Source organism: Ruminiclostridium hungatei, from assembly GCF_002051585.1.
Lineage (GTDB): Bacteria > Bacillota > Clostridia > Acetivibrionales > DSM-1351 > Ruminiclostridium > Ruminiclostridium hungatei.
The window spans coordinates 57,672-115,342 of sequence record NZ_MZGX01000012.1 but is presented as its reverse complement, the minus strand read 5'-3'; the positions used below and the strand labels follow the sequence as shown (position 1 = coordinate 115,342).

General features: G+C 43.1%; 41 protein-coding genes (2 of these 41 cut by a window edge). 8 read left to right on the top strand and 33 right to left on the bottom strand.

From position 1 onward, the window contains the following. Positions 1 to 1,277 carry the 3' portion of a sensor histidine kinase gene (locus CLHUN_RS10420; protein WP_080064530.1) on the top strand. It extends 505 nt beyond the left edge of the window, so the window shows 1,277 of its 1,782 coding nt (coding positions 506-1,782); its start codon lies beyond the left edge, outside the window; its stop codon occupies positions 1,275 to 1,277. On the opposite strand, the gene CLHUN_RS10415 is transcribed toward CLHUN_RS10420, so the two are convergent. The 4 genes from CLHUN_RS10415 to CLHUN_RS10400 all read right to left on the bottom strand — a co-directional run bounded on the left by CLHUN_RS10415 (position 1,274) and on the right by CLHUN_RS10400 (position 6,484). After that, positions 1,274 to 2,404, bottom strand: a complete 1,131-nt coding sequence (locus CLHUN_RS10415; RefSeq protein WP_080064529.1) for a response regulator transcription factor — start codon at positions 2,402 to 2,404, stop codon at positions 1,274 to 1,276. The two genes, CLHUN_RS10420 and CLHUN_RS10415, sit on opposite strands and share 4 nt — an antisense overlap. 435 nt (positions 2,405 to 2,839) lie before the next feature. Then, positions 2,840 to 4,876: a Na+/H+ antiporter gene (locus tag CLHUN_RS10410; RefSeq protein WP_080064528.1), complete on the bottom strand. Its 2,037-nt coding sequence runs from the start codon at positions 4,874 to 4,876 to the stop codon at positions 2,840 to 2,842. A 101-nt stretch (positions 4,877 to 4,977) separates the two neighbouring features. Continuing rightward, a complete protein-coding gene (locus tag CLHUN_RS10405) occupies positions 4,978 to 5,727 on the bottom strand; it encodes an ABC transporter permease (RefSeq protein WP_080064527.1) in 750 nt (249 codons plus the stop codon). Continuing rightward, the gene (locus CLHUN_RS10400) at positions 5,702 to 6,484 is read right to left on the bottom strand and encodes an ATP-binding cassette domain-containing protein (RefSeq protein ID WP_080064526.1); all 783 of its coding nucleotides are present in this window, start codon (positions 6,482 to 6,484) and stop codon (positions 5,702 to 5,704) included. The genes CLHUN_RS10405 and CLHUN_RS10400 overlap by 26 nt, the downstream gene beginning before the upstream one ends. 330 nt (positions 6,485 to 6,814) lie before the next feature. Here CLHUN_RS10400 and CLHUN_RS10395 point away from each other — a divergent pair, with 330 nt between their 5' ends. Both CLHUN_RS10395 and CLHUN_RS10390 read left to right on the top strand, forming a co-directional pair. After that, positions 6,815 to 8,005: a cation:proton antiporter gene (locus CLHUN_RS10395; protein ID WP_080064525.1), complete on the top strand. Its 1,191-nt coding sequence runs from the start codon at positions 6,815 to 6,817 to the stop codon at positions 8,003 to 8,005. Between the two features lie 249 nt (positions 8,006 to 8,254). Next, positions 8,255 to 9,784, top strand: coding sequence for an FAD-dependent oxidoreductase (locus CLHUN_RS10390; protein WP_080064524.1), 1,530 nt, complete (start codon positions 8,255 to 8,257; stop codon positions 9,782 to 9,784). A 10-nt stretch (positions 9,785 to 9,794) separates the two neighbouring features. On the opposite strand, the gene CLHUN_RS10385 is transcribed toward CLHUN_RS10390, so the two are convergent. Further along, entirely contained in the window at positions 9,795 to 10,619 is an 825-nt protein-coding gene (locus tag CLHUN_RS10385; protein ID WP_080064523.1) for a YwaF family protein, read from the bottom strand. Positions 10,620 to 10,950: 331 nt separating this feature from the next. On the opposite strand from CLHUN_RS10385, the gene CLHUN_RS10380 reads away from it, so the two are divergent. Together CLHUN_RS10380 and CLHUN_RS10375 are read left to right on the top strand one after the other, a co-directional pair. Beyond that, positions 10,951 to 12,312, top strand: a complete 1,362-nt coding sequence (locus CLHUN_RS10380) for a TrpB-like pyridoxal phosphate-dependent enzyme (protein WP_080064522.1) — start codon at positions 10,951 to 10,953, stop codon at positions 12,310 to 12,312. Between the two features lie 454 nt (positions 12,313 to 12,766). Further along, entirely contained in the window at positions 12,767 to 14,110 is a 1,344-nt protein-coding gene (locus CLHUN_RS10375; protein WP_080064521.1) for an MFS transporter, read from the top strand. Here CLHUN_RS10375 and CLHUN_RS10370 read toward each other — a convergent pair. The 6 genes from CLHUN_RS10370 to CLHUN_RS10345 form a co-directional block, all read right to left on the bottom strand. After that, on the bottom strand, positions 14,090 to 14,863 hold the full coding sequence (locus CLHUN_RS10370) for a YdcF family protein (RefSeq protein ID WP_242656491.1): 774 nt from the start codon (positions 14,861 to 14,863) through the stop codon (positions 14,090 to 14,092). The two genes, CLHUN_RS10375 and CLHUN_RS10370, sit on opposite strands and share 21 nt — an antisense overlap. A 20-nt stretch (positions 14,864 to 14,883) precedes the next feature. After that, a complete protein-coding gene (locus CLHUN_RS10365) occupies positions 14,884 to 15,507 on the bottom strand; it encodes a sporulation and spore germination (protein ID WP_080064520.1) in 624 nt (207 codons plus the stop codon). A gap of 30 nt (positions 15,508 to 15,537) precedes the next feature. Next, complete coding sequence (locus tag CLHUN_RS10360) at positions 15,538 to 16,290, bottom strand: acyl-[acyl-carrier-protein] thioesterase (protein ID WP_080064519.1); 753 nt, start codon at positions 16,288 to 16,290, stop codon at positions 15,538 to 15,540. An 8-nt stretch (positions 16,291 to 16,298) separates the two neighbouring features. Next, entirely contained in the window at positions 16,299 to 16,871 is a 573-nt protein-coding gene (gene lepB / locus CLHUN_RS10355; protein ID WP_080064518.1) for a signal peptidase I, read from the bottom strand. Positions 16,872 to 17,088: 217 nt separating this feature from the next. Continuing rightward, a complete protein-coding gene (locus tag CLHUN_RS10350) occupies positions 17,089 to 18,909 on the bottom strand; it encodes an outer membrane protein assembly factor BamB family protein (RefSeq protein ID WP_080064543.1) in 1,821 nt (606 codons plus the stop codon). 142 nt (positions 18,910 to 19,051) lie between these two features. Beyond that, on the bottom strand, positions 19,052 to 20,887 hold the full coding sequence (locus CLHUN_RS10345; RefSeq protein WP_080064517.1) for an outer membrane protein assembly factor BamB family protein: 1,836 nt from the start codon (positions 20,885 to 20,887) through the stop codon (positions 19,052 to 19,054). Positions 20,888 to 21,235: 348 nt separating this feature from the next. Between CLHUN_RS10345 and CLHUN_RS10340 the strand changes: the two genes are divergently transcribed. Both CLHUN_RS10340 and CLHUN_RS22695 read left to right on the top strand, forming a co-directional pair. Then, the gene (locus tag CLHUN_RS10340) at positions 21,236 to 23,848 is read left to right on the top strand and encodes a cation-translocating P-type ATPase (RefSeq protein WP_080064516.1); all 2,613 of its coding nucleotides are present in this window, start codon (positions 21,236 to 21,238) and stop codon (positions 23,846 to 23,848) included. Between the two features lie 216 nt (positions 23,849 to 24,064). Next, positions 24,065 to 24,190 carry a hypothetical protein gene (locus CLHUN_RS22695; RefSeq protein ID WP_278247534.1) on the top strand — a complete coding sequence of 42 codons (126 nt, stop codon included), beginning with the start codon at positions 24,065 to 24,067 and terminating at the stop codon, positions 24,188 to 24,190. Positions 24,191 to 24,489: 299 nt separating this feature from the next. Here the strand turns inward: CLHUN_RS22695 and CLHUN_RS10335 are convergent, their stop codons facing one another. From CLHUN_RS10335 to CLHUN_RS10265, 15 genes are all read right to left on the bottom strand, one after another. Next, positions 24,490 to 25,644: a Gfo/Idh/MocA family protein gene (locus CLHUN_RS10335; protein ID WP_080064515.1), complete on the bottom strand. Its 1,155-nt coding sequence runs from the start codon at positions 25,642 to 25,644 to the stop codon at positions 24,490 to 24,492. Between the two features lie 35 nt (positions 25,645 to 25,679). Beyond that, positions 25,680 to 26,594 (bottom strand): sugar phosphate isomerase/epimerase family protein, encoded by a 915-nt coding sequence (locus tag CLHUN_RS10330; RefSeq protein WP_080064514.1) that lies wholly within the window; start codon positions 26,592 to 26,594, stop codon positions 25,680 to 25,682. A 165-nt stretch (positions 26,595 to 26,759) separates the two neighbouring features. Then, positions 26,760 to 27,785: a LacI family DNA-binding transcriptional regulator gene (locus CLHUN_RS10325; protein ID WP_080064513.1), complete on the bottom strand. Its 1,026-nt coding sequence runs from the start codon at positions 27,783 to 27,785 to the stop codon at positions 26,760 to 26,762. 179 nt (positions 27,786 to 27,964) lie between these two features. Next, positions 27,965 to 28,795, bottom strand: a complete 831-nt coding sequence (locus CLHUN_RS10320) for a sugar phosphate isomerase/epimerase family protein (RefSeq protein ID WP_080064512.1) — start codon at positions 28,793 to 28,795, stop codon at positions 27,965 to 27,967. A gap of 18 nt (positions 28,796 to 28,813) precedes the next feature. Beyond that, a complete protein-coding gene (locus CLHUN_RS10315) occupies positions 28,814 to 29,842 on the bottom strand; it encodes a zinc-dependent alcohol dehydrogenase (RefSeq protein WP_080064511.1) in 1,029 nt (342 codons plus the stop codon). A gap of 32 nt (positions 29,843 to 29,874) precedes the next feature. Then, complete coding sequence (locus tag CLHUN_RS10310) at positions 29,875 to 30,855, bottom strand: ABC transporter permease (RefSeq protein ID WP_080064510.1); 981 nt, start codon at positions 30,853 to 30,855, stop codon at positions 29,875 to 29,877. An 11-nt stretch (positions 30,856 to 30,866) separates the two neighbouring features. Further along, positions 30,867 to 32,366 (bottom strand): sugar ABC transporter ATP-binding protein, encoded by a 1,500-nt coding sequence (locus tag CLHUN_RS10305; protein WP_133051106.1) that lies wholly within the window; start codon positions 32,364 to 32,366, stop codon positions 30,867 to 30,869. A gap of 72 nt (positions 32,367 to 32,438) precedes the next feature. Continuing rightward, positions 32,439 to 33,458, bottom strand: a complete 1,020-nt coding sequence (locus CLHUN_RS10300) for a sugar ABC transporter substrate-binding protein (protein WP_133051105.1) — start codon at positions 33,456 to 33,458, stop codon at positions 32,439 to 32,441. A 10-nt stretch (positions 33,459 to 33,468) separates the two neighbouring features. Further along, positions 33,469 to 34,299, bottom strand: coding sequence for a sugar phosphate isomerase/epimerase family protein (locus tag CLHUN_RS10295; protein WP_080064507.1), 831 nt, complete (start codon positions 34,297 to 34,299; stop codon positions 33,469 to 33,471). 292 nt (positions 34,300 to 34,591) lie between these two features. Continuing rightward, positions 34,592 to 34,882, bottom strand: coding sequence for a polysaccharide deacetylase family protein (locus tag CLHUN_RS22525; RefSeq protein WP_242656490.1), 291 nt, complete (start codon positions 34,880 to 34,882; stop codon positions 34,592 to 34,594). Next, positions 34,861 to 35,412 (bottom strand): CBO0543 family protein, encoded by a 552-nt coding sequence (locus CLHUN_RS10285; RefSeq protein ID WP_080064506.1) that lies wholly within the window; start codon positions 35,410 to 35,412, stop codon positions 34,861 to 34,863. The genes CLHUN_RS22525 and CLHUN_RS10285 overlap by 22 nt, the downstream gene beginning before the upstream one ends. 55 nt (positions 35,413 to 35,467) lie before the next feature. Further along, positions 35,468 to 36,013 (bottom strand): CBO0543 family protein, encoded by a 546-nt coding sequence (locus tag CLHUN_RS10280; RefSeq protein ID WP_080064505.1) that lies wholly within the window; start codon positions 36,011 to 36,013, stop codon positions 35,468 to 35,470. Positions 36,014 to 36,216: 203 nt separating this feature from the next. Next, complete coding sequence (locus CLHUN_RS10275) at positions 36,217 to 37,941, bottom strand: NADH-dependent [FeFe] hydrogenase, group A6 (RefSeq protein ID WP_080064504.1); 1,725 nt, start codon at positions 37,939 to 37,941, stop codon at positions 36,217 to 36,219. A gap of 99 nt (positions 37,942 to 38,040) precedes the next feature. Beyond that, a complete protein-coding gene (locus tag CLHUN_RS10270) occupies positions 38,041 to 39,315 on the bottom strand; it encodes a complex I 51 kDa subunit family protein (RefSeq protein WP_080064503.1) in 1,275 nt (424 codons plus the stop codon). Between the two features lie 2 nt (positions 39,316 to 39,317). Next, complete coding sequence (locus CLHUN_RS10265) at positions 39,318 to 39,779, bottom strand: NADH-quinone oxidoreductase subunit NuoE family protein (protein ID WP_080064502.1); 462 nt, start codon at positions 39,777 to 39,779, stop codon at positions 39,318 to 39,320. A gap of 414 nt (positions 39,780 to 40,193) precedes the next feature. Here CLHUN_RS10265 and CLHUN_RS10260 point away from each other — a divergent pair, with 414 nt between their 5' ends. Next, positions 40,194 to 40,400: a hypothetical protein gene (locus tag CLHUN_RS10260; RefSeq protein WP_080064501.1), complete on the top strand. Its 207-nt coding sequence runs from the start codon at positions 40,194 to 40,196 to the stop codon at positions 40,398 to 40,400. Between the two features lie 140 nt (positions 40,401 to 40,540). On the opposite strand, the gene CLHUN_RS10255 is transcribed toward CLHUN_RS10260, so the two are convergent. The 7 genes from CLHUN_RS10255 to CLHUN_RS10225 form a co-directional block, all read right to left on the bottom strand. Next, on the bottom strand, positions 40,541 to 42,406 hold the full coding sequence (locus CLHUN_RS10255; protein ID WP_080064500.1) for a MutS family DNA mismatch repair protein: 1,866 nt from the start codon (positions 42,404 to 42,406) through the stop codon (positions 40,541 to 40,543). Positions 42,407 to 43,098: 692 nt separating this feature from the next. Beyond that, positions 43,099 to 43,485: a ribosomal maturation YjgA family protein gene (locus tag CLHUN_RS10250; RefSeq protein ID WP_080064499.1), complete on the bottom strand. Its 387-nt coding sequence runs from the start codon at positions 43,483 to 43,485 to the stop codon at positions 43,099 to 43,101. Between the two features lie 242 nt (positions 43,486 to 43,727). Continuing rightward, positions 43,728 to 44,984, bottom strand: coding sequence for a hypothetical protein (locus CLHUN_RS10245; RefSeq protein ID WP_133051104.1), 1,257 nt, complete (start codon positions 44,982 to 44,984; stop codon positions 43,728 to 43,730). Positions 44,985 to 45,164: 180 nt separating this feature from the next. Then, on the bottom strand, positions 45,165 to 47,036 hold the full coding sequence (locus CLHUN_RS10240; RefSeq protein ID WP_165755722.1) for an ankyrin repeat domain-containing protein: 1,872 nt from the start codon (positions 47,034 to 47,036) through the stop codon (positions 45,165 to 45,167). A 32-nt stretch (positions 47,037 to 47,068) separates the two neighbouring features. Next, positions 47,069 to 53,779 (bottom strand): DUF4474 domain-containing protein, encoded by a 6,711-nt coding sequence (locus CLHUN_RS10235; RefSeq protein ID WP_080064496.1) that lies wholly within the window; start codon positions 53,777 to 53,779, stop codon positions 47,069 to 47,071. Between the two features lie 18 nt (positions 53,780 to 53,797). Then, the gene (locus CLHUN_RS10230; RefSeq protein ID WP_080064495.1) at positions 53,798 to 56,920 is read right to left on the bottom strand and encodes a chitobiase/beta-hexosaminidase C-terminal domain-containing protein; all 3,123 of its coding nucleotides are present in this window, start codon (positions 56,918 to 56,920) and stop codon (positions 53,798 to 53,800) included. Between the two features lie 229 nt (positions 56,921 to 57,149). After that, positions 57,150 to 57,671, bottom strand: partial view of an inositol monophosphatase family protein gene (locus CLHUN_RS10225; protein ID WP_080064494.1) — the 3' portion only. Its footprint extends 270 nt past the window's final position; 522 of the gene's 792 nt are visible here — the last part of the coding sequence; its start codon lies beyond the right edge, outside the window; it ends in the stop codon at positions 57,150 to 57,152.

Here is a 57,671-nt window from a genome sequence, read left to right as displayed (position 1 = left end):
TTGCAATTACTCCTTACAAAAACAGGCTGACCATTATACGCAAAATTGTCTCTCCCACATATTTGAATAATGCCACAAATTATCTTCTCATTGAATTAAGACTGGACAGGGTTATCGCAAAGCTCAAGGACGAAAGCGGAAATATGGATATTTATCTTACCGCTCCCGGCAATCAGGTTATCTGGAGTAATCATTCCAATAAAAACAACCTCACAAGTGAGCCTGCCGACAGCTACTACGTGCTTCAGGACGATATCGGGCCTTCTCCTTATTTTGAAGGCTGGAAAATAACAGGCGTGTACGATAAATTTTTATTGTATAAGCGTCAATTTGTAGTGCTTGCCTATATTTTACTCATAACGCTTTCTTTATCGGGCTTTTCGGTATTTTTGATCTGGTCGGTGCTAAATTCCATGAGCTATCGGCTGTCAGCATTATCCCGTCACATAAAGAAGGTCAGCGAGGACCACCTGGAGCCCCTGCTCCTGCCCCACGCAGGTAAGGATGAAGTGGGCTGGCTTATTGAGACCTTCAATAAAATGATTGAGGAAATAAATGACTTGATTAATGTTGTCTACAAGCTGGAAATGCAGAAGAAGAGTGTTGAAGTTGAAAACATACGGGCAGAGTACCAGTACTTGCAGGCTCAGGTTGACCCCCATTTTTTATTTAATACTCTTAATGCAATTCTTGTATTTTGCGTTAAAAATGGTTATTCCGAGCTCTCATCAATTATTTCCAGCCTCTCCAAGCTTTTTAAGCGTATGCTGGTAACAGGCAATAATCTGATTTCTGTTTCTGAAGAGCTGGATTTCATTGACAAATACCTGGCAATTGAAAAATTCAGGTTTGGGGATAAATTTGAATATGAAATACAGATATCGCCAACAGTCCTGGAATCCAACCGCCTTATTCCTAAAATGAGTATCCAGCCTATCGTTGAAAATGCCTGCAAGCATGGTCTGCAGGCTTCAATAGAAGACAATCGGAGGCTTTTTGTGAAAGCCGATATTGAAAACAAGGCTCTTGTCATCTCAGTTAAGGACAATGGCTCCGGAATGGCCACGGAAACCGTTAATGCCATTTACAGCAGGCTTAAAGCCCCTGTCTCGGGAACAGATATTCACATAGGCTCCGACGATGACATGGAAAGCGGCGTAGGTATACAGAATGTATACCGGCGCATGATGATGAACTACGGTGAGAGATTCCATTTTAAAATATACAGTGCTCCCGAACAGGGTACCGAAATAATACTCAGGATTGAAGAAATTTAGTCCTGCCTGCGCTGGTACTGTGTTGGCTTTTTATCAGTAATTCTTACGAAGTGGGAAAAAAAGTTGTTGTAGTTATTATAACCTACTGTCGCTGAAATCTCACTTAACTTCAAATTTGTTGTTTCAATGAGTTCCGTGGCTTTTTCTATCCTGAGGCGGTGCTGAAACTCGCTGATACTGTATCCGAACTGCTTGTTGAAGGCATCGCCCAGATACCCGGCCTCCATGAAAACCATTTCAGCCAGTTGGGCGACGCTCAGCTCTTTAATATAATTGTTCTCTATATATGTTTTGACCTCATACAGATAGCTTTTTGAATTCTTTTTTCTTTCCTCCAGCATCAGGTTAATAATTTGAGACAGTATATCCGTTATGTAGTTTCTGAGTTTATCAAAATCCAGTTCATTGCCTGTACCTGAAGGCAGGATGGTGTTTATTCTGATATTCCTCTTATATGCAATAAGCAGTATATGATAAACACAACTGTTTACCATAATGGAGGCATCTGAGATGTTCATGCCTTTTGTGGCAAAAAAATCAAACAGCTCATCTATGAGTTTCATTGCATCCTCATAGTTCATCAAATTTATAGCCGTTGTCAAGTCCTCATCGAAATTTTCGCGGACTGCCTTCCACACGTCTCCGATTTCTTCACCTGCCTGGTTATCTGCTTCAAATCCGTCGGATATGGTACGTCTGGATTTGAAGGTTTTAATATCAGACTGTGAAAAACCGTACAATGTGAGAAACTTGGAATCCAGCTTGTCTTTTATTTTGCGCAGTATGGAAACTATTTCCTCCCTGTCCAGAGGTTTAAGCAGATAGTCCAGCACCTTATGTCTCATTGCCTCCTGGACATAGGCAAAATCAGCATAGCCGCTCAGGATGACAAATTCCGTGTCGGAATCAAATTTTTGAACTTTATATATGAGTTCCAGTCCGTTTATGCCTGGCATGGATATATCTGTTATAATTAAATGTGGGTGAAGCTTTTTTATCTTCATTAGGGCATCCTGTCCATTGGAAGCTTCTCCGCACAGCTCAAAATCAAATTCCTCCCAGGGTATCATAATTTTCAACCCTTCTATTACTGACGGCTCATCATCCACCATAAAAACTCTGAACATAATGTACATTCCTCCGAATTGTGGGTTATTATGCAAATCAAATGCCGTTGGCTGCTTTTTATATGTCAATTGTCTCATATATATCCAGTACAACATTCGATAAATCCTGGCACATAATTTAGGTATATTTTTTTGAACTACATCGTTGTCGTCGATTGAAATAAAGCAATTATTCCGCACTCCTCCGCCTTGTATTTCCAAAAAATCTTCTCCAAATTTATGCACCCTATTTACCGGATGTTGTACTAGTAATCTCACAAACATGGACTATTTATAATATTCAGTCTTTTCAATCTGTATATATAAGCTAAAAAAGTGCCACTGATACTAATCTATATCAATATTGACTAAATTTCAATCCAAAATTTATTAATTTTTAATAAATTCGACATTATTATTATATAATATTGCACATTTTGTTCTTATAAACAACAATTATCTGTCCATTTCATCCTCTTGAAGCATGGCGGCCTCCATGTAATTTATGAAGCTTCGAAGCTTATTGGCTGTATCCCGTGTTATCTCACCTTTTTCAAACAGGTGCTGCACCTCGTTTCTTTCTATTTGAATGGCCCTGTACTTGAGTTCGGTGCCCCGGCCCTGGGCTGAATACTTGCCGGCAGGCTTACTCAACCCTCTTTCAACTTTTTCAAGGGCGGTATTATAATGAGAAATAACCTGCAGTGACATTTCACCGTTGGTATCATTCATCTGCATTCTGACAGCACTTATAGCTGACTTCAGCATCCTGCCTCTGATTTCGGGCAGCATTCCAATATGGCTGTGGGCATACAGGCCACACTTTTTTTTATTAAGTCTTATCTTAGCCTTCAACCGTTTAAGCAGATATAAATATATAAGCACCCTGTATTTATATTTGTGTGTGAGCAGCATTTCCCTGTGGTTTATAACCTCCAGGAGTTTATAGTATACCTCTGATGTTATCCTTTCTTCCATAAACATTTTTTCCATTTCATTTTTCTCAGCCCTGATGGCTGTCAGCCATATTTGAGCTTCTTCCGGTTTTTCGCCCCTGCTCCACGTATTTTCCTCCCTGCTGTGTGCAAGCTTCCGTATGTTCCTCTGGCAGTCGGCTATGACAGCCAGGGCTTCAGCCTTATTTTCCCCATATGCTTCCTCTTTCATAGCCCGTATAACAGCTCTCATAAGTTTTATCCTTGCGGCCTGCTCAGGAGTTGTTTTCCGTGTAGAACCCACAGAAATGTCCCTTTTTGAAAGCAGGGGAAGAAAAATACTGGCTATAACCAATGAGGCCAGAATAACTCCCGCAGCTAAAAATATTATCAAATCCCTTTTGGGAAACGGCATGCCGTTTTGGAGGGCGTACGGAATGGAAAAAGCGGCAGCCAGGGTTACTGCTCCCCTTACTCCGGATATTGATATCAGTATGAAGGCTTTTGACCCCGGAATGTTCTTTCCGGAACCCTTTCCCCGCAGACAGGCAGGCTTCCAGCAAAGATATATCCATATATACCTTATTATGATAAGTGCCAGAGTCAATATCAGAATATAGCCCAGAGCCACAAGATTGCTTATTTCCTGATCATAAAGCACCACTCTCATAACACCGGGTATCTGAAAGCCCAACAGGACAAAAACCAGGCCGTTCAGTATAAACATAATTACGGACCAGGTATTATCGGACATTATCTGTAATTCCAACGTGGAAGACTCAACCTGCTTTTTTTCTATGGAGTGCACCAGCCCGCCTGCCACCACTGCAAGTACGCTTGAGACCCCGGAATATTCAGCAGTTAAAAATATGATAAACGGTGTAAGAATCTGTATCAGCATATGCAGCGTAACATCTTCCATCCCCAGCTTTCTCAAAAATATTCGAAACTTGATGATTATGAGCGCTGCCAGAACGCCTATCCCCAGTCCCCCCAGAGCCAATACCAAAAAATTCAGAGCAGCCGCTCCGACAGAAAAGACGCCTGTGACTGTGGCGGCCACTGCAAGCTTGAAAGCCACCAGTCCCGATGCATCATTCATCAACGCCTCTCCCTCCAGAAGAGTCATAATATTTTTATTAATACGGGCTTTTTTCAGTATGGCCACAACCGCCACCGCATCAGTGGGCGACAATATGGCAGCCAGGGCGAAAGCTGCGGACAAAGGTATTCCGGGAAGCAGAAAGAAAATCAGATATCCTCCTGCCACCACCGTGGCAAAGACAAGCCCCAGCGCCAGCAGCAGAATTGGCACTCTTAGCTTCCACAGCTCACTTTTGGGAATCATTTTACCGTCATTAAACAGTATGGGCGCAACAAACAGTACGAAAAACAGTTCAGGGTCCAATTGAATATCCATTTCCGGCAGAACCAGTACAAAAAAAATCCCCAGGATAATCTGTATTACCGGGACCGGTACAATCGGAACAAAATGATTGATTACATTGGAGACAGCTATTATTGCAAGCAGCATCAATACCAATAAAAACCAGTCCATTCACTAACAGCCCTCTTTCCAACAAAATCTATTCCTTACTTTTATCTATTGTTCCCAGACAAACTGTTTTTAACAAATTTCACACTAGTGGTCTGCAACATCTAAAACAGACCACTGGATGCGAATTTCTTTTTCACCAGCTTATATTCTGCAAGTTCTGTAATTTGATAAATTATAACGGCGATAAAGCATACTGCTATGATTCCCCTGTATACCGACAACATATCCCTGCGGTACCAGGCAGAAAAAATATAATAGCCCATTCCGTTTGCGGCGCCCAAAGCTTCACAAAAAAGCAGTGTCGATATTACCGTAACGATTTTTGTCCTCAATGTAGTAAAGATGGCAGGTATTATTTCGGGAATAACGATATTTTCCAGCAGTTGTCTTCTGACGCCGCCCAGACTCACTATGTAGTCCACACTGTCCTGATCAATGGATAATACCGCATCTCTGACATTAATAATCATATTAAACAGAATAATCAACATAATTATTATTATTCCTGCGTGCTTATATCCGAATACTGCCACAGCAACCGGCATGAATATTGCTTTTGGTACGGGCAGCAAAAATACTGCCACCGGCTCAAGTACCTTATTCACTTTGGACCTTCTGGCCATGAAATATCCCAGAATACCTCCTGAAAGCAGTGCAAGTGACACACCGGCAGCTATTTTCAGCAAACTGAATGCAGTATCTGCCAGCAGCCTGTCTTCCATAATAAATTCATATGTACGGTACACCTCCCATAAATCCGGAATTTTGCCGTTTTTACACAGGCTGTTTACCAATAGCCATATTATGTTGATAAATAAAAAGCCTTCAAGATATATTTTGGATTTTCTCATATCCGCCGTGTCTCCAATCCCTTTTTATCAGTTGTTCCACTATTGAAACAAGCTTGTAAAATCTCGAGGAATGCCTGTCCTCATCCATGCTGTGAAGGGCTGTAATATCGGCGATGATTCTGCCTGTGCCCGGCGAGAAAACAATCACCCTGTTTCCCAGGAAAATGGCTTCCTCAATGTTATTTGTCACTAACAGGGTTGCAGTACTGCTGTCACTTAAGATATGCTTCAGCTTTTTTTGAGCCGTTTCCCTGCTGCACGGCTCGAGTCCGCAAAAAGGATCGTCCATCAGCAGAATATCGGGCTCCATGATAAATCCCCTTGCCAATGCCGCACCCAGCAGTTCCGCTTCTGTTGCAACTGCCGGATATTTGTCCAGTACATTTTCAATATTAAAATAGCCGGCCAGGAAATGCAGTCTGAATATTGTCTCCTTATCAACCGGAATATTACGGATTTTATAGGGAAACAAAATGTTTTCCTTCACGGTTTTATACTTTAATATCCCATTTCCGGATGGGATGTATGAAATTATTTCACTTTGGGAATTTAATACTTTCCCGTTAATGAGAATTGCTCCGTCAAAACAATTATTCAAGCCTGCAATCGTTCTCATAAGGCTTGTCTTCCCACAGCCTGACGGCCCTAAAACGGTGCATATTTCGCCGGCTGAAACCTGTAGGCTCACAGGCTCGAAGGCCATGTGAATTCCTGCTGCATCTACATAGTAAGCCCTGACATTGTTAAGCTCCAGCATATATCCATCCTCCTTTTATTTGACTCAACATTATATTCAGATAAGCATTGTTTAATTCCAGGACGAATTCCCTATTCCTCAATAGGAGGACTTTTCTCTCCGGCAGGAAGACTATTTCTTGAAATATGGAATATACTGTGATATTATATTGAAGTGAGATTTCTTTTAAGTTAATGTTTTTTTGTCTTCCACTGGGGGAAGTCCGTTTTGAGACTTTCCTTTTTATTTATCTTCCATATGGAGTTTCACTGCCGGAATACTTGTATATGAATACATGGCAGACGGCTTGCTTTGCACATTCATACAATATGACTTAAAGAGGGTGTTTTTTTGGAGAAAGTCCTGATTGAAATAGCTCTTATTCTGATATTCACAAAGCTGGGTGGCCTTGTAAGCCGGAAATTTAAAATGCCCGAGGTATTAGGTGCCCTGGTGGCCGGTGTCATACTGGGCCCGGCAGTATTGAGGCTTGTTGAATATACCGGAAATATCAAACTGCTGTCGGAATTAGGTGTTATCCTGCTTATGTTCCTTGCAGGACTTGAGACCAATGTGGATGAACTGAAAAAAGCGGGCAAGACCTCCTTTGCCATCGCATTAATGGGGGTTATCATTCCCCTTATCCTTGGTACTGCCGCAGCATATTTATTTTTTACAAACTTCTGGGAAAACCTGTTCGTGGGTGTAATACTTACGGCAACCAGTGTCAGCATATCAGTTGAAACACTTACCGAACTGGGAAAGCTCAATACAAAAGCAGGTGTCAATATTCTGGGAGCCGCAGTTATTGATGATGTACTGGGTCTTATACTTATCTCCATAGTGCTTGCTGTTTCCCAGACCCTGGGCAGTGGTGCGTCAGGCTCGGCAGCAGCCATAAGCCTCATATTGACCTTTGCAAAGATTATTGCCTTCTGCCTGTTAAGCGTAATAATGATTGTCCTTGTGCCCAGATTCATAAATAAAATATCCGTTGATAACAGGCACAAAAGAGATTTGCTGACTTATTCGATAGCAATGGCTCTTATTCTGGCTTTTATTTCTGAAATATTGGGAATTGCCGCTATTACGGGGGCATATATATGCGGATTAACACTTTCACAGTTTATTCACAGGGAGTATATTGAGAAAAACGTGAAGGCCATATCTTCCGGTTTCCTCTCCCTGATTTTCTTTGCCAGCGTAGGTATTGCCGCGGATATAAGGGGCCTGAGCCCAGAGGTCATATTGATTACTCTGGTAATGTTCGCAATAGCAGTAGTGGGCAAGCTTTTCGGGTGCGGCGGTGCAGCCAGGCTGTTTAAAATGAGTAAAAGAGAGTCCCTTCAGATTGGCGTGGGAATGATTTCAAGAGGCGAGGTTGCAATAATTACCGCCAATATAGGAATGCAAAACCATATTATTTCTGAGGAAATATACATACCCACACTTATTGTTGTCATACTTACTACAGTAATAACACCCGCACTTTTAAAGATTGTATTCAGTTCAAAAAAAGGGAGGCTGGAATCGGCTCAATAGCTGGTTTTTCAGTTTACAGTTCCATATAGATATAAAACCGACCGGCAGGCCAGGGCACATTTTTGTTTCCAGGCAGGCCGGTTTCTATTTACTCCTGCTTTTCTCATCTGCAAAAAGAGGCTTAGGCTGCCCGCCTTTTTATGATATTCCTCAATTAAATGACGGTGTTAAATATTTTGGTGTATTTCGGGCAAGCTAAAGACTGATTTTATTCATATAACAGCCTCTTTGCGCAGATAGGAGATTTAAATGCAGAACCTTATTGAAAAAACCTTTTTAAAACCCTCTGAATCCTATTGGATAGGCTCTACTCCTGCTACCGACTATCCTTCCCTTAAGAATAATATCCGCACTGATATCCTTATTGTGGGAGGTGGCATAACAGGCTTGATAAATGCATATCTGCTCCAGAGAGAGGGCTTTGACGTAGTGGTAATAGACTCTTTCCGCATAGCCATGTCCACCTCCGGGCACACCACCGCAAAAATCACCTCTCTTCATGACCTTAAATATTCAAAGCTAATAAAAAATATAGGAAGAGATGGAGCTTACGGCTACGGCAGAATTCATGAGCAGGCAATCTCCCTGCTGGAGAATATAATAGGTGAAAACGGCATTAGCTGTGATTTCAGCCGTCAGTCCAGCTATGTTTACACTCTGGACGAAAAATACCTGGGCAAAATAGAGGATGAAGTCAGAGCATCCGAACTGCTGGAAATGCCCGCCGCCTTCGAGGAGGCGCTGGACCTTCCCTTCCAGGTGAAAGGAGCGGTTTGCTTTAAAAATCAGGCGCAGTTCCATCCCCGGAAATTCCTGCTTAAGCTGGCTGATATTTTTGTGCAAAACGGAGGCCATATATTTGAAAATACCACAGCATTGGACATACACCAGGACAAGCAGTGCAAAACCTCTACCCGGAATGGCTGCAGTATTGTATCCGACAAAGTGGTTATAGCAAGCCATTTTCCTTTCTATGACGGAGGAGGCTTTTATTCGGCCAGAATGTTTCCCGAACGCTCATATGCTCTGGCAGTAAAAGCTGCCATAAAGCTGACCGGCGGGATGTATATATCCTATGAGGAACCTTCCCGGTCAATCCGTACCCAGCCGTTGGAGGACCAGGAGCAGCTTCTGATTATCGGGGGGGAGCATCACAAGACCGGAGATGACGACAATGAACAGGAGCATTACAGAAGCCTGATACATTACGCGGAAGATACATTTAAAGCTATAGAGGTACTCTGCCGCTGGTCGGCCCAGGATTATACCGCCATGGATGAAATTCCTTTTATAGGCCATATAACCGGCAGCAAGCTGAATGTATTCATAGCCGCAGCCTATCAAAAATGGGGCATGGCCACAAGTACAGTATCGGCAATGATAATAAGGGATATTCTGACAAAGGGCAAAAGTGAGGCCGAGGAGATTTTTACACCCTCCAGGTTCACTCCAGCGGCTTCAGCCAGGAATTTTATAAAAGAAAACCTCAATGTGGCAGGAAGCCTGATTTCCGGCAAAATAGCAGCCCTTCCGGAGGACATAGCCCTTGAGCCCGGTGAAGGTAAAAAACTTTCTTATAATGGAAAAAAGGCAGGGGCATACAGAGATATGGATGGCAGCTATTATATTGTTGACGCCACCTGTAAGCACCTGGGCTGCGAGGTTCGCTGGAATTCTGCCGAGAAAAGCTGGGACTGCCCCTGTCATGCCTCCCGCTACAGCTTTGATGGAACAGTGCTTGAGGGTCCTGCGCTGAAGCCGCTGGACAGGCTTTTGTAATGGGGCTGTGTCATCTTTGCAATGCAGACTCTTTTGTTTCAGCTTCGGAAGCTTTGGGCCGGAGTGCCTTACGCAGGTTCCCCTTAAGGCCATATTTGCGTTCCGGGATATGGCTGCTGATTATGAACGGAAGATAAGAACCTGCCCACAGCACACACCCCAGCAAAAATGTGGGTATCAGATACCAGGGACTCCCTACTGCCTGGGCAAAAGCCTCCATGGGAGACCCTGGCGCCGGGTAGCTCAAGAAGAAATAATTTCCGCCTGTCAGCTTATTTACAGGTACCATTGCCGCCGCAAGTCCCACCAGAATGGCTATAACCTTCGGCAGCCTTCTTATATCCGGCCTGAAGCCCATGCAAAAGACCATAAACAGCGGTATAAGGCAAATTATGCCGTGTACCAGCATGGTTTGAATATATATGAAGGATAGTGCCGGGTAATAATAAACATCCGGAGTTATAAGTGTCATTAATGCCGGAGCCAGGCCTATGGCAAAGGAATACTCCTGAAGCAGCCTGTTCCTGGTAATGGCCATTACCGGAAGAATAACCGCCATCAGGCTGCACAGGTGCAGCGGCAGGGTATAGCTCCAGGAAAACTCTCCAACGCTTTTGTACCAAAGCATTTGGGCTATTTCCAGAAGGGGTGGCAGGAATGACATGCAGGTCACTGCCTTCCATTTGCTGTCCAGGGTTTTATCCCTGAATAATATAATTACCATAACCCAGGCAGCAATTACCATTGCCAAAGCTAATAAATGCTGCACCGAAAACAGCCTGTTTTTCATTTCTTCCGGAATCCCGTCAATGTATGTAAAAAAATATCCAGGCATATGTCCCTCCTGATACAAGCTATACAAAAATATATTCGGCAGGCTTACGAAATATTATATCAAGCTTGTATAAACAGGAGCTTAAAATTTTACCAAAGTAACTACGTTTCAAAGCCTTCGCCTTCCAAAAGCCGACAAAAGGCTCTAATACTGCTTTAATCCGGCTTTGAACGCTGTTTGAGCTTGAACTGGCTTTGACTTTGGAATTGACACTGTTTAATATATCTCATACAATAATTATAGACTAAAATTTTATGAAGAAGAGAATCTGTCGTGCCCCGGCACAACGGGTGAAAGAAGCTTAGCTTTGAGCTAACTTAGGGAGGTTAATATGAGACGAGATGAGATCAGCAAAGTAATTCTGCCCGAAAGTGAAATTCCCAAGCAATGGTATAACGTCATTGCAGACATGCCAAATAAACCGGCGCCCTATCATAACCCACAAACTCTAAAATTAATTGAACCTGACGATATGAAAGCCATTTTCCCGGATGAGATTATCAGACAGGAAATGACTGCAGAGCGTTATATCGACATTCCTGATGAAGTGCGGGAAATGTACCGGCAATTCAGGCCCAGCCCGTTATATAGAGCCCGCGGCCTTGAAAAGCAGCTTGGAACAACCGCACGGATATATTACAAATACGAGGGAACCAACGCTACCGGCAGCCACAAGCTGAACACTGCCATTCCCCAGGCATATTACAATAAAATTGCCGGAATAAAAAGACTTTCTACAGAAACCGGCGCAGGCCAGTGGGGAAGTGCCATAAGCCTGGCATCAAGCCAGTTTGGCCTTGAGTGCTCGGTATATATGGTCAATGTCAGCTACCAGCAGAAGCCTTACAGGCGCTCCTTTATGAAAACCTTCGGAGCAAGTGTTGTTGCAAGCCCGAGTAACCTGACCAACTGCGGAAGGAGCATGCTGGAAAGAGACCCGGAATGTTCCGGAAGTCTTGGTATCGCAATAAGTGAGGCTGTAGAAGACGCCGCAACCCATGAGGATACAAATTATGCCCTTGGCAGCGTATTGAACCATGTGTGCCTGCATCAGACCATAATAGGCATAGAGGCCAAAAAGCAGATGGAAATACTGGATGAATATCCTGATGTGGTATTTGCCTGCTGCGGAGGAGGAAGTAACTTTTCCGGCATCACCTTCCCCTTCCTGCAAGACAAATTTAAAGGTCAAAAGCTGCGGGCGGTTGCAGTAGAACCAACAGCCTGCCCCACCCTCACAAAGGGCATATTTGCCTATGACTACGGTGATACGGTGAAGGTTGCGCCAATAACCAAAATGTATACCCTTGGCCATGATTACATACCTGCCGGAATACATGCAGGCGGCTTGAGATATCACGGAGATTCTGCCATTGTGAGCCAGCTCTATAATGATAAGCTCATAGAGGCGAAGGCATACGGGCAAAAGGCGGTTTTTGAGGCTGCCATCACTTTTGCCAGAACTGAAGGAATAGTGCCTGCTCCCGAATCTGCCCATGCCATTCGTGCGGCAATTGATGAAGCAGTTTTGGCCAGGGAGGCCGGTGAAGAAAAGGTTATATTATTCTGCTTAAGCGGCCATGGCTATTTTGATTTTGCCGCCTACGAGAATTACTTCAGCGGAAAGCTGGATGATGTGGAATATTCACCCGATTCAAACACCAGCCTTAACAATCTGCCTCCCATTGAGTAGTATGCGGCTGCAAAAGGGATAAAAAAGCCGCCCCTTTATGTCAGTAAGCGGAAATTAATAATAAGTTTAATAATAAGCTTAATAATGCGTTCATTAAGAAAGAGCTTTAAGGAATGTGCACAGGCAATAATCGGCCCGCAGCCCCATTTCCTTAAGCTCTTTTTGCTGTCTTAAAAGCCGATTGCACGCCCCACGATATTGTTTTTTGTCACAAGCTGCTCCCGCCAACCTTCGGTATCTTTATCTCTTATTAATTGCCTGTGCAATTGTATGCGCAATATTTGAGGCATTTACCGCAATAGCAGACAAGAAAAATCTCATAGAATGCCCTAAAATAATAAGAAAATACATTTTTTGATTTAAGATAGTCCATTTTTTGATGGCAAAAAATCAATTATACTTATCAGGTATTATTGATAACGCAATTACTAAATAATAATCGAGGACAAATCCTATGAATGCTTCACAGAGCTTTACCCAGCAGGAAATGAAAAAAAGCCTGTTTCTTATAACCGCTGCAGTCATATTTGGAAAGATATTCTACGTCACCGTCACAGGAGCCCCATTTACCGGCTTTCTCCGTGCCTTGGGCGCAAATGACCTGCTGTACAGCATAATCGCCGCCACTCCCTTTCTAGGAGGAATATTCCAGATATTTGCCTCTTATGTTCTGGAAAAGACAGGAAAGAGAAAGCTGATATTTCTTATTTCGGCATATATACACAGGCTTATCTGGATTCCAATAGTACTGATCCCCCTTGTGGTGTCCCAGGAAAATAAAAGTATGGCCTTGCTCTTGATAACGGCGTTTATTACCCTGTATTCAATGGCCAACTCCGTGGTGGTCATAAGCTATTCCTCCTGGATGGGAGATATTGTCCCGGAAAACATCAAAGGGAGCTTTTTCGGAAAGAGAATGGCCATATCCGCAATAACAGGCATACTTGCAGGCGTGGTTTCAGGAAAGTATCTTGACAATGTCAATTCACTCGTCAGCTTTGCCGTTGTATTTATAATCGCCTCCTTTTTCGGGGCAATGGACGCAAGCTGTTTCCTTGGAGTCAAAGACCCGCCGCTTACCCCTCTGGAGAAGAATACATCCTTTATACAAATGCTCACCGAGCCCTTTAAGGACAAAAACTACCTGAAGCTCATAATCTTCATCTCCTGCTGGAATTTCGGGTTTAATTTTTCGACTCCCTTCCTGAACATATATATGATAGAAGAACTTAAAATCGGATATTTTGCAATATCGATTTTTACCCAACTGGTTTCGGGCATTACCACTGTTCTGTTTATAAACCAGATAGGCAAGCTCTCGGATAAGTTCGGTATGAAGCCTGTTTTACGGCTTTGCTGCTCCTTTGTCAGTATTTTCCCTGTATTGTGGTGCTTTGCAACAAGCTCACGATATATCGGGGTCATGTCGGTATGCTTCTTGCTGTCCGGCCTGTTCCAGCAGGGAGTCCAATTGCTGTCGACAAACTTTTCAATCTGGCTGGCACCTGAAAAAAACAGGTCCATGTTCCTGGCGAATTTCGCTCTGATAACAACTCTGTCAAGCGGTGTGGCATATATATGTGCAGGAATGTTCATGGAAACTTCAAAGAAACTGATATGGAGAATTAATGAGCTGGTTTTTGGAAAGCAGGTTTTAAGCAACTTCCATGTGTTGTTCATAGTATCTGCCCTGCTTATGCTATTGTCAATCATATTTGTCCTGCCAATGGTCTATGACAAGGACGAAAAAAAATTCCATCTCTTCGGAAGACGGAATTTACCTGTCAAAAATCAATGACTTGAACACAGCAAGATATTCCCTCAGAAATACGTTGGGATAAATGTACCAGGGAGTTCCCGAGCTTATGCCGCAAGGCTCAAGCCCCGCCCTCTTTGCCAGCATTTTTGATCTGAACATGTGAAAATCATTGGTTATAAGCATTACCCTCCGGAGTTCCTTGCCAAAGCTCTGCTTGTACAGGTTACGGGAAAAAACCATATTTTCAAAGGTGCTTGTGGATTTTTCCTCTTTAATTATCAGGTCCTCGTCAATGCCATGCCTTACAAGATACCTTTTCATTCCCTCTGCTTCCGTGATGGCCTCTCCCCGTCCCTGACCTCCGGATACGATTATTACCGTACCCGGGTTTTCGGCTGCATAGGCCAGGGTATTGTCAAGCCTCTGGGCCAGGACAAGGGTAGGGGTTTCCCCTTTAAGGCCCGCCCCAAGCACTATGACACAGTCAACCTTCTCAGTCCTCTCCGAGATAGCCGAACTTATCAATATGACCGATACAATAACAAAAGAAACAAGCCAGAGGGTAAAAAGCACCATACCTGCTTTAAATATGTTATTGAACAGTTTTTTTCTGTTTTTATATATACTGCTGTTTGAAAATAACAGGCCCAGTAATAAGGCCAGCCCGCCCAGGCCCGGAAGTATGATGCCGAAATCCATACTCCCGCTTCTGCTGCGTATAATGATTGTATCAAGAATTCCGGACACTGCAGCTATGTACAAACCTGTCCTGACAAGTCTCTTTTTTCCCACAGTTTCCCCGTCCTCCCGTGTTAAAAGTCAATTGCCTTTCCCTGGGTATCCGTCATGGCAAACTGATATTTCCTGCCGTCTGCGGACTTTGTAAAAATACCGTTGAAGCTGAAATGATCGCCTTCTACATTGTGCTCACCTTCTACGGTGATTTCAAGCTTTTCAACCTTCGGAAGATTTAAAACCGTCATGGCAAGGATATTTGTATTGGTGATGCCCCCGGCACTTCCCGCATTAAACCGCGCAGCAACCTCTTTTGTCAAATCCACCGTGATAAAATCGCCGTCCAGTACTGCCTTGGCTATACTCAAGCCTGTAGTTTCAAGCACTTTGTTTATGGCTGCTGTTATATCTTCCTCATACAGCTTCCTGCTCACTGAAACCTTGACAATTTCCTTGGGGCTGTTATAGTCCTCGGCACTGTAATTGTAGAGTTCCAGCTCCACATTTTCTTCCGCCTCACCTGTATTTCCTCCCGGAGACTGCTCTGAGACCGACGACACCGCCGATGTGACAGAAGCGGTATCCGAGGCCGGCGTTTCCGGTTTATAAACGGTGGTGGCATAAATCAGCAAGCCTACCAGCACAATTATAAGTACAAAAAGTATTGCAACTAAAACCTTTAATTTCTGATTGTTTGTCATGAAAACGCCTCCTTTGTACTTGCTCACGGGTTATTTTAATGTAATACAAGCCTTGAAATACGTCTTTGCGCCTGCTTCGTCCGCTCCCTCAACATATACTGTTCCTGACTCCAGGCCGGATATATCCTTATAAAAAACTATGGAATCACCTGCCAGAGCCTCGCTGCTATAATTAACCTGAATTGTATCAACTGTATATTGGCTGTGCTTCTCTATGGAAAAACAATCTGTTATATAATCAATATATTTTGAATTGTTAAGATGGCCGTTTATATCAATATCACTATAACCGACTATCTTATTGTAAACGTGCTGCAATTGCCCGTTTGCTTTAATTTTACCCATCCTGCCTTCTATTGCCCGCTCCTTGCAAAAGGCCGGCAGATTCGCCGGAAAAAGCTCGGTTCTCCGGATTTCTCTGCTTTCAACATCCATTATCACCCAACTGGAACTTGCTCTTCCCAATATATTATTTCCCTTTGCAGCCTTTATGAAAAAGTCTCTCTCAAACTCCAACCTTTTGGGCTCAACAGGCCAGGTCTCAATAATTATTTCTTCATTGAGAACCGGAAACCTGTCCATTTGCACCAGCATTTTCACCAGCACCCAGGTTACGCCCTGCTTCTCATGAAGCTCTTCAACACCCAGCCCCAGCTTTTCAGCATGCAGGCTTGCAATATCCTGAAAATAATTGAACAGGGAACTAAGCTTTAATTTTCTGTAAAAATCAGCATCTCCATAGTCTACATGGTATCTCTTGCTAAATATCGGGACGGTATCCATATTCTCTCCTAGAATCCTAATTTGAATAAATATTTCCCTATAACATGGTCCAGGGGAATACAGCCTATAACTCTGCTGTCCTTACTGTCATTCCTGTTGTCTCCCATAACGAACACATTTTTTTCAGGCACGGTAATTTTTTCATCGGACTGATACAGCATTGGCTCCTTTATGTAGCTTTCCTCCAGCACGGTTCCGTTTCTCACAACTTTCCCGTCCTTGAATTCCAATACATCTCCTGGTCTGCCTATCACTCTTTTTACCCAGAAGATTTCATCAATACTTCCTCTGATTTTTGTGACAATCAGGTTATACTTGAGAGGGTCGGTGATATTATCCATAAACTTTCTCTCCCTTTCCACCCTGCTGTCAATTACAACTATATCTTCGTAATTCGGTACTTTGTGGAAAATATTCTGAGTCTTGTTAATAATAATTTTGTTTCCATTGTGCAGAGTATTTTCCATTGAGTGACCATCTACGCTTGTAGGCTGAAAAAGAAAAATAATTATAAGCAATGCCACAATTATTGAAATGATAACAGTACCAAGCCAGCTTGTAATTTCTCTTAAAATCTTCATATAATCTCCATTCCGGTATTGGGGAAAATTTTCTATACCGTTGATTTTTCTTTATGTCATATCTCCCCATTTATTAGACAGTTGAGACACGAATTTGGTTCCAATGTATGAAATCCAGACTCCGCCATCCAAATTATTCTAATTATAATACATTTGCGCAGGTTTTTATACACCTAAACTATTAATTTTTCCTTAACAAATTACGGGCCGGAGAAGGTCATTTGACTTTTATTCCGAATATCTTTCTGGCATAGCTTCCCACTACTATGGTATCGTCGTATATTGCAGGGGAGGATTCCACATTTCCCTGGAGCGGAACAGAATCAAGAGTCTTTCCGTTCATGGGGTCAACCAGGTGCATATATCCTGAAAAATCGCTGTAAACCATGTAGGTTTTACCGTCTGAACTCTTAAAATCAAGAGGAGAACACCAACTGTAAGAGGCAAGCTTCTTTTTCCATATCTCCTCCCCCGTTTTCTTGTCCAAGGCAACCATGGTGCCGTCGCTGTTGGAGCCTGTAAAACAGATGTTGAAGATAACCATATTGCTGATATCATCCTTGCCGATTACGGGAGTACCCAGCGCTCCCCCGTTAATATAGTAATTATATACGCACTGGTAATTTTTCTGCCAGATAAGTTCACCTGTCAGAGCATTCAATTTCCTTATATTGCAGTCGGCAACAGGTACCTTGCCGTTTTCTCCGCGCTTGTCCACCTGATTTGCAGTATAGAGGAAAACTCCCTCCTTGGTTTCTTCTATAACAATAGTGGCGTCCGTGTCGTCATGGGTCTCATATATCCAAACAGGCCTCATTGTGTTGATATCCAGGCATTGAAGCGTTCCGCCGTTGTCACAGAAATACATGTAGTTCTTGTATGTTGCAGGTGAATTCTCTATACCCTGTTCATCGTTAAAAGGACTTCTATAACGGTATTTGGTCAACTGTGGAGCTATGGACAAGGTTCCTGCCGACTTGTCAAACCTGGTATTCAGCTTGACCCTGTACACCAGGCCGTTTTCGCCGCAATTGAGCAGCGTGTCTGTTTTGCTGTCCAGCAGCGCGGAGGAATCATTTGCACCCCAGCCTCTGAATGCAGCCTCATCCCTTCCGAAAATGGAATAGAGCTCCTTCTGGTCAAGCAGATTTATAATCCTATACTTATACTCTGCAAATTTTCCGCTGTTTTCATTAATGCCCATTCCGGTATACAGTATGGGATAGCCTCTGGGGTCCACCATTCCCGTACCCTTTATGGGATACCCGATTTCAATCTTATTCCTGGTGGGCTTTCCCGTTGCAAGGTCAAGAAAATATATATTTCCGTCAAGAGCGGGATATATTACTTCTACCAAATCCTTGGCCTTCATTTCACCGTTGATATTCATGAGCTTTCTCACATCTTCCGGCCAGTGAATAATAAGCGGCTGTCCAGTCCAGCCTGTGCCCGGCCAATAGCTGTTGTGGGCGGAAATTGCCCCCAGACCGTCTTTTTCCCAGACTATTTCAAGCTTTTTTTCTGTGACGGTTCTGGTACCAAAGGCTGCACTGTCTCTATAATTGTTCCCTCTGAAGGCGGTAACCCCTTCCAGCTCGGAATATTCCGATGACGGTCCGAATTCAATTTTGTTTTTTTTGCTGGGTTTGAATTCCTTCAAGGGTGTGTTGTTACGGAAGATCCACGACTGCATGCTCAACCCGTTTGAAAGAGTATTGTCAAGAGCAAAATCAGCAAATGCCTTTTTACCTCCAAAATCCGACTCTTCCGTCCAGGAGGATTTTAATTTTTCGGAATCTGTCAGTTCGGCAGGCATGGGGTCCGCAACCGGCTCGGGTTCGAGCTCCTCTTCAGCCTCTTCCGGCGTACCTGAAGAATTGGCAATACCTGATGCATTTGATGTGGTTTTTATACTGTCCCGGTCTGAATCAAACAGTTTGCTCAGTCCAATCCAAATGCCGGTTGTTATCAATGCCAGAATAATAATCGTCATAACAGCCTTTAATCTATTTGTTGCTCTTCTTTTGTATCTTCTCATAATTATTTCCATGCCCTCCGTCTCGCACAAAACTCCATGAAAGTCACGGCATGGAATCGGTGCCACATTTTTATTTGCTTCAAAATTTCTTCAACCTTTCCTCTCAGTCTTTTGACGCCGGCTCATACAAATCTGCCGGGACCTACTTGATTTTTACACCGTATATCTTTTGGGCATAGGTTCCAACAACAGCCATATTGTTATATACCGAAGGAGAAGCTTCAACATTTCCGCCAACGGATATCTTGTCCATATCCTCTCCCGTCATGGGGTCAATCAGATGCATGTCTCCTTTGAAGTCACACAGCAGCATATAGGTTTTGCCTTCCTCAGACATAAAATCCACAGGAGAACTCCAGCTATAGGCATCCAGATGCCTCTTCCAGACCTCCCTGCCGGTTTTCTTGTCCAGAGCAACCAATGTGCCGTCACTTGTGGAGCCTGTCAGCGCAATATTAAATATGACAACATCACTTATATCATTCTTGCCAACTACAGGCGTTGCTAACGCACCGCCGTTAATATAGGACTGATAGACACAGGAATAGTCCTTTTGCCACACAAGTTCACCGGTTAAAGCATTCAGCTTTCTGATATTGCAGTTGGCTCTTGAGCCGGCTTTTCCCCTTTTGTCGATTTCGTTGGCTGTGTAAAGGAATACACCCTCCTTCGTCTCCTCCAGAGTTATTGTACTGTCGGTATCGTCACCGGCATTGTATATCCAAACCGGTTCCATTTTATTAATATCCAGGCACTGGATGGTGCCTCCGTTGTCGGCAAAATACATAAGATTCCTGTAGAAGGCCGGTGAGTTTTCTATTCCCTGTTCGGCACTGTAGCTGCTCTTGTAGCGATACTTTGTCACTGTGGGCTCAATGGAAAGGGTTCCTGCCTTGCTGTCAAATTTGGTGTTCAGCCGGGCCTTGTATACCAATCCATTTTCACCGCAGTTTATAAGGGTATCCGTATATCTGTTCAGCATTGCCGAGGAATCATTTGCTCCCCAGTTGCGGAAGGCAGCCGGATCATTACCCGGGAAGGAGTATATTTCCTTCTGGTTTATAAGGTTAAATATCCTATATTTGAAGGAGCCCTTCTTACCGTTTATTTCATTCAAGCCCTGCCCTGTATAGAACAGGGGATAGCCTCTGGGATCAACCATGCCGGTGCCCTTTACCGTAAAGCCAATATTCATCTTGGGCCGGGAAGGCTTCCCTGTCTCCATATCAAGGAAATATACATTCCCGTCAAATACAGGATAAATAACCTCTACCAAATCCTTTGCCTTCATATCGGCATTGATATTCATTACCTTCCTTACATCCTCGGACCAATGCACCAAAAGCGGCTGGCCTGTCCAGCCTGCACCCGGCCAATAACTGCCTACCCCGGATACTGCTCCTATATCATGGGTCCAAACTATTTCAAGCTTCTTTTCCTTTACACTTGCCTTTCCCCATGAGGGCGCCGTTCTATAGTTGTTGCCTCTGAAGGCGGTAACGCCTTCCAGCTCGGAATATTTTTCAGGTGAGCCGAATGCCGTATTATAGGGAGGCTCATAGTTTTTTACCGTTTTGTTGTTAACCAGGGTCCAGTAGGAGATTTTACCCCCATCCTTATACAGCTTCTGCCAGGCTCCGTCACTCAGAGCCTTTTTCCCTGTCATGCTTTCAGGATTTCCCCACGAAATCAACAGATCATCCGGGTTTTCACTTTCGGGAGGCGGGCCTTCCGAAACTTCAGAAGGTGTCTGACTTTCCTGTGACGGTTCATTTCCTGATGCTCCCCCAGCCTTTGTAGTATCCGCTGCCCCTGTATTCTTTCCGGTATTGCCTGCTTGTGTATAGCCTGCTGAATCAAGCCAGGGCAATTTTCCGCTGAACATTAAATATACTGCGGTCAGGGCTATAAGTAAAACAGTAAAAAACACCGTAATCACAGGCAAAAAACTGTTTCTTTTTTTTCTATTTGGGCTCATGTTTACCTCCTGAGCGTTTGCCGCTGAAAACCTTTATTTGACAAACCCTTTTGATATTATATCAGAATAGCACTTAAAATTACATTTCATTTTTGCTAAATTTTTTCTTAAGATTTCCTGTGGCTTTGTTCAGATTTCTCCCTCCATTTGTTAATTTGCTGTTAACATGTAAAATATTTAATTGTAATGTATTTCCTGCTTATGTATAATAATTTTAACTTTCAATCCATTTCCGAATACATTTCCTGAAAAGAGCAAAGATTAAAATTATCTTATTTCATTTAATTTTTGGTATTTAAATTTATTTCAGTTTATAGATTTAAATATACCACACAGAGGGGGAGTCACATGAAGAATATTTACAGCTACCCGGCGGAGGAGGTTCTTAAGGAGCTTAAAACCAACCTTAACGGTATTGCCGACAAGGATATTGCCGGCATACGGGAAAAATACGGCTATAATGAACTGCAGGCCGGGAAAAAGGCCGGCTTTATAAAGGTTTTCCTGGGGCAGTTCAAGGATTTTCTTGTAATCATACTTTTAATTGCCGCCATAGTTTCCCTTTTTCTCAGGGATTATGAAAGCGCAATAGTTATTTTCGCAGTTACACTTTTAAATTCAATTTTGGGTACAGTACAGCATTTCAAAGCTGAAAAATCGCTGGAAAGCTTGAAATCCCTTTCCTCTCCCGTTGCCCGGGTAATAAGGAATAAAATGAGGGTTGAAATCCCCTCCAGGGAAGTTCTGGTGGGAGACATACTTTTACTGGAAGCCGGAGATTTTATCAGCGCAGACGGCAGAATAATTGAGAACCACAGCCTTCAGGTAAATGAAAGCTCTCTTACAGGGGAGTCTGAAAGTGTTGTGAAAACCGTTGATATCATAGAGGGTACGGATGTTCCCATAGGGGACAGGAAAAACATGGTCTTTACAGGCAGCCATGTCACCTACGGCAGAGCTGTTGTGGCTGTCACCAGCATTGGCATGTCCACTGAGCTCGGCAAAATAGCCTCTCTGATGGATGCTGCAGAAAACAAGCAAACTCCCCTTCAGGTGAGTCTGGACAAATTCGGCAAAAAACTTGCAGTAGCTATTCTTGTACTGTGCGGAATAATATTGGCAACTAATATTATAAGGGGCTATTCAGTAATAGATTCCTTTATGTTTGCAATAGCTCTGGCCGTTGCTGCAATACCCGAGGCGCTCAGTTCCATAGTGACCATTGTGCTGGCCATAGGTACGCAGAAGATGGCAAAGGAAAACGCCATAGTCAGAAAGCTGCATGCGGTAGAAAGTCTCGGCAGCGTGTCGGTTATCTGTTCCGACAAGACGGGAACCCTGACTCAGAATAAAATGGTTGCAAAAAAAGTCTTTGTGGGCTGGAAAACCTTTGATTCTGACAAGCTGGACATGGAGGACACCCTCCAGCGTTCTGTGGTGAAAATAAGCATACTGTCAAGTGACGCCACCATCAACGATGGAACAGCCGTAGGTGATCCCACGGAGGTAGCTTTTATAAAGCTTGCAAATGATTACCGTTATGAGGAAGAGGATGTCCGTGAGGAATACGCCAGGTTGTCGGAAGTGCCCTTTGACTCGGACAGAAAGCTGATGAGCACCCTGCACAATATAGACGGTCAATACCTGATGTTTACCAAAGGTGCTCCGGATGTGATACTGGGCAGGTCAAAAAGCGTTCTGACCGAACATGGCGAAAAGCCTATGGAGCAAGGCAATATAGAATTCATAGAAAAGGTGAACAGGGAATTTTCACAGGATGGCTTGCGTGTGCTTGCCTTTGCCCAAAAAAGCTTCGATTCTCAGACCAAGCTGACCACCGACCATGAAAAGGACCTTACCTTTGTGGGGCTGGTTGCCATGATAGACCCTCCCAGGGAGGAATCAAAGCAGGCGGTGGCCGACTGCATACGTGCGGGTATAAAGCCTGTAATGATAACCGGGGACCACAAGATTACGGCCTCGGCTATTGCGCGGCAGATAGGCATTATGGATGAAAAGAGCCATGCAGTGGAAGGCGTGGATGTAGAAAAGATGTCCGACGAGGAATTGAAAAGCAGAGTTCAGGACATATCAGTATATGCCCGCGTCTCCCCGGAGCATAAGATTCGTATAGTAAAAGCCTGGCAGGATAAGGGAAATGTGGTCTCCATGACCGGAGACGGTGTAAATGACGCTCCGGCTTTGAAACAGGCAGATATCGGAGTAGCCATGGGTAAGGTGGGAACCGAGGTGGCCAAGGATGCTGCCTCAATGATTCTGGTGGATGACAACTTTGCAACAATTGTAAAGGCAGTTTCAAACGGAAGAAGTATTTATGCAAATATAAAGAACTCCATCAAGTTCCTGCTGTCCGGCAATACCGCCGGCATACTTGCAGTCCTCTATACTTCGGTACTGGCTCTCCCCCTGCCGTTTACGGCCATGCACCTGTTGTTCATCAATCTGCTCACCGACTCAATGCCGGCAATAGCTCTGGGTCTGGAGCCATACAGGAAAGACGTGCTGAATTCAAAGCCGAGGGATATAAATGAGCCGCTGCTGAACAGAGGCTTCCTGCTCCACGTCATATTTGAAGGAGCCGTAATAGCCGCCGCTGCCCTTGCCGCCTTCTATTACGGCCTGAGCGTTGGAAATCCTGCGCTGGCCAGCACCATGGCCTTTGCCGTACTGGCACTGGCCAGGCTTATACACGGCTTTAACTGCCGTTCAAAGTACCCATTGTTCAAAATAGGGTTCTTCACAAACAAATATCAATGGGGTGCAGTCTTACTGGGAATGGCGCTGCTTATGCTGGTATTGGCCGTTCCGCCCCTTCAGCACCTGTTTGAAATCGATACCCGCGTAATAGACCACCTGGGGATTATAGGGTTGCTGGGCCTGACGCCCTTTGTGGTAATACAGCTATATAAGACAATCTTTACAGGTATAATGAAAAGGTGATAATCAAATAATACTAGTGGTCTGTGACAGCTAAAACGTATATTGCCGGCATGAAAATTTTTTACAGGATAAGGCGAGGCCGGAGGCAATACCGTATGTATTGGCAAGAACGACAACGAAATTCTGCAGGAATTTAACCGTCGGCAATATGTGACTTTTAGGTGTTACAGACCACTAGAGGATACTGATAGAAGCTTGATGTTCAGGGAGGATTTTATGGGAAAGAATAAAAGTACTAAATCAGACGGTAAAAGAAACTTTGCAGATACCCAGAACCTTGGCAACAAAACCCGTTATCCAGTAGGCGCAGAGCCAAATGTAAAAACTTCGTCACCTAAATGAGCAGCAGGTACAAATCCCCGGTATCATGGTATGCTACCCCATATAGGAATTGTTACATTTCAATGTCGTATATAGGGGTAGCATACCATCAGGCATTACTGTCCTGCCGGGGATTCTTTTAATATCAACTGCATTTGACATTTTTAGACGGTGTGAAATTTTCTCTGTAAATTGACTGTTTGACGGTATATAGAATATCTGCCATACAAACTGATATTATCCGGCTTTCGGTTGAAGGGCACAAAAACCTCCTATTATAAATTTTAGTTTCTATAATAGGAGGTGCTTTACTTCGGGTTTTAAAGCTTGATCCACTTTTCATCTCTGGCTGATTTTATCATGTTCTCACACAGCAAAAGTTCCCTGTGTCCATCCTCAAAGGTTGGAAAATCCGGTGTTTCTCCCTTCAGGTAGCCTTTTTCAGATATATATCTATAAAGCTTTGCAAACATCTGCTTGGATGTATCGGGGAAGCCCTCATTGTGTCCTCCCGGGAAGCTTGCTATTTCCCTTCCGGCAGGCAGCATAAGAGATGGGTCCCTAAGAAGTATTCCATTATCCGCATCACGTCTTCCTATCCACAACTCGTTTGGTCTCTCTGAATCCCAGCCAATGGCCTTTTTGGTGCCATAAACCTCAAAATACAGCCTGTTTTTTCTTCCCGCTGCTACCTGGTTCACTGTCATTGAACCGTGAGCACCGTTATTAAACCTTAAAAGTACTGTAGCATAGTCTTCCGTTGTAATTTCTATTTCTTCATAATCTTCTGCCGAAAGGCTCTTGCCCGAATATGTCTCTATTGGCTTTAAAGGCTTCTTCCTGATGGGGTGGAAAGTAGCCAGGTCTGAGCAGAGCTCTGTAACCTTTAGTCCGGTGGTAAATTCTACGAGATCCATCCAGTGTGAGCCAATATCTGCAATAGCTCTTGACTCACCACTGAACTCAGGCTGTAATCTCCAACTGAAATCCGTATCATAGAGAAGCCAATCCTGCTGATACGATCCATTTATTGCAAGGATCTTTCCCAATTCCTCATTCTCAATCATCATCTTTACATGATGCATGAGCGGGTAGAATCTGAGGTTAAAATGCAATGCATTAACAACCTGCTTTTCTTTTGCTATTTTTATCATTTCTTCTGCTTCAGCAGTGTTCATGGCCATAGGCTTTTCACATACGACATGCTTTCCTGCCTCCATTGCATCTTTTGACATAATGTAATGAAGATGGTTTGGCGTGCAGATATGCACTACCTCGATTTCGGTATCTTTCAGCATTTCCCTGTAATCTCCATAGTACTTTCCAATGCTTAAAAGCTCGGCTTTTTTCCTTGCAACCTCTTCATTCATATCAGCAAGAGCAACCACCTCTGCATAGCCCAACCTTCTTAATGCCTCTATATGTGCAGGTCCTATGAATCCTGTCCCGATTATCCCTACTTTAACCTTTCGCATAAAAATGTCTCCCATCTCTTAATCTCTGATATTCATTAATATAAAAACTGATTTATATAGTTCCGGCTTAAGATAACAGCTTTCTTCCTGTCTTCAAACGAATCTTCAAATGCCTTGTCTTCTACTTCTATACAAACTGCTCCCTTATATCTTATATCAGCTAAAGCTGAAATGAATTTACTCCAGTTAACATCACCCAATCCGGGGAGTTTTGGAGAAATATATTCCAAAGGAGTTGCCAAAGCACCTACATTATCTAACTTGTCCTGATATACTTTTATATCCTTTATATGCACATGAAATATTCTATCTTTGAAATCATAGATGGGCTTGATATAATCCATCTGCTGCCACAACAGGTGTGATGGGTCATAATTAAGTCCGAAATTATCAGACGGTATTTCTTCAAACATTCTCTTCCATATTGCCGGTGTAGATGCCAGATTTAACCCACCGGGCCATTCATCCTTTGTAAAATACATGGGGCAGTTCTCAATGCCGATTTTTATATCATTTTCTTCTGCAAATTTAATTATTGGCGTCCAAACTTCCTTGAACAGTTTTATGTTGTCTTCAACAGTCTTATTCTTATCTTTTCCGATAAACGTGTTCACATTTTTCAGGCCAAGCTTGCTTGCTGCTATAATTATCTTTCTGATATGCTCTATATAGAATTCCCTTTTTTCTTTATCCGGGTCAAGAGGATTGGGGTAATAGGACAAACCGGATATTCCTACAGACTTCATCTTTAAATACCCGTCGATATACTCAACCTTTTTATCATCAAGAGCAGATACATCTATATGAGTGACACCTGCATACCGCCTTTCTGCCTTACCAACCGGCCAGCACATTAATTCAACACATTGAAATTTATTCTCACCGGCAAAATCTATTACCTCTTCAAAGGAAGAAGTGTCCAGAATAGCACTTACGAACCCCAGTTTCATTTTTACCTCCAGATTATGATCTCATATCAATCATTTTTTATTTTCAGGTCTTTTAGCTCTTAAACGATAATTTAGTTTACATAATATACGGAAAAGATACATTTAATCAAGTGTGCATTTTGTTGTATATTTTCAGAATCGAAAAAAGCTTTCTTTACAGACCTGTTATGATATTTGCGATTTGATATTGCTAAACCTTTTTACTGTAGATTCACGAATCACCAATTCATGTTCTATAATAACTTCCCTGTTGTTTTTAGCATCTTCCTTCATCTCTTTAATCAGCATCTCCATAGCTATGCACCCCATATCATAGCTGGGCTGGACAATGGTGGTCAAGCTGGGATTCATGACTCCTGCAAATTCAATTCCATCAAACCCGGCAACCGCAATGTCGTCCGGGACACATAATCCCTTGCTGTTTATGGATTTAATAGCCCCGATAGCTAAGACATCAGACATGGCAAAAACTGCAGTTGGACGGTTTTCTGTATTTAAAATTGTTTCCATGGCTCTCATCCCCATTTTGAAGCTGCTGGTTTCACTATTGTAAATCAGGTTTTCATCCGTATTTATTCCAGCTTCTTGCAGAGCATCCACATAACCTTTATAACGGAGTTTGGTAGATGATAAATGGCTATCTCCGGCAATCAGAGCAATCCTGCGGTGCCCAAGAGCTATCAAATGCTTCGCAACTGTTTTTGACGCCAAATAATTATCAATCATAACATGTGGAACTTTTACCCCTTGTTTATATTCACAACAAAGAACCAAATCATTTTCTTCCGCAACAACATTCAGTTCATCCTTTGTCATTTCAGAATCAAGCAGAATAGCTCCCCGGACCACCTTTTTTGCCAGCAGGTCTATATAATTTTTCTCCCTGATCAAGTCGGAGTCTGTATTGCAAAGCATAATGCTATAATTATGTTTTTGAGCAACATCCTCTATTCCTTTTACAATAGTTGCATAAAACGGATTTGATATAGATTGGAGAAGCACCAGTATACGGTTTGATTCCGCCCTTCTTAAATCACGGGCCAGGTTATTTGGATGATAATCAAGTTCATCAATAGCCTTTTTGACTTTTTCTACAGTTTTTAAGGATACAGTATCAATTTTATTAATAACCCTTGACACAGTGGCAACGGACACCCCTGCCTTCTCTGCTACATCATGTATTGTTGCCATATAATTGAACTCCTTCTGTTTTCTTATAATGCTGCCAAGTAGTAAAATATGTCAATATTATATCGCACTTATTTTTAATTAAGCAATACCAACTACATAACTTGTACTTAACAGCATTTAAGAATTATGACAGGGATATATCTATATCTCAGCCGTTTTGGAGCTTAAACTCCATTGTACTAAATTACACTGCTTTCAACCGTTTTCATATACTTCAGTGCATGCTCGGCATATTCATCCATTAGCTTTGCGTGAGTTCCCATATCAGAAGCAGCATACGGGTTTGCTATCTTAGGGAGAAATTCCATAGTGAGCGGTCCCTTATAATTAATATCTCTCAGGACGTAGAGAATTTCTTTGAAATCGGTATTTCCAAGGCCTGCCGCTTCTCTTGTATTATCCGCAATATGCACGTGCATCAGATAGTCTGCAACCATTCTCAGACTGGCACCTAAGTTTTTTTCTTCTATACTCATATGAAACAAATCTGCCATTAAGCCCACAGCGGGATGATTTATTTCCTTTACAAAACGTAATGCCTTAGTAAGATCATTCACCAAATATGTTTCATACCTGTTAATTGCTTCTATCGCAAGACAAATCCCTTTATTTTTAGCATACTCTGCAGCAATTCTTATATTATTTACCGCATTGGCCCATGCTTCCTCATAACTGCAGTCACCAGACGGCTCTGTTTTTCCCACAGGTGATGGCACGACTATTATATAGGGTGCTTTAACCTTTACGGCAAAATCAACGCAATCTTTTAAATATTGAATTCCGCCTTGAGCTTCCTTTGCGCTCAGATCCCTGTCTGTTGTGAATATCCCGCATAAAGAAGTGCATAACATCCCGTACTTTTCCATCAGCTTAACCAACATATCCTGGTCGGTTGTATAAGGCTCTGCTGCAAATTCAATTCCATCATATCCATATTTTTCAAGGCGCTGAAAACTGCATTCTATATTTTCATTTCCAACAATCCATTGTGTCATGCTGTAACGGTACATACGGTTCCTCCTTTTTACCTATTTGCCCGGATACATGATTACTTCCAGGGCCTCACCCTTGCGCATCGCTTCCAACCCTACAGCAAAATCCGTCAAAGGTATTCTGTGAGTGATAATTTTTTCTACGGGGATCAAGCCTGCCGCAAGTAATTTTACTGTTGCAGGTAAAGTAAAGGTTCCAATATAGTTGCCGAATACTGTTAAACCGTTTCTCGTAATATCATTTTGACAGATAGTCTGTCTAGCTGCACCGTTTTGTCCAAACAGTACTATACGCCCTGCACGTCTTGTGCATGCAATTGCATCGGGAGACAATACGCCAACTGCATCAACTGTTATGTCTGCTCCAAGGCCGTTGGTTTCTGCCAATACAGCTTCCTTCAGGCTGGTTTCCAATGGATTTATAACAACATCCGCTCCACATTCGCGGGCATAATCGGCACGGAACCCGGAGGGTTCGGATACAATTACCTTGCCGGCTCCATTACTCTTGTAAAGCATTGTGAAATACAAGCCGATGGGACCTGCCCCAAGCACCAATACTGTTTCACCAGGCAATGCACGGACCTTATTTACAGCTCCCATTACACAGTTAACCGGTTCTGCAAATACTGCAAGATCAGCAGGCATATTGTCAGGAATCTTTACCAGGCCACGTTCGGGTGCTACAAAATAATCTGCAAAAACTCCGTCAATTGTCACTCCAAGGATAACGTCATTTTCACACATATTTGGAACGCCGGAACGGCAATAATGGCAATATCCGCAAGAAATATTCGGTTCAAGCACCACTCTGTCTCCGGGCTTCAGCCCGCCCACACCGCTTCCCACTTCCTCTACCTTCCCCACACACTCATGACCTAACACTATGCCTTTAGTCCCAATAAAGCCGGGAGGATTTCCAAGCAAATGCACATCTGTTCCGCAAATACTGCAGGCTTCTACTGAAACCAGTACATCGTCAGGCTTTACAATTTGAGGAACTGCTCTTTGTCCTATCTCATAGGTTGCGATATCCTTAAAAGTAACTGCATTCATTTTTTTCATGTTTATTATCTCCTTATATCAATTTATTTTTATCAAGCTGATTTAGATGCTTTTTTATCCAAAAATACTGCTATAAGAATAATGATACCTTTAACCAACTGTTGCCAGTATGAAGAAACATTAAGCATGGTCAAGCCGTTATTTAAAACTCCGATGACCACAACACCGGTAATTACTCCCCAAAGCTTTCCTTTTCCTCCCGTTAAACTTGTACCACCAAGAATAACAGTGGTTATGACATCCAGTTCGGCTCCGTTACCGGCGTTTGGGAGACCTCCGCCCAAACGGCCTGCAAGGATCAATGAGCTCATGCCCATAAGAAATCCTGAAATTGTAAATACTAAAATCTTGATTCTATCGGTTTTGATACCTGACCAGCGCGTCGCCTGCTCATTACCTCCTGATGCGTATACATACCGGCCGAAGCGGGTAAAATTTATAAGGAAAAAGCCTATTATAAATACAATAATCATTATTACTATAGGCACAGGAATAGTTTTAAATATATATCCAGAGCCAAACCAGGTGAATTTAGGATTTACAACACCTATGGGAGTGCCGTCTGTAATTATAAAAGCGAGACCGCGGCAAACACTCATAATTGCCAGTGTTGTTACAAAGGCCGGTATTTTACCTTTAGCAGTGATAAATCCACTGGAGAAGCCTATAACAGTACCAAGTGCCAATGCAGCGAAGACTGTGATGACTGCATTTTCGGTTGCTCTGAATATAACTGCTGCCATGACCCCGATAAATGCATATACAGAGCCTACGGAAAGGTCAATATCGCCCAGCAATATTATCATAAACATCCCAACTGCCGCTATCGCCGTAACAGATACCTGTCTTAATACATTAATCAAATTTGAACTTGTCAGAAAGTTATCCGACAAACTGGAAAACAGAACTATTTGTATCAGCAGCACCAATACCAAAGTAAGCTGCCTCATTACGTCAGAATTCTGAAATGCTTTATTTTTTATGAATCTATTATTAACAGTTTCGTTTTTCATATATCTTCTCCCTAGCTTATAGCTGCATGCATAATAGTTCCCTGGTCCAACGCTTTAACCGGAGCTTCCAGCTTTATTTCCCCATCATGCATAACCAATACACGATGACTTACCTTTAATATCTCCGGAAGATCGGAAGAAATCATGATAATACTCATACCTTCCCGTGCAAGCTGGCGCATAACATTGTAAATCTCTGCTTTTGCTCCTACATCTATACCCCTTGTAGGTTCATCAAGAATAAGTACATCCAGGTTCATAGCAAGCCATTTCGATATAACAATCTTTTGTTGATTGCCGCCGCTAAGCCTTTCAACCAGTTGAGTCTGTCCGTGGGTTACAATTGAAAGCCGCTTGATATAATCTGCTGTCATACTTATTTCTTTATCACGTGAGGGTAATATCCATGACATATCACGAAGTTTAGCCAGAGTAAGATTGTCCCTAACATTCAGTTTCGTAATGAGTCCAAGTAATTTTCTATCTTCCGGGACCAACCCAATATTATTGTTAATGGCATCAGTCGGTGAGTTGATTTTTAATTTTTTACCGTTTTTGTAGAGACTGCCTTCTCCAATTGGATCAACTCCAAATATAACTCTGGCCAGTTCAGTCCTACCCGCCCCTACCAGGCCGAATATCCCGAGTATCTCTCCTTTGTAAGCCTTAAAATCCAGCTTTGCACCAAAGCTCCCTACCGATATATTTTTTCCTTCCAGCATTACTTCTTCCTTGTATTGATTATCTTCACTAAGGTCACCGGCAACAAATTCCCTGCCGATAATCATGTTTACAAGCTTCTTTTCATCTGTATCTGAAACATTAACAGTATCAATCATCTGACCGTCTCTAAATACTGTGATCCGGTCGCCAAGCTCGAATATCTCTTCCATACGGTGAGATATATATACTATACTTACTCCGTTTTCTTTCAGTGCCCGTATAAGTGCAAACAATGCAGTTACTTCTGTTTCGGACAAACTTGATGTGGGCTCATCCAGAATAATAATCTTGGCATTGTGGGAAAGGCATTTTGCAATTTCTACACATTGTTTTTGCGCTACTGTCAAAGAACCAACTATAGTCTGAGGTGAAACATTCTCCAGGCTTACTCTTTTTAATTGTTTCCTTGCTTCAGTCTGAATGGCTCTACGGTCCAAAATAAGACCTTTCCGGGGCTCATAGCCTATGCAGATATTTTCTGCAACAGTCATGTTTTCCATCAGATTAAACTCCTGGAATACCATGCTGATCCCCTTTTCCAGTGCTGCCGATGGACTTTCGATCTCAACCGGCTTAAGTTCACCGGTATCATCCTGTAGATAAATTTCACCTTCGCTTTTTTGATAAACGCCGGCTAAAATTTTCATCAAGGTAGACTTACCCGCACCATTTTCCCCAATAAGCACGTGAACTTCACCTTTTTTAAGGTTAAAATCCACTTTGTCCAGTACTGTTACGCCTGAAAAGCGTTTTGTAATGTTACACATGCGTAAAACTGTATCATTCACAATAACATTTGCCCCCAGTCTTAATTAAAGAGCTGCCACCTCCACCTGCAAAGATGGCAGCCTTTTTATTATTTACTTACCAAGATACTTTTGATCTCTGTCAATAATTTTTTGAACATTATCTATGGTTACAAGTTCAGCATCAATTGCTATGTTCTTTACTGCTTCACCCTTTAGGTGTTTTACAGCAGTAGTAAGTGCCTGATATCCCATTTCATACGGATTCTGAGCAATTGTTGCTTTCAAGTTGGTATTATCTGCAATTGCCTTCATTACTTCACTGTCTGAGTCAACTGAAACTACATAAATATCTTTACGGTTTACAGCTTGTGTTGCAGCATATGCTCCTAATGCATTTTCAGCATTGGAACCAAATATTGCATTTAAATCTTTGTTTGCTTCAATGATATTTTCAGATTTCTCCAAAGACGTATTACGGTTTCCGCCTACATCCTGATTTGCAACAATTTCAATGCCCGGATATTTTGATGCAATTGTGTCAACAAAACCTTTTTCTCTTTCTTTTGTCGCAGAAGCGGCTGACCAACCTACTACCGCAATTTTACCCTTGCCGTCAAGCAGCTTTCCAAGATATTCTGCTGCTTTAACACCTATCTGGTAGTTATCGGATGCAACGTGAGCTACCACGTCAGTACCTGTAATACCGATATCGCTTGTCATAACAGGAATGTCCTTGCTTTTCAGTTCGTTAACTGTAGGAACAATTCCCTCTGAGTTATTTGGACCAACAATCAGCATATCCATTCCCATTTGTACAAAATTTTCTATATCGGCAACCTGTTTTTGTTCGTTGCCATCGGCAAACTGGTATTGGAATTTAACACCAAGTTCCTTTGCAGCCGCTTCACATCCTAGCATTTCCAATTCCCAGTGCTGTACTTTCCCATAACCGGCTGAAAAAGCAACAAACATTTGTTTTTCTTTTGATGAATCTTTACTTGTGTCAGCCTCGGAGCTTGTTCCGCATCCTGCAAAAGCAGTGATTATCAACGAACAAATAACTAAAATGGCAGCAATTCTTTTTTTCATTATATTTTCCCCTTTACTTTTAGTATTTTTTTGTCTTTCCAATTATTTTTTGTTATTTTATTTTTTCAAAAAGGTTTTTCAAAAAAGTAATAGATTCCTCACTATATTGGTCGTAAAATTCCTCACAGCGTTTACCGGAGAAAGGATTGGCCGCTGCCGGGAGTAATTCCATTGAAATCCAGCCGTTATATCCTATATCACGAAGGGCCTTTGCTATTTCGTCGAAATTTATATGTCCTCTTCCGGGAGCAGCTCTGTTGCTGTCAGCAATATGCAGGTAGTAAAGCTTGTTACCTACCTTACGTATTGCATCAGCCATATCAATTTCTTCGATATTCATGTGATAGGTATCCCCCATGACTCCGACATTTGGAAGATCAATATCGGTTACCATCCTTAACGCTTGTTCAAGTCGATTAATCAGGTAAGTTTCATAACGGTTCCATGCTTCAAGTGTCAACCGTATTCCTTTTTCCTTTGCATATAAGCCCGCTTCTCTTATTCCTTCTACAGCCCAACTCCATTCTTCCTCTTCACTTGCTTCAGCGTTGATTTTCATACAGGCTGTGGCTTGTACCGAAATTGCTTTCGCACCAATGGCTGCTGCAAAATCTACACAGCTTTTCACATAGGCGATTGCATTTGCTCTGATAGCAGGATCACTGGAAACGAAATCGCGTTGCTCATTAAATATTGCGCAAATGGATGAAGCTTCAATATGATGTTCTTCCAAAAGCCTGCAAATCTTTTCGGCGTCATACTGCTCAGGTTCACCAACAAAATCCACGCCATCGTATCCAAACTTAGCCAGCCTGGCAATGCCCGCGCTGATGTCTTCTCCCGCATATACCAGCGTATTGTAGGAGATATTAATGTTACCCATCGACTTATACCCTCCTTTTTCTTGTTTAAACTGATAATTGATTAGCATATTTAAAAATGTAATCCTTTACATTTTATTATAATGATTTTTTATACCTTGTCAACTCTTATGTTAACTTTTCTTTCGTTTTTTTAGATGTTATGTACATAACTTGTTTAATTCAGGCCATTTCATTGTACATTTGTTCTATATATTAACATTCTTTTTTCTTTTATTTTTACAATGTTTTTATGTAATTGTTTACATTAAGGGCTGGTAAAGATACTTTTTTACATACTTTAAATAGCTTTTCCTAATTAACATGGTTTATGTCAATTTTCTTACTTATTATTGGAAGTACAAGAGAATTTAAGTCTTCTTTATATGCAATAATCTTTATTGTACATATGGCTGTAGAATCATTCAATTTTTGTCCAATCATCATAAATGTTGCAGGTACTTTATATTTGTCAAGTTTATCCAATACTAACGGTGTAAGCGCAATATCCGGCCCATCATCAAAGGTCAGAGCGACAATTTTATTGTTTGTTTTGACAGGAAGAGAACTTATTGGCTCCATTTTTACTTTGAAGAATTCCCACATATTTTTTCTACTGCAAATTTGTTTGCCACAGCTATCAATATATAAATGGGCAATCCATAGTAACTGCGCCATTCAAACATTTGGTATATGCCTATCCATACAAACAGCGGCTCCATTATAAAACAAAAAATAACTGACATCAAAACCGTGGCAGCAAAAAAGCTCTTCCATCTCTTGAAATACTGGTATATCAGCGAATAAATAAGAGGAAGACATGCAACATCAATAGCTGACAAAGGCGGAAACAGAGGTATAAGGTCGTACGGATAATCCCATAAGGTCAATTCCTCTCCTATTTCATCCAATACCAGGGTCCATATTATAATAAAGGAAACGTATAAGGTTATTTCTCTTAATCTGCTTTTATCTACGGTCTTACACCAGACAAATACCGAAAATAGAAACATTGCCAACAACAGCCACCATTTCCCGTGAAATAGAATTCTGTCAAACCAATCATCAATACGGACCTCTGCCAACTGCTCCTGAACCTTTACGGCAGATTGTGCAAATAAAGCTACTCCAGGCATCTTTAACTCCTTCAATTTTTATTATATTGCTTCCTTTTACAATACCTGTATTTGTCTAATTATTTTTCTTTTCAATATTCCTTATTGTATTGGTAAGATACCATACGAAAATAGAGATCAGGGCATATAGCGGGAAACTATAATAATGTCTCCACTTGATTAAATGATAAAAGCCTGCCCGGGAGAGCATGGGCTCCAAAACAAAACATATAAAGGCCGAAATTATGATTGAAGCCCATATAAACTCCTTACGCTTCTTACAATATTGATAGGACAAAGAATATAAAACAGGCAGGCAAATCAGATTAATAGCTGATAAAGGCGGAAACACCGGTACGGCATCTACCGGATATTCCCATAGTGTCAATTCCTCTCCATACTCGACAATTCCCAGAATAAATATATAGAACATGCCCCCATACAGGGAAATATCTTTTAGCCTTTGCTTATCGGCTGCTTTCCACCAAATGAAAAAGAGGGCCAATATAAAAAAAATCAGCAGAAACCATTTTGGATGATATACAACATTCTTCAGCCAATTTTCAATGTGGATTTCTGTCAACTGTTTTTGAATTTCTACATCTTTTGGAATATTGGTCATTGTCGTCTCCTTGGAGCCATGATTTCTATATTCCTAGTATGTCTCAAAAAGTTACAACTATTAATCCGGCACAAATTTAGTTATGCTAATCACACCGGCCAGCAGGTTCCAGCTTTGCCGGATATGCGGTGCACAAACACAAAAAGGACTGCGCAAAACCAAAAGGTGGTTTTGTGCAGTCCTTTTTTATAAAGTTAATAAAATTATCTTGCAATATAGTGTGTGTGCAGTAATTTATGGGCCAAATGGTCTCCCGCTTCCCCCAGGTATTCCGCATAAAGCTTCTGTATTTCAGGGTTTTCATGTGACTTTCTGGTAACACATGCCTTGTCGATATCATAAAGCCCTTTGATTCTTGCAGCTTTTACTTCGTCTGTGGTATTCTTATCCTTTATGATGGGCTGTCCGCCTCCATTTATACAGCCGCCTTCACAGCCCATCACCTCAATGAAGTGATACCCGGCTTCGCCGGACTTAACCCTGTCAAGCAGCTTTGACGCATTTCCTGTGCCATTTGCAACGGCGACCTTTATATCCATTCCGGCTATGCTTACAGTTGCTTCCTTTATTCCCGCAAGACCTCTGACTGCTGTATAATCTATGGCGTCCAGTGATTTTCCGGTAAGCTTGTCGGCTACGGTACGCAGTGCCGCTTCCATAACTCCGCCGGTGTTGCCGAATATGGTACCTGCTCCGGAATAAGCTCCGAGAATACTGTCTCTTTTGCCGTCTTCAAGTTCATTAAACTTTATACCGGCCTGACGGATCATCCTTGCAAGCTCTCTGGTTGTGATAACAGCATCTATGTCCTTGAGGCCGTCTACCTGCATTTCTTCCCTGTCTGCTTCATATTTCTTTGCAGTACATGGCATTACCGATACTACAAAAACATTCTTAGGATCAACGTCGGCCTTTATGGGATAATAAGATTTTGCCACTGCGCCAAACATTTGCTGGGGTGATTTGCAGGTGGACAAATTCTCCAAAAAGTCGTGGTAGTTGTGTTCGCAGAACTTTATCCAGCCCGGTGAACAGGAAGTAATCATAGGAAGCTTTCCACCGTTCTTTATTCTGTCCAGCAGCTCGTTGCCCTCTTCAATAATGGTCAGATCGGCACTGAAGTTTGTATCAAATACCCTGTCAAAGCCAAGTCTTCTCAGTGCGGTAACCATTTTGCCTTCCACATTTGTTCCGGGAGCATAGCCGAATTCTTCCCCAAGAGCAACCCTCACTGCCGGTGCAGTTTGGACGACCACATGCAGGTCCTGGTTTTCAAGCGCCTTCCACACCTTTGCAGTATCATCCCTCTCAGAAAGAGCACCTACCGGACATGCCTTGATACACTGTCCGCAGTTGATGCAGTCATGGCCTGCGAGTCCTTCCTCATAGGCGGTAGTAACTGTCATATGGGCGCCGCGGTAAGCATAGTCTATAACACCCACATCCTGTATTTTTGAACAGACACTTACGCATCTTCCACACAAAACACACTTGTTGGGATCTCTTACAATAGGGCCGGAGGTGTCTATACAGCCTTTTTCCACCTTTCCGTTATAGGGCAGCCTGTCTATTCCGTTATCGTTGCAAAGGGTTTGCAGCTCGCACCTTAAGTTTCTGGAACATGAAAGGCATTCCCTGTTGTGGTTTGACATAATCAATTCCAGGATATTTTTTCTGGCTTCTCTTACAGTGCCGGTAGAGGTTTTTACCACCAGACCCTCGGATACCTTTGTCACACAGGCAGGGTGCAAGCCCCTCCAGCCTTCGACCTCAACTACGCATACCCTGCAGGAGCCCGGTTCGTTGACACCCTTCATGAAACAAAGTGTAGGTATATTTATATTCAGCTTTTTAGCTGCTTCAAGTATTGTAGTATTTTTTTCAACCTCCACTGCAATACCATCTATAGTAACATTGATCATTTCCATTTTTTTGACCTCCATCTGCGTGCTCTTTAGCACAAATTAATTCACGGGAAAAAGTACGTTAGCGTTTTTCGTATGTGAAACAAGCTTTATAATGAAAGCCTATCTCATTTTGCATACACCTGTTCTACATGTACCGTTGATATGTTCCAGGAACTCTTCCTCAAAATACTTGATGAGTGTCAGCAGCGGCACAGGAGCACTTTGACCAAGTCCGCAGAAGCTTGAGGTTTTCATGGTCTGCGCAAGGCTCTTCATCTTGTTGAAATCCTCCATAGTCGCAGTTCCTTCTGTAAACTTGTCGACAAGCTCAACCAGTCTATAGGTTCCTTCCCTGCAAGGAGTACATTTTCCGCAGGATTCCTCCTCAAAAAATTCCATGGAGTTTTTAAGATAATCAACAGCACAGTGACTGTCATCTACAACTACAACCGCGCCTGAGCCCAATGAAATACCTGCTTTTTTGAGATCATAGTAACAAATCTTGGTGTCCAGCAGGCTTTCAGGGAAACAGCTTCCCGACTGCCCTCCAAGGTGAACAAACTTCAGCTTGCGGCCGTTTGTCACTCCGCCCCCAAGGTCGTATATAAGTTCTCTTAAAGTCATGCCGAAAGGAATTTCATAAACTCCTCTGTTCTGAACATTACCTGACAGGCACATTAACTTTGTACCGCCGCTGAATTCAGTACCCTTTTTGCTGAAGGTATCTCCGCCGTCCTTGATTATCCAGGGAATACATGAGTAAGTTTCAACATTGTTTAATATGGTAGGCATCTGGTACAAACCGCAGTTTTTGATATATGGAGGCTTCTGCCTTGGTCTTCCGGTCTTGCCTTCTATGGATTCAACCAACGCGGTATTTTCTCCGCAGACATATGCTCCTGCTCCTGAAACCACCTTGAGGGTAAAATCAAAACCCTCTCTGCCCAGTATGTTCTTTCCAAGGTAGCCGGCTTTTTCAGCATTTTTTATAGCGCTGTCAACAATTTTCTGAATGGCGGTGTATTCACCTCTGATGTAAATATAGCCTTCCCTTGCGCCCATGATGTATGCACCGATTGTCATACCTTCGATAAGTTCAAAGGGGTCTTCTGAAAGGATATGCCTGTCTTTAAATGTACCGGGTTCGCCCTCGTCACCGTTACAGACCATGTATTTCGGGCCTCTCTGAATAGCGTAGGCCTGCTCCCATTTTATACCTGTGGGGTAGGCAGCTCCGCCTCTTCCGAAAAGATTTGCCTTTTTTATCTCTTCAATGGCATCCACGTGTTCCATGGCCATTGTCTTTTTCAAACCTTCATATCCGCCCGCAGCAATATATTCTTCCACGCTGTCAGGCTTTATTTTACCGAATCTTGCGCTCAATACCTTATCCATGATTATTGTACCTCCCTATAAGTGTTTACTATATGGGACAGCTTTTCGGGCGTAAGATTTCCGTAAACCTTGTCACCTATCTTTATTGCCGGTGATATGTCACATGCTCCAAAACAAGCTGACTGTATCAATGTAAATACTCCATCTTCCGTTGTCTGACCGGGTTTAACCTGCAATTCCTTTTCAAGCATAGCCAATAAGCTGCCGGCACCGGTCACATGGCATGGAGCACTTTTACAGACTTCCACAACATATTTTCCCCTTGGCTCAGTTCCAAACATGGAATAGAAAGTAATTACGCTATATACCCTGCTCAAGGGCATATCCAGCTCAACTGCTACAAACTCAACCCATTCGTGGGGCAAGGAATTTGTTCCTGATAAGTTCTGCAGTTCCAACATGACCTGAATAAGATTGTCTTTTGAATTGCCGTGGCGATTCAACACTTCTTTAACCTTCTGCATTTTAGCCTCCTATAGCCTGTAACGGCCCCTTATAAATAAAAAATACAATTCTTCATCTCAGTTCCAAAACCATCTGTCTGGCCGGATAAAGATTATCCGATACTTCCGCCCACAGTACTTTGTATACAAACACATCCCAATAAAAAACGAGCTTGTCAAATACCGTATCTCTAATATGCGAAATTTTTAACATTCTCAATTATATTGTAAATTCTTAAGATAACATTGTCAATTAGAGTTTGATATTTTTTTCACAGAATTTGAAAATTTTTTAACATACTTTATTGTTATTTATTTGTCATTCAAAATCCCTGTAATACCGATGAAATCTCATGTATACATGCATAAAGCCTTTACTCCCGGCAAAAAATGTATTAAAATAAATACATAATAAGCCGATTGGAGTGGTGGTCAATGTGTAATACGTGTTCTGCCGAAATAAAGCATCGAAATTCGCACCATACCGAATGCTGCACCTGTATGAACGGATATCCGAAGAAATGTGACTGCGGAGGTCTTATTCATGTGGAAGAGACGGTCAGTGAAAACTTTGGAACTCTTGTTGTTTTCAGATGTGACAAATGCAATTTTGTTTTTGATATCCAAGAAGAGGAATATTGATATTACAGTAAAGAAATGCAAAAAATAAAGGAGCTGTTGCAAAGCACAAATAAATTATTTAAATCGCCTTACGCCGGTTCCGGCGCACGGGCATGTGATTTATAATAATTATTGCTTTGCAACGCTCCCATGCTTTTTGTTCACTCAACTTTCACACCTGCCAGCTTCATAAGATAGATGGCATTTCTGGTGTCGGAAACTCCCTTGCGCAATGTATAGTCAAAATAGATGCGGTCAGCCTCATAATATTCTCTGAAATGATAGTTCCGGATTCTGCCCGCGCTTTCCTTTTCCATATCCGCAAGCTCCAGGTCGTGGGTGGAAACCATCCCCCAGGCTCCCTTTCTGTCCAACTGGCCTATGAGCATTTTTGCTCCCGTATGCCGGTCTGCGGAATTGGTGCCCTTAAATATTTCATCCAGAAGGAAAAATACCCTTTCCCCTCTGTCAACAGCTTCTACAATCATTTTCACCCGGAGCAATTCGGCATAGAAGGAGGAAACGCTCTGGCCCAGGTTGTCGCTGGTTCTCATGCAGGCATATACTTTCATTACCGGGCAGCAGAAAGCTTTGGCACACACCGGCAGCCCCATGTAGGACAGCAGCAGGCTCAGACCCACAGTTCTCAAGAAGGTGCTCTTGCCCGACATGTTTGAGCCGGTTATCAGAAGAATGGGCTGCCCGTTTTCCAGGCTCACATCGTTGCACTTTCTTCCCCTTGTAAGGAGAGGATGGCCTAATTCAACGGCTGTTATTCCGTCCCTGGGGTCTTCGGTTACCTGTGGCATTATAAAGTCCGGATTGTCATGGCACATGACCGACAGGCTGCACAACGCCTCAACCTCACCAATAGTTTCAAACCATTTCTCCACATACCTCCCGCTTTCCCTTTTCCAGTTTTCCAGTGCCACCATGCAGTGAAAGTCCCATAAGGTAGCAGTATTTATTACAGTGTGGAGAAAATTATATCTGTTTGCTATAAGCTCCCAAAGCTTTGAAAGCTTCTCAATCTGTTTCCAGGCAGGCTTCTGTGAGGCTCCCTTAAGTGCATTTTTCAAAGCCTTCATATGGCTGCTTTCAAAATTCCCGGCTTCAAACTGCTTCAGCACCGAGCTGTACACCTTCAGCGTTTTGGAGTGCTTCTCCACCAATTCAAAGCTCTTGTTTCTGAAATTCACCTTATAGCCCAGCATCAGAAATTGAACAACAAATCCGGCTATTGGCAGGTAAAAGGGTAACAGCTTCACAATTGCAAGAACCGCTGCCGTCAATGTAACTATTGGAAGTGCCGTAATCAGAAGCCTGAACCAGGAGGCCGAATACAGGCTGCTTTCCTCACTCGCCCAGGTAAACACCTCATCCAGTTTATTTATAGTGCCAGCCAGAGTTTTTGAACGTTTTTTATCCAGGATATCTTCATCGCTTAGCACTATATTGCTGTCGGTGGTTAATACCTTTGAATACAGCCTATGTCTGAAAATGAGCTTTTCAGCGAGCTCTTTTACCGCTTCCTGCCTGCATGCAATAGCTTCTGGACTGCTCAGGGGTTCTAAAAGGAATCGGGCAAGACATTGCCTTCCCGAATAGGTAGTTGTCATATTAAGCATCTGAAAAAGTGAGCCGCTGCCAAAAAGGTCCAGGTCATAGGAAAAGTTGTGATCATGATTTTCAAATTCTTCTCCCTTGTCTGAAAATGTATTCCAGAGGCCTTTTGCTCTTTTAAGGCACAGAGCGTTTATTTTAAGCATTGCCTGGCAGTAGTCCTTCTTTTTTATAAACCTGTTCTGTACAATTGACAGATAGGCAAATCCTGCTGCAAAAAGCACCAGAACGGCAGCCGTCAGTATGTGCTGCTTCATAATATATAATGCCGCCGCTGCCGCTATTCCTCCGAAGAAAACCAGCAGCTTGTAGTTGCCCGCTGCGTTGCTTTTTGACGAATAAGTTTCAAGCCTTTTGGAGAACGCGTCTACCCTTCTTTGATATTTGCTTTCAGGCGTGTACATCTTAACCTCCATTTTGTCATGTATTCCCATTTGCTGTATATAGTATTGTACCAGTAATGTTTAAAAGATACTACAAAAGATACTATAAATTAATAATTTTGTATGGCTTAGGCTAGTGGTCTGTAACATCTGAAACCTATATTGCCCGGGGAGAAAATTTTTTCAGAATCAGGCGGGGGAGGCCGGAATAACAGCTTTATTCCAGCTAACGGCAACGACGTCCTGGAGAATTTAACCGCCGGCAAGGTATGAAATCAGATATTGCAGACCACAAGAGTGCATCTTATTTTTGTCCGGCCTGATTGCAGGGAAGATTTCAGCTAAGGCAGCACATTCAACCAAACAGCTTGTTTAATTGTGTTTGAGAACAGGCAGCGATGAGGATTACGGACTGTCTGGAGAGGGCAAATTTCAATCCACGCTCCTACATAAGGAGCGACCCTGCTTTGTGATTCTTTTTTGCATAATCAACAAGATTTCAATCCACGCTCCTACATAAGGAGCGACAGCAATAGTATACAAAAACTGCAAATACTTATTGTTAAAATTATACAATTTTCCAGGATTTTATCAATACCTTTAAAAAAAATTAATTTAAAAACCAATAAAACTAATTTAAATTGCACAAAAAACTGGTGCGAATGTACCAGGCTTTTAATGTCTACTTCATATTCGCACTAAAAATAATTACATCAAATCTTACTTTTCCCGTGTGCGTACCGGCATATATTTTCCCATACAATTAAAAGCAAAGTCCCTGTCAGGTAACAAAAAACATCTTTTATGTCAAAGGAGCTTCCAATAATCGTAGAAATCAATTTGTTATCCTGAAGCTGTAAAATATCTGCAATATGAAAATATTGAGCCAATTCCACAACAGAAGCAAAGACAAACAGATATATGGGTAAAAACTTTATGGACTTTCCCACAACTCCTTTTACTAAAGTGTATAATAAGATAACTACCAGAACATCTCCTATGTATGGCCTAATAATAGCATCTCTTACGAAAAGCCCGATAAATATTTCTATTGCTAATAAAATTAAAAATGCAATAATGTATTTTATGTTTATTTTCATATTGTATCTCCATTGCAATTGTACTTACAAACATTTCTTCAAAGGCGTTTATTGCGGAATAGCACTATTATTATAGCATAATTTTTGCTGTTCCAAGGAAGACCACATTACTGCAATTACAACGGCCTATACCTTAAAATTTTCACTTTTAAACCAATCTTCAAAATAGGTTTTACTAACATCAGCTTTATTACCATCTTTACTTCTAAACATATCCTTGTAATTTGATGAGAAAACATTGGCTATATGCTGATGCTGTAAACATCGCAGTCATAGGGAGAATCCAGCTTGCAAGTGTATGCGGTGTTCAGGCTTATTGACGAGGCAAACTCCCAGGCATTGTTAAAGTTTTTAACCGAGCTGTTGTACTCCATGGCCTCATTGTTTTTGGAACTGTAAAACTCCAGCTTGTATTTATTAAAGACATCATAATATTTGTTCTCATCACTGAATACGAGCAAGTAGTAGGTTCCAGTCACAGGCACATTGTACATCAGCTCATAGCAGGCTGCGCCTGTCTGGTCCTGACCGTTGTACAGATTGTCCTGCACCTCGTTGTATGAGCTGTCCAGCAGCACATAATAGTAGTTTCCGTGTTTCAGGGGGCTTTTGAGTATGGCAGTAAACTTATGCCCGCTGTCCAGGCTTATTCTGTATGCATCATAGTCATTTCTGAAGTCCAGGATGGCCTCCTGAGCTGTATAGTTTATATTGTCCCCGCTGTTGTATTTGCTTATATACCGTGCGCCTGAAAAGCTGTCGTTGTTGCCCATTTCGCCGGGGTCATGAGAGCTTACGAAATCCTCCGGTATAAAGGTTACCTTCAGCTTGTAGGCCACGCTGCCCGAGGTTATTCCCGAGCCTATAACCCTGATAACGTAATATTGAGAGGCGGGGTCGGTTATCAGTGCCGCCACATAGGCATCATGGTTCACTCCGTCGCTCAGGTAATATTGTCCTCCCCAATTTACACCTGTAAAGTACAGCTTCAGATTTCCTCCTGTGGGAGAATTGTCGATTTCGATTATGTACTTGCCTCTCTTATCGTTTTTGAACAGGTAGTAGTCATTGGTATCGGTTGACTGCAGGCTTCCGCTGACTATGACATTTAACTGTTTCAGCTCGTGGGTGGCCTCATCCTTGCCGTCCACATTTATTGTAAGGTCGTTTCTTTCAGTTTCCTGGGCATATATCCCGGTAAAGTCCTCAGCTTTTACGGTACTCCTTTTTTCAGGAAGCTTTGCTTCATCCACAGATACCTTAAAGCCCTCTGCTGTGCTTGTCCCCGTACTCTCCGGAGAAAAGGCCGCTCTTTGGGTTATTTCTTCGGGAAGCCGTGCTGTATACCCGGCTGTCCCACCTCCGGACGCTGTTCCGTTCGCCTGGGCTTCTCCGTCTCCGGTGTCCTCACCCAGGTCAACGCCTTCCGCCACCTTCTCAGGAACCTCCAAATCCGCCACTGCGGTGAGTTTTGCGGTTAGTGTATAAGCTGGTCTCACTGCTTCCGAATACAGAATATACATTGATATAATAGTCTGAGGGTTCGTCAGCAACCAGTAGCACATATAAACATATTTTTATAAAGAAAAATACGGCTATCACAGACAACCGTATTTTTCTTTCAACCACCGTATCAAGTCATACAATCCTTATTGTATTTTTAATAATATCTTAAACAGCTACTTCTGTTTCTCCAGATAGTCAACAATCTCCTTTTGTTTTTTCTCTTTCGCCAAATCCATTGCAGTATGGCCGTTGTTATCCTTTAACTGCTTATCAGCTTTATAGGATAGCAATAGTTTTAAGTTATCGATTCTCCCCGCATACGCCGCACGCATAAGAGGAGAATTACCCTTGTTATTCTGATAATTCACTTTGGCTCCTTTTTTCAGAAAATACTCAAGTATATTCTTGCTACTGCAACCCGCAGCAGTTAAAACAGGGGCTTCTGTTCCCTCTGAAAAATCCAGCTCCTGTTCAATATCTGCTCCGTTCTCAATTAGCAGCTTGATTATATCCAGATTACCACGAATTATTGCATTGTACAGTGTTGAATTAATTTTTTTGTCCTTTACCTCACCATCTGTTCCAATAGCTACGGCATTTACATTGGCACCCTGGCTTATAAGATATTCAACAATATCCGTATTACCCTCCGCAGCGGCCGAAAGCATTACTTCATCTCCCTCAGGACTGTTTACCTTAGCCCCGTTTTCTACCAGAAACCTGATTGTTTCTATTTTACTCCTGTATGTAGCCAGCGCAGCAGTATAATCAAAACCCTTATAGCTATATCCACTGAATTTTTTTAACTCCTTGGCATCACCTGATTTTAAGGCATTGATAAATAAGCACTCCTCCACGCTTTTATCAGATTTATAACCGCTATCCAAAATCAATTTCATCATCTTTGCATTTCCGTTTTCCCACGCAGCATCAAACACATCTATTGAACCAACGAAGTCAAGTTTATATGGCTTTATATCCGCTCCCATTTTAATTAAATACTCTGCCACATCGTACTGATTGTTTTCCACTGCAAAGTATAAAGCGGTTTTATCACCCGTTCTGAATTCCTTATCTCCCCCTTGACTTAAAAGGTATTTAACCATATCAAGATTTCCATAATTTGAAGCAACCATTAAAAGCGTAACCCTTCCACCATCCTTATATTTCAGGTCAAACCCTTTTTGTGCCAGTAGCTTCATGGTTTCAACGCTTCCAAAAGCCGCTGTAGCATATAATATGTGTTCCCCATAAGTTGTCTCATTGGTTTCAGATCTTGGTATATTGCTGGGTGGATCGGTATAGCCCGCAATACGGACTTCATCCTCAGTCTGCATTTTTCCTGCTTTAATCAATTCTGCAACCCTATCTGATTTTCCCAGCAAAGCAGCTTCCAAAACAGGATCTAGTCCGGATTTATAGCCTTCCTTTATCAGGCCCTCAAGTACCCTTCTCTTTACGAGGTAATTAAATTTGGAGCTTCTTGATTGAATACCCCTTAACACGGCGACCAGGGATTCAGGCCTTATTTTTGCACCATTATCCAGCATAAGAGTCACAATGTCATTTATATTTTTTTCTATACAAGTAGCTCTTGTACCATAATCTAAAACATCCTCCAAGGGAGTATTTCCGTTCTTCTCTTCGTAATCAACCTTTGCCCCATGCTTTATAAGAAGCTCGCAAAAATGAACATCACAGTTGACTGCCATCCATCCCAGCAAAGAACTGCCATCCTGGGGAATATTCACATCAGCACCTTTTTCAATAAGGTGCTCAGGTATTCTTTTACTGGGTGAATGCTTGAATGCATGCCAAAGGGGGTTTGAATCTCTTGGAAGACGTCCGCTGAAATTGTCTATATCCGCTCCATCATTTAACGCTTCATTTACGGCCTCCAGATTATTTACAGCTATCGCTTCATACAGCCTGTTTTCAACATCCTTGGTGCCTGACAGCAAGACACCCCCTATACCGCAGGATATCAGAAATATACCCGTTGAAGCCATTACAATCATTACAAGGAACTTTTTTAAAACCTTCATATCAAAACCTCCAAAATTAACAGGGTTCATTACTAATTTATTGATTCAAAGAAGGGAACTATAGAATTAAACCAGTCCAAAATCCGGTTATATGCAGCCTTAACCTCTGCTGTAGCAGTTTGAATTGCACTCTCCTGCAACAAATTGGGATCATTGCTTTTTAATCCAAAATAGTTTTTAATCAAATTGTAGTCATCAACATACTGTCTGTTTTTCCCTTGAAGGTAGTTGAAATTAATACTTTTTGAATTTGGCTGACTGGACTTGGGAAACTCAAAAGTAAAGCTAACGGTATTGCCGCTTATTGTATATGTGTATCCTAAATTTGTAAGCGCTCCAGTAAACTCATTTCTCATTCCTGGTGTCTTAAACTCTATTCTAATATCCATTACTAATCCATTAACTGGGTCACTCGGTACCTGCGTAAACACTCCCCACTCAAAACCCGTCAGCCACCAATGGACCTCCGGCCCTCTTCTAAAGAGCTCTGCCCCATTCCTTTTCAATATAAATGACATATTCAGCATCTCACTGTCACTTACGCAATTGAAAAATTTACCTACTATTTCATCCCGAGGATCAATAATATTTGAATATCTGTTATATATACCTATTTCAGCACCTGTTTCCAAGCCATACTGGCCTTTCCACAATTCAATCATCCAATCCTTGCTGTCATATTTAAAGTATATTGGTTCACAATCAATTATAGCACTTAACCCTATAGGATCACCAGCGGCCATTTCATCATACCATTGGCAGTACCCAAATTGTCTTTGTATAGGATACATCTTTGAATAAATTATATCCTGAACTGGATCATATAGAAACCCTGCTACAGAAACAGCATTAGCAAGAGTACTTTTAGGCATCCATTGGCTGCCCGTCCCCATCTTATCCGCCGCATCCTGAATCCATTTATACAATACAGCCTTGTTAAAGCCATTGTTTATGTAGGTATTCTTGTAGCCGTAATCCGTTGTAAAATTCCACAGGGCATCGTTAAAATCATAGCTCCATTGCCCGCTGTATCCATAGACTGTTTTTCCAACCGCCGGGTCGTAGTAGTAGCTCTTTAATTTTGAGCCATACCCCAGCCTGGCAAGGTTCTCCTTGGCGGTTTTAATGCTTGAACTGTTCTGGTATGCGTTTTCTATCCCAAAGGTAATTGAGTAGTTTACAGACAGCAACTGCGCCATTTCCCTGGTGACACTTTGTCTTATGACTGAGTAGTCGCTTTTACTCATATATTCCTTCTGGAATTTTATCAAGGATGCCTGTGTGGTCTCCCCGTAATAGCCGGTAGCGTTGGCTTTGGACCTGTTTCCGTTTTTGTCCACCCAGCAGCCCAGCTTTTGGAGCAGCCTTTGAATATTCCGCACATTTTCACTTTTCTCATACAAGGTAGCTACCTGTATGATATCATTTACTGCTGCAATTCCAATATCTCCGTCAAACAATCCAGGGTCCAAAGCTATTAATTGCTGTCTTATGGTATTTTTATCTACAAAATATGCTGCAAAGTCATATGCATTTACTACCAGTTTTCCGTTCACAACCCTGCTGTTGCTGCTTCCATAGGTTATGGACCTGTTCATGTAATATACCGTATTGCCGGACAGAGTAGCTCCTGTTTCAGCTACAAGGTCCTCCAGGTATTCCTCACCGGTATTTTGAATTCCTATGTCACTTATATAAACGGCTGTACTTTCCGCCACGGTATTGAAGCTTAAGCTGGCATTGTGGGTACCGGCCCCAAAGGTGTTTGAATATACACAAACGTAATAATAACTGTTTGAATATTTGTTTATCAAAAAGTTTAAGGATTCACTTTGGTTTGAGGTCTTATTTGAGCTGCCTATCACATTTCCGGCCGAATCAACCACCACAAGGTTGTAATCATCACCGGCCGGTATTCCGCTCAGGCTGATTTTTGCACTGTTCTGGCCGCTTCCAGTTTTGGAGGTATCGATTTTAAACCAGTCCACATCATACCTGTTGTCCATATTAAGGCTTCTTGCCTGCTGGTTGCTTATGTCTGTCAGGTTGGTACTGCTTCCGTTTACCCTTAAATACTGGTTGTTTGCCAGAAGGAAGTTGATATTTTTTACCGGCGTGACAGTACTTGTGTTTTCGTAGGCGTCAAAGCCTGACTTTGGCGTAAAGGCGGCTGCCAGGGAATAATTCAATGTGGCGGGGCTTTGCAGGTTCCTACGTATAACTGCCAGCTTGTAGGTGCCGGATTTTGCGGCATAGAATACATAGTCGGCCTTTGAATTTATATACTCGTATATAGTGCCGTCCAAATCCCTTACCATAAACGAGTAATTGTCTCCATAGCCTTTTTTGTCCAGGTTTACGGTCAGCTTTCCCTCTGAGGGTATGCTGAGGCTGTATACATCACAGTCATAGGGAGAGTCCAGCTTGCAGTTGTAAGTCGTGTCAAGTCCTATTGGTGAGGCAAACTCCCAGGCATTGTTAAAGTTCTTCACCGCGCTGTTGTACTCCGTGGCCTCATTGTTTTTGGAACTATAGAACTCCAGCTTGTATTTCTTAAAGGCGTCATAATATTTGTTCTGGTCGCTGAATACAAGCAAATAATAGGTTCCCGTCACAGGCACATTATACATCAGCTCGTAGCAGGGTGCTCCCGTCTGGTCCTGACCGTTGTACAGATTGTCCTGCACCTCGTTATATGAGCTGTCCAGAAGCACATAATAGTAGTTTCCGTGACTTAAGGGGCTTTTGAGTACGGCAGTAAACTTATATCCGCTGTCCAGGCTTATTCTATATGCATCATAGTCATTTCTGAAGTCCAGGGTGGCTTCCTGGGTTGTATAGTTTATGTTGTCCCCGCTGTTGGACCTGCTTATATACCGGGCACCTGAAAAGCTGTCGTTGTTGCCCATTTCACCGGGGTCATGAGAGCTTACGAAATCCTCCGGCATAAAGGTTACTTTCAGCTTGTAGGCCACGCTGCCCGAAGTTATTCCCGAGCCTATAACCCTGATAACGTAATATTGTGAGGCAGGGTCGTTTATCAGCGCCGCCACATAGGCATCATGGTTCACCCCGTCGCTCAGGTAATATTGTCCTCCCCAATTTACACCTGTAAAGTACAGCTTCAGATTTCCTCCTGTGGGAGAATTGTCGATTTCGATTATGTACTTGCCTCTCTTATCGTTTTTGAACAGGTAGTAGTCATTGGTATCGGTTGACTGCAGGCTTCCGCTGACTATGACATTTAACTGTTTCAGCTCGTGGGTGGCCTCATCCTTGCCGTCCACATTTATTGTAAGGTCGTTTCTTTCAGTTTCCTGGGCATATATCCCGGTAAAGTCTTCAGCTTTTACGGTACTCCTTTTTTCAGGAAGCTTTGCTTCATCCACATATACCTTAAAGCCCTCTGCGGTGCTTGTCCCCGTACCTTCCGGAGAAAAGTCCGCTCTTTGGGTTATTTCTTCGGGAAGCCGTGCTGTATACCCGGCTGTCCCACCTCCGGACGCTGTTCCGTTCGCCTGGGCTTCTCCGTCTCCGGTGTCCTCTCCCAGGTCAACGCCTTCCGCCACCTTCTCAGGAACCTCCAAATCCGCCACTGCGGTGAGTTTTGCCGTCAGAGTATAGTCAACAGTTTCATTATATCCCAATAGAGAGTATACCTTAATAAAAAATGCTCCTGGCTCTTGAACCATGAAATCCAGGCTTTGCTGGCTCTCAGATACATTTTCGGATTTTGCCAGCTTATACCCGTCAGCGTCGTACAGCTCCATCTTGTAATAACAGCTTTCCGGGATGTTATCCAGGTTGAGAGTAAATACACCTGCCTGGGTTACTGAGGTCTTATACCAGTTGCTGCCGGAATTCTCAGCTATTTTTCCGGTGCTGGTTGAGTTCTGGGAAATATCTACGGCATTTGCAAGTCCGATATTCCTGTTTACTGTGAGCATATAGCCGTTTTCACAATCAAAGCCTCCTGTGGTATATACCTTTATGTAATACTCCCCTTGGGCCGCATCCCTCCATATAACCTCGTCACTGCCTGCGGCCTGTCTGCTTTCGTCTATTTTCTCAAGAGCCTGGTTGTAAAGCTCCAATTCATAATTGCAGTTTTCAGGTATGTTGGAAAGCTGTATATCCAGCTTTCCTGCCTGCTGGAAGGTAAACCTGTACCAATCCTGGTCGGTTATATTGTGTACGGTTGCATTTATGCTCCGGTTTATAGCCAGCTCCCTGGCTGCTTCCGGCGTATCGTTTATTTCATATTCGTCAAGCTTGTACGGACTTAAAATCAGCCTGTAGGCATTTTTATCGGAATAGCCTGCATACGAATCCACCTTTATGTAATAGGTTCCCGGTTCAAGCTCCGTAAAGGCATCCTCGCTGATACTTCCCCTCCTGAAGGAGCCGGCCACATAGTCCAGCCTGCTGTCAAGCAGGGTCAGGTCATAATCCAGTCCTGCCGCTATGCTGCTGAGTTTGAAGTATATATTTGTTTGCTGGCTTACATCTATTCTGTACCAGTCTTCATCCTTCTGATTGTCAATTGTGGCATTTATTGTGTCTGTAAGGCTTATCTGCCCTGCTGTCCTATAGCTGTCATTTTCCTCATAAGAATCCGGGGTTACCAGCCTTGTGGCAAGCTCATAGGGTTGCAGAGAGCTTGCTCCCGGGTTTAGCTGCCTATTTACAGAGTACTCCGTCCCAGTGTCCTTCAGCTCAATGCCGTAGGTGCTATCCGACGTGGTCTGCTGCTCCGAATACACCTTAATGAGGTATCTGCCGGGTCCATCCACAATTGTGTCGATTTTTTCCTCTTTATTTCCGCCAAAATATGAGCCTCCCACCTTTTCACCATTTGGAGCATATATTTCAACATTGTAGTCAGCCCCTTCCGGAATTTGTCCAAGGCCTGTAACAAGCTTTCCTGCCCTGGTGGCCTCGATGGAATACCAATCCACATCCCCGGGGTAATCAATGGTGGAGTAATAGGTCTTGTTTTCAATTATGCCGGTTGGCGAAGCCTCGGTATCGTTGGGCTCATTCCCGCCAGGTATGGAATTGTACAAATCCATGTCCAGCACATAGGGCTGTTCACCTGCTCCTGAAAAGGTTTGGGGTTTTATTCTGATATAATAGGTGCCAGCCTCCTCCGGCACTATTCCCACTGTCTCCTGGGAATTTTTTGTATTGTAGGAGCAGTCTGCCTTTGACATATCCGGAGCATAGAGCTCCAGATCGAAATCATTTCCGGAGGGTATGCCCTTGAGCTTTATTGAGACAGGCTTGCCTCCCGGCAGGGACAGCTTAAACCAGTCAACGTCATCTATGGCTGCAATGCTTCCATTGGTCTTGCCTGCCATGATTGGGGTGGCATTTTCCCAATTATTGTTGGGTTCCGTCTCATTTGTAAAGGTCAGTACGCTGTTGTTCAGTGCGGCATAGGCATCCGCCCTGCCCCCGGTGCTGACCTTTCCCTCCAGGGACTGCATGGGAACAGCATTTGCCTTGATTCTGGCCGCCATATCCACAAAGAGCATGTCCTGCCTGTAGCTTTTTAAAAGTGCAGCTATGCCGGTCACATGAGGTGCTGCCATGGAGGTGCCGCTCATATAGCCATAGCTGTTTTCAGGAAGTGTGCTCAGTATGTTCACTCCCGGTGCCGCAACCTGCACATTGCTTCCAAAGTTTGAGAAGGAGGCCAGATTCCCCTTATTGTCAAGTGCAGCTACAGATATTACATTGGGAATGTCAAAGCCCGCGGGATAATTTGGCATGGAGCTGGTGTTCCTGCCGTTATTTCCTGCCGCACAAACGAAGAGTATGTCTGTGTTCTGCATGGCATCCAGCAGGGCTGCGTTATAATCATAGCCGCCCCAACTGCAATTTACTATTTTGACACCCATAAGCTTTGCGTATTCAATGGCTTCTATGGCATCGGAGGTATACCCGGTTTCGTCATTAATAAATTTCAGGGGCATTATTCTGACCTTCGGCGCCACTCCGGCAATCCCCTGTGAGTCTGCAGAGGCGGCAATGATTCCCGCCACATGTGTTCCGTGCACATCAGCCGCACCCGAATCATACACTGTTTTGTCATCGTTCAGGAAATCCCAGCCGTTCACATCATCAATAAAACCGTTTCCATCGTCGTCAACACCATTTCCGGCTATTTCCGCAGTATTTACAAATATGCTGCTGTGAAGGTCGGGGTGATTTATATCTATACCCGTATCCATTACACCCACAACCACCGACTGGGAGCCCTGAGTCAGCGACCAGGCCTGAAGGGCATTTACATCCACACCCTCGAGCCCTACCTGTCCTCCAATGGCCTGTCCGTTGTTATACAGGCCCCATTGCTCGTTAAAATATGTATCCGAAGGAAAGGTTCCGGTGGTAAGCTTGTAGTTTGGCTGAGCATACGCTACCTCCGGACTGCTGTTTAATTCCTCCAGTACAGCACCCATATCATCCTTCTGTCCAATCTCCAGTACTTCAGCCTTTGTACTTTTGAGCTTCTTTTTCAGATTGAGCCTGGAAAGCTTTGCTTTCTTTTTCACATTTGCCTTTACTGCTTCGCTTTTGTTCTGATTTTTATATTTGACTATTATTTCCCTGGCCTTCGGATCATTTGCCCTGCTTGTTCCGTCCTCCGGCTTTGCAGCTATATATTGGGAGAATATTGTTGTGGTAAAAAATGATACGAGAATGAGCCCGGCTATAAATGTTCTAATTTTTCTCATGTCCTTATCCCCGATTCCTTATTGTATTTGACAGGTAACAGTAATTATCCCGTCCTTTTTGGCCTTGAATTGGATGGTATTTATAATGTTTTTATAATAATCTCCCGCTATTATCCGGGGATTCTTTATGCAGAAGGTGATTTCACCCGGCACGCACCGGAGCACCTTTATGTTGGCTTCCGGAATATCTGCCGCTGTAAGTTCCTTTTCCTGCGTAAGTGTGCAAAGGTCCACAAGCTCGGCTTCTTCCGGGTCGTAGGTTACGGTAAAGGTTTTTTGAGCATAGAGTACCTTATCCACGGCAGACAGCTTTATATCAAAAGCCCTTCCGTTTTTTCCGCTGACCCTGCAAATGGCGGTGCCAGCCTGGGGAGTACTTACAGTCAGCTCCTGGGACCATTCTCCCGTCACCTCTCTGTATCGTGCCCTGAGCTTGTAGCTGTGGGTCTCTGACGGCCCAAGTCCCGTGTGCTTGTACACCGTTTCAGATATATTTTCAATGGTGACATTATCAATACTCACATCATAGCCGGTGGCGCCTTCCACACCCTTCCAGGAAAATACCACCGCGTCCGCCAATGGATCTGCGGAAATTCCCTCCGGTATGTCCAGATAAGTCCTCAAAACTATTTCCTCGCTCCACTGTCCCACATTTGAAGCTGTTTTTGCCCGAATCCTGTATTTATGCTCTGTGCCCGGAATAATACCGCTGCTGGTGAAGGATGGCTGTATAACCTGGGCCGCTATTTCTCCGTCAATTTCTATATCATAGCCTGTTGCACTATCCGTTTGTTCCCAGTCCAGTTGTACTAAGGTTGCTCTTACAGTCTGTCTGATACCTGAAGGCTTGGGCAGCAGAGTATAAATCCTGTACTCCTTGCTCCAGCCGCTCTGGCTTTCAGTTCCCAGCGCTCTTATCCTGATTGTGCAGCCGGTGTTTGGAGCAAGCTCCGTAAAGGTATGCTCTGTCAGGGATAAGGTCCTGACAACAGCTCCGTTCAGTTCCAGCTCATATTCCAACGCTCCGTCAACTGCACTCCAGCCGATACTGACACTTGTGTCCGTCCGGCTTATACTGTCCGCCGCCGGGCACAAGAGTTTTGTCATGGCCACCAGGGCAGGGCTCCACTCTCCCTCACCCTGAGCATTTTTTGCTCTTATGCGGTAGGTGTGCCTGCTGTTTGCCGCAAGCCCTTCATGGGTGAATTGATCTGCGGTTCCCATATTGAAAATACTCCCGTCACATTCAAGCTCATAGCCGTCCGCCCCGGCTGCCTCCTCCCATACCAGAGTGATGCTGTTTTCAGAAGTCTCCGTCGTTCTAAAGCCGGCTGGAATAGCCGGCAAAGGCTTTTCAATGGTGTATTCCGCCCTGCTTATCTCAGAGGCCTCCATACCTTCCCTGAGGGCAACAGCCCTGACAGTGGTGGTTTCTGCCACATTTACCGGTCCGGTGTAGCAAATGGAGCCGGCAGTGGGTTCCGAGCCGTCCAAAGTATAATATATTGCCGCCCCGGTGGTGGCGCTGCTCAGTTCAATGGTCAGGGGCCCCTGATAAATGCCCGGTGCAGGATAAAATTCCGGCGCAGCCGTTGTCTCAATCCCGCCTTCTGGGGCCTTTCTGACATTCTCAGGGGCAAAATATGCCTCTGCTGCGGTATTTGCAGCACTATAAAGCATATTTATGGGCATTGAGGTCTCCAGAAAAATATTGCTAAGCTCAGTTACGGAGTCGGGTATATGTACATCGCCTGCAAGGCCGGCACAACCCCAAAAGGTGTAACTCATAATTGTTACGCTTTCGGGAATTATGGGAGCTTGTACCAGACTGCCGCAATGGCTGAAGGCTCCATTTATATTTGTCACACCGTACGGTATGGCAGGCGCCTGGGCCAGGCTGCTGCAGAAGCTGAAGGCATAGCTCATATTTCTTACACTGTCCGGAATATCCGGCATATCTGTCAGACTGCTGCAATTTGTGAAAACATAGCTCATATCGGTTATGCCGTCCGATATTTCAGGCCCCCAGGTAAGGCCGGTGCAGCCGCTGAAAGCATATTTCAGATTTCTTACGCTCCCTGGTATGGCGGAAGCCGCAGTAAGGCCCGTACACCTTGAGAAGGCATAATTCATATCGGTAACTCCGTAAGGTATGCCAGGAGTTTGCACCAGCCCTGTACAGCCTGCAAAAGCATAGCTCATATTTTTGACACTGCCTGGTATAACAGGCGCCTGTGTGATTTTTCTGCAATTATAGAAGGTATGACTCAGGCTGGTCACACCGCTTGGTATTACGGGTGCCTGCAAAAGAGCCGAGCAGGCCGAAAAGGCATATTCCATATTTATAACGCCGGCAGGTATTTCCGGTGCCTGAAGCAGGTTTATGCAGTTGTTGAAGGTATAACACAGCTCTGTGACGCTTTCGGGTATTTCAGGTGCAACTGTCAGATCCATACATCCCGAAAAGGTCCATTTCATTGCCGTAACCGGCTTTCCGTCAATTACCGCCGGAACCTTGCCCAAAATCCTTCCGTCAGCAATATCCCCGCAGTAGGCTGAAAGAGTATAAGAGAGGCCGTCGGGATTTTCATAACAGCTCCACAGGCTCATATCTACAGGACTTCCATCGGCGTCTGTGGCTGTAATCTCTATTATGTATCGGACTGCCGCTGTCTCCGAATCCGCCATTCCGTCCTTATAGGCCGCGGCAGTTATGGTGGTGGCAGTTGTAATTATTATAGGTCCGGTATAATTGGGAGAATTCACATCCGGTATTGTACCGTCTGTGGTATATTTAATTTCTGCTCCCTGGGTTGCACAGGTTATTTCAATACTCTGAGCACCGTTATAAGTTCCCGCCGGAATACTGAACACCGGTGTTTCCACACGCACTTCCGGCCCCGGCTCCGTTTCAGAGCTGTCTGACACATATACTTCCGCAGCTCCTCCTGCCGGATTTCCTGCTGCTGTTTCCCGCAGGCTTTTGGCATTTCCTGTCAATCTGTTCAAATCGGGATTGGTTATTCCATTTTTTGCATTTGCAGCCGTTGCAAATAAATAAGAAGACTCTCCCGGCAAAGACATAAACAAAATAAGAAGAAATAAAACTAAGGAAATGGATTTTTTTCCTTTTGATGACATACTTCAACCCCCTTAATATTGTATTTTTTTACATAAAAGTAAATACGTTCCTTATTGTACCAAATTGTTCAACGATCTGTCAATAAGCATAATATATACAACGTATTATTCGTTCATATGAAAATAAATGCCAAAAACTGGTTGAATTTGTACGAAATCAGTCAGGAATTTTGGACACAAAAAAACACCCGGATTAACCTGTAAAAGTTATCCGAGTGCCGTCATGCTGCTACTTGTCCCTTAGGATATTATTAAGTTCCCGGTGTATATGTCCGTTTGATGCTATGGCAGAGGCCTTATGTACATAACTCAGACTGTTACCGTCCCAATCGGTAATACAGCCTCCCGCCTCCTCCAGAACCACCGAGGCCCCGGCATAATCCCAGGGTTGGAGCTCCATTTCATAAAACCCGTCCATCCTTCCGGCAGCCACATTGCATATATCCAGTGCGGCACAGCCCGAGCGCCTGACATCCCTGCATTTAAGAAAAATGTTTTTTGTCACCCTGAAGGTTTCATCAGCCTTTCCCTTATCATATGGAGAAGTGCCGAAGGTAATCAGGCTGTCACCAAGGGTTCTGCTGCCTGTCACGGCTATGGGCCTCCCATTGACAAAGGCACCTTTTCCCTTGCGGGCTGTAAACAGCTCCTGCAGGTAGGGATTGTATACAATTCCGGCATAGGGTATGCCGTCTGCCACCAGCCCCAGAGCTATGCATGAATATTTATAGCCGTACATGAGGTTTGTGGT

Coding starts and splice junctions, on each gene's coding strand:
- CLHUN_RS10415 (WP_080064529.1), bottom strand. CDS start 2,404: ATGTTCAGAGTTTTTATGGTGGATGATGAGCCGTCAGTAATAGAAGGG.
- CLHUN_RS10410 (WP_080064528.1), bottom strand. CDS start 4,876: ATGGACTGGTTTTTATTGGTATTGATGCTGCTTGCAATAATAGCTGTC.
- CLHUN_RS10405 (WP_080064527.1), bottom strand. CDS start 5,727: ATGAGAAAATCCAAAATATATCTTGAAGGCTTTTTATTTATCAACATA.
- CLHUN_RS10400 (WP_080064526.1), bottom strand. CDS start 6,484: ATGCTGGAGCTTAACAATGTCAGGGCTTACTATGTAGATGCAGCAGGA.
- CLHUN_RS10390 (WP_080064524.1), top strand. CDS start 8,255: ATGCAGAACCTTATTGAAAAAACCTTTTTAAAACCCTCTGAATCCTAT.
- CLHUN_RS10385 (WP_080064523.1), bottom strand. CDS start 10,619: ATGCCTGGATATTTTTTTACATACATTGACGGGATTCCGGAAGAAATG.
- CLHUN_RS10380 (WP_080064522.1), top strand. CDS start 10,951: ATGAGACGAGATGAGATCAGCAAAGTAATTCTGCCCGAAAGTGAAATT.
- CLHUN_RS10375 (WP_080064521.1), top strand. CDS start 12,767: ATGAATGCTTCACAGAGCTTTACCCAGCAGGAAATGAAAAAAAGCCTG.
- CLHUN_RS10365 (WP_080064520.1), bottom strand. CDS start 15,507: ATGACAAACAATCAGAAATTAAAGGTTTTAGTTGCAATACTTTTTGTA.
- CLHUN_RS10360 (WP_080064519.1), bottom strand. CDS start 16,290: ATGGATACCGTCCCGATATTTAGCAAGAGATACCATGTAGACTATGGA.
- lepB (WP_080064518.1), bottom strand. CDS start 16,871: ATGAAGATTTTAAGAGAAATTACAAGCTGGCTTGGTACTGTTATCATT.
- CLHUN_RS10350 (WP_080064543.1), bottom strand. CDS start 18,909: ATGAGAAGATACAAAAGAAGAGCAACAAATAGATTAAAGGCTGTTATG.
- CLHUN_RS10345 (WP_080064517.1), bottom strand. CDS start 20,887: ATGAGCCCAAATAGAAAAAAAAGAAACAGTTTTTTGCCTGTGATTACG.
- CLHUN_RS10340 (WP_080064516.1), top strand. CDS start 21,236: ATGAAGAATATTTACAGCTACCCGGCGGAGGAGGTTCTTAAGGAGCTT.
- CLHUN_RS22695 (WP_278247534.1), top strand. CDS start 24,065: ATGGGAAAGAATAAAAGTACTAAATCAGACGGTAAAAGAAACTTTGCA.
- CLHUN_RS10335 (WP_080064515.1), bottom strand. CDS start 25,644: ATGCGAAAGGTTAAAGTAGGGATAATCGGGACAGGATTCATAGGACCT.
- CLHUN_RS10330 (WP_080064514.1), bottom strand. CDS start 26,594: ATGAAACTGGGGTTCGTAAGTGCTATTCTGGACACTTCTTCCTTTGAA.
- CLHUN_RS10325 (WP_080064513.1), bottom strand. CDS start 27,785: ATGGCAACAATACATGATGTAGCAGAGAAGGCAGGGGTGTCCGTTGCC.
- CLHUN_RS10320 (WP_080064512.1), bottom strand. CDS start 28,795: ATGTACCGTTACAGCATGACACAATGGATTGTTGGAAATGAAAATATA.
- CLHUN_RS10315 (WP_080064511.1), bottom strand. CDS start 29,842: ATGAAAAAAATGAATGCAGTTACTTTTAAGGATATCGCAACCTATGAG.
- CLHUN_RS10310 (WP_080064510.1), bottom strand. CDS start 30,855: ATGAAAAACGAAACTGTTAATAATAGATTCATAAAAAATAAAGCATTT.
- CLHUN_RS10295 (WP_080064507.1), bottom strand. CDS start 34,299: ATGGGTAACATTAATATCTCCTACAATACGCTGGTATATGCGGGAGAA.
- CLHUN_RS22525 (WP_242656490.1), bottom strand. CDS start 34,882: ATGTGGGAATTCTTCAAAGTAAAAATGGAGCCAATAAGTTCTCTTCCT.
- CLHUN_RS10285 (WP_080064506.1), bottom strand. CDS start 35,412: ATGCCTGGAGTAGCTTTATTTGCACAATCTGCCGTAAAGGTTCAGGAG.
- CLHUN_RS10280 (WP_080064505.1), bottom strand. CDS start 36,013: ATGACCAATATTCCAAAAGATGTAGAAATTCAAAAACAGTTGACAGAA.
- CLHUN_RS10275 (WP_080064504.1), bottom strand. CDS start 37,941: ATGGAAATGATCAATGTTACTATAGATGGTATTGCAGTGGAGGTTGAA.
- CLHUN_RS10270 (WP_080064503.1), bottom strand. CDS start 39,315: ATGGATAAGGTATTGAGCGCAAGATTCGGTAAAATAAAGCCTGACAGC.
- CLHUN_RS10265 (WP_080064502.1), bottom strand. CDS start 39,779: ATGCAGAAGGTTAAAGAAGTGTTGAATCGCCACGGCAATTCAAAAGAC.
- CLHUN_RS10260 (WP_080064501.1), top strand. CDS start 40,194: ATGTGTAATACGTGTTCTGCCGAAATAAAGCATCGAAATTCGCACCAT.
- CLHUN_RS10255 (WP_080064500.1), bottom strand. CDS start 42,406: ATGTACACGCCTGAAAGCAAATATCAAAGAAGGGTAGACGCGTTCTCC.
- CLHUN_RS10250 (WP_080064499.1), bottom strand. CDS start 43,485: ATGAAAATAAACATAAAATACATTATTGCATTTTTAATTTTATTAGCA.
- CLHUN_RS10240 (WP_165755722.1), bottom strand. CDS start 47,036: ATGAAGGTTTTAAAAAAGTTCCTTGTAATGATTGTAATGGCTTCAACG.
- CLHUN_RS10235 (WP_080064496.1), bottom strand. CDS start 53,779: ATGAGAAAAATTAGAACATTTATAGCCGGGCTCATTCTCGTATCATTT.
- CLHUN_RS10230 (WP_080064495.1), bottom strand. CDS start 56,920: ATGTCATCAAAAGGAAAAAAATCCATTTCCTTAGTTTTATTTCTTCTT.